This window comes from Shewanella sairae (genome assembly GCF_023283535.1).
Lineage (GTDB): Bacteria > Pseudomonadota > Gammaproteobacteria > Enterobacterales > Shewanellaceae > Shewanella > Shewanella sairae.
The window spans coordinates 1-57,671 of sequence record NZ_JAKILT010000014.1 but is presented as its reverse complement, the minus strand read 5'-3'; the positions used below and the strand labels follow the sequence as shown (position 1 = coordinate 57,671).

The window sequence follows — 57,671 nt, the reverse complement described above, 5'->3', positions numbered from 1 at the left end:
TACGTTAATGAGGGCTCTGCTCAATACCTTGCATAAATGCTCTGTCAGCTAATGCCAGCATTGCTAAATCTTCTTTAGTGTCACCGTAAGCATAAATGCTGTTGTAATCATTAAGGTTAAAGCGCTGAGTTATTTTATTCGCCTTGGCCTCACAGCTGCAGTCTCCGGCAATATAGTGGCCACTAAAGCGACCATCTTGAGTTGCCATTTCACTGCAAATTAAGGTCAACCCCATTTTTTGGCACCAGGGCTTTAAATACAGGTCAAGCGAAGCAGAAACCAAAACGGTTGTTGTGCCTTCAGCTTGATGCTGCTTTAACGTTTGCAGCATTTCAGGACGCAGATAACGGGGAATAACCTTAGTTGCATAGTCATAACCGATACGGTCAAGAGTCTGTTTGTCGCGACCTGCAAAAGCACAAAAACTCACCAAAGGTCTCAGTTTGCGGGCAGGAATTATGCCTAACTTATACAATAGATAAAGCGGTGACATAAAAATTATGCCTAGCAAGAGCCGCAGAGGCGTAGCAGAGAAAAAGATAAATTGAGTAAACATATCTTTGTTAGTTAAGGTGCCATCAAAATCAAATAGAGCCAAGTTCACGCTAATTCACTAAACCTTTCTGATAAAACAGCTATTGTATCAGCGCTATGTGCTGAAGTCGGCTCTATAGCGATTAAGCTATCTCTTCTTCGATAATATCCACCAGCTTTAGCTGCTCGTCATGACCAAAAGAGGTGTTATCGGCATTAGACACTAAAAATACGTTTTCGGTGCACTCACCTAAAGTACTTATTTTGGCTGAATGGATACTGAGGTTTCGCTCAGATAAAAGATTACAAATTTGCTCTAAGTACATAGGGTCGTCCAAAGTATTGACCTTAAGTAGTGCGCGATTTTTCTTAGTGGTATGCAACACAGTCACCACTGGAGGGTTATCAAAATTCTTTAATGCTCTGTGAGGTAAAAGTTTTCTCGGTTTATCTTTTTGATCAATAGCGCGATAAATACGCTTAACGATTTGCGCTAACCGTGGCTCATCATCAATAGGCTCATCTTTATGATCCAGTACCTTAATGATCTCTAATACCTGACCATTTTTGGTCTGCATCATCTGCGCATCTTTTACTTTAAGCTTAGAACTGGCTAAGGTCTTGAACAGGTCTACAAACAACTTAGGTCTGTCTTCGGTATATACAAAGATACTGGTAAAGCCATTATCGGCGTTTTTACCGATTAAGACCCGAGTCGTACCAGGTTCACCTTTTAGTACACCTTGGCTAATCTCTATAATGTCCTCTACCGAGTTGCCACTGAAAAAATTGTTAGGCAAACTCTGCCAAAATCGAGCTAAGCGTTCGGCATCAACACCAGTTTGAAGCAATTCAGCTCTGGCATCAGCTTGGTTTTCACGGATAACCGTACGCACCTCAAAGATGTTCTCAATACCTTGCTTTAAGGTCTCACGAATTGCCATATACAATTGCGTTAACTGACTCTCTTGCCAATCATTCCAATAGCTTTCATTGGTTGCCATCATATCGGCAATAGTAAACAAGAACAGTGCATTAAGCTTACCTTGAGAACCAACTACTTTTGCCAAATGCTTAATCACATCTGGGTCGCTAATATCTTGTGTTTGTATCGCACTGATCAGTACATCTTGGTTCGCCACCAGCCAGTATATCAGCGCAGTTGTAGACCCTTTAAGTAAGTGTTCATCTGCCAATTCCTTTGCCTGAATCGCGCTTAATTCGCTGTTTTCAATCGCCTGTTTACCTGACAAATGATGACATAAAGTAGCAAACACTAACGCAAAGCGATTACCTAGGTTTTGGTAGACAGTGTAGGTCAGGCTGTTTTTCTTATTCAGCGCAAAACTATCAATATATTGAATCGCTTTAAAGGTATGCTCATCCACAGTAAAGGCATTGTGCATGTCAAACTGCATCTGCCCTTCGATGGCATGCCACTGGGAACAATAGGCAGCCAACACACCATAACGATGCATTAAGCCTAATGATTTACGTAACCCTTTAGGGTGCGCCAAAATAGCAAGGAACTCTTCTCGGCATCCTTGATAATCTTGCAATTCACCCAGTAGCCTGCGACGGGTTTGTCTAAGTAATCTGAGAGTTTGCGGCGCTATGCCGACGATCGCGTCATTTTCTGCGATCAACTTGAACATCCGCATCACTTGACGCTTATCGATAAAGGCCTGGGTAAATTTAACTTCAATTAAGCCATTACAAACACTGAAGTATTTATCTAGAGATTGCAGATTTTTACGCTCCGTTTCATGAAGCGTATCAAGCTTAAACGAGTCACAGATAATTTGGTTTAACTCGCGCACTCGGGTCATAGCGCGAAATAATTGCCGCATCATACGCTCAATGGCTAACTGGCTATTATCGCCTTGACCAAATTGCATAAACTCGGCCACTGCGGCTTGATGCTCAAATAGCAACACGTCTTGTGGTGATTGGGTCACGCAGTGCAGTGCCCACCGAACTCGGCAAATAAAGTCATAAGCTTCGAGTAACTCGTACACTTCATCTTGCTGTAAAAAACCAATCGTTTTTAATGCGTTGGCATTCGCCAATGAGAAATGCTTCTGTGCAATCCACATAATGGTGTGTACATCACGCAAGCCTCCAGGATTATTCTTTAAATTTGGTTCTAAATACAGTGCAGTATTTTGCGCTTTATTGTGCCTAAGCTCTTGCTCTTCCATCTTGGCATCATAAAAAGAAAGGCTGGTCCAAAGTTCATTTTGGTATAACTGCTCTTTTATTACCTGAGCATGTTTTTTAGACCCCACTAAACAACGGATATCAAGTAAATTGGTCGCTATGGTGATATCTGTGGCTGCGGCGTCAATTGATTCAGACAGTGTTCTAACGGTTTGGCCTATGTCTAAGCCAAAGTCCCAAAGGCGGGTAAGGAAAAGTGATAATTGTTCTTGCTGGTGTGAGGAAAGATCTTGTTCAATAATTATCGCTAAATCAATATCTGATCTGGGATGTAAAGCCCTGCGGCCGTAGCCCCCCACAGCGTTAAGCGACATAGTGGTCTTATGTAAGTTATACATTTTCCATAATGAAACCAACATTTCATCTATATGCTTGGCCCGCCTCTTCAATAGAGATTGTACCGGCAGAGTTAAAAACTGCGCATTTAGCTTTTCGTCGAAGGTTTTTATATGAAACTTCAACTCCGATAGAGAATTAAGTTCCAATGCACTAGACATAATAAGGCTCTTTCCTATTCGCTATATAACCGCTAGCTTATACCTTAATACATTAAGGTAAATGACAACATCCGATGTCGTAATTAGACCGCAGAAACATGATTTTTACTGGATTAATCGCGACATAACCATAACAATTACAAGACTTTTTTTCAACAAAGCGGCCTATTTGCTCAGTTTAACAGCCTCACTCGCTCATCTACTAAAAGCATATTTACTCTCGTCCTAGCGTAAATCACCTGCTATTGAGCCTCCTTTCACTTGCAGTCAGTGTATTGAATAATAACAAGTTAACGACATCATCCCTCACTCTCTGCTAAAGTAATCCTTATTACTGTAATAAGCACTTTAGTTAAAATTTATCCATCAGCAAGTAATGTATAAAAACTAGCAGAGTTCTCCGTTTTAAGGGTATCTAATGAATCAAAAAGTCGTATTTGTCAAAAGCTACTTCGCAAAGATTGAAACTGATAAGCGCGAACAAATGTGGGCTGCAAACCCCAAAACAACTGAGTTTGAGTTCTCGACATGCAAAATTGATAGTGAGCGCTTAAATAACGATTTGCAGCAAGCGATATCGAGCTTAAATCAACAGGGCTATAAAGTAATACAGATAACCCCTGTGACCTCGGGCAACTTTGCTTTTAAAGACCACTTTAGTGATCCACACTTACTAGGTAATGGTGTGAGCACTGAAGGTGGCTACGGTTATGGATTTTCTTATACCGACAGCTTAATTGTTTTAGCCGAGCAAGTTAGTCAACCTCATAGCGAACAAGTCGCACCGGCTAATGAGAGTGTTATTGAAGCAGACCTCAGCCCAGAACCTGAAACTCACGACTAAATATTGATGGATTAACCAATAACTGCTGGGCGCTATACATTTTGAAACAGTACTTCGAAGCGTAAAGGTTAGCACCGCTTGGTTAATACGCTCGGAGAACTCGTCCTCTTTACTCCAGCGATACTCTGGAGTCACAGCAAAGAACAGCCAGTCACGCAGAAAGTTTTGCCTATATGTGGCACTAACACTGGCATTTTTGACATAGTGATAGGGCTCATCGACCCCATAAATACTCGCTTGGTAACTGAGAGCCTGACGATTATTAATATATTGATATAGCTTGAGGCTAGAACCAAACTCCCAACCATTATCGCGATTCTCATATTGTGCAACTGCGCTCCAACGACCAACAAAGGTTTCGTTAAAGGCATGCTCAATATCAAACTCCGTCGACTCACCAGTGACTTTCTTTTCTTGATAAAGCTTCTGGGTCAATCGCGTCACGGTGCTATCAGATATCGGATAAGTGTAGCGCCATCTCGCTTCAACCTTTGGTTTTAGATTAGCCTTAATATTAAAGCTGACTCGGCCTTTTGCATACCAATCATACCTCAAGCCTATATCTCTATCATTGTTGTCATCGGGGGACTTAATAAACGAAAATGGGTCGTCTTCACCGGTTGAATCTAAAATAAGCTTTAATCGTTTAGTCGCGCCTGGTAAGTGCAATCTAGCATTGAGGTTAGAACGGTATTTAAACCCTTCCTCGCCATGATAGGCAAAGTCGTTATACCAACGAATAATCGTACCAGCACGGGCATCATCTTCAATTCTGTCGTCAACAAAAAAACTATCGAACCAAATTGCCGGTTGGCAAAACTTAGTATTAAGATAGTTAAAAGCTTTATCTATAGCGTCATCCATTTGCGAATGGCTGTAGCAAGGATCGTCTAATTCAGTAGGCTTCTCTGAGGTAACTAATGCTTCTTGTTGCTGTGGCTTGTCCTCATCGACGGGTACAGAAGCCTGCGCCGCTGAACATGACGAAGTAGTGATAAAAGCAACAATAAAAAGACGAGAGCAAGACTTAAGCAATGATTCACTCAATGGCAAGGCGTTAATTTGGCAGGAATAATATCACCAATCACATTTAACCAACACCATTAGCAATGTAGAAACAAGCGTCCAAGTTAATGTCAAAAAGTATCAGCTTTATGCTTGCATAAAAAAAGCAGGAATAACTGACGTTTCCTGCTTATAAACGGGAGTAGCGAGAAGAGTCCCAAACTGGACTCTATGCGTTCGGTAATACTAACCTTTAATATTTAGCCTGCAGTGTTAGCCATAATTTGTCTGTATCATTTGAGAAACCATAGCCCGCATCTGCACCACTAAAGCTGGCATACTTAACACCAACGCTATAGTAGTCAGCAAATCGGTAAGTGGCAGCTACGCCCCACTCTTGTCCCATATCTATATCACCATAATCAGATTCAAATGTATGGTACTTAGCAAGTAACTTTAAACCCGCTAGTTTGGCAGTAACAATAAAGTGTGTGTCCACTAAACCATTTTCCCAGTTACCTTTGCCGCCAAACAAAAACTTATCCGTCCAACCGTTAAAGGCATGTAAAGTCGCTAGCGGAGTAATAAAACCGGCTTTACCGTCATCGGACCCAAGTACTTCATAACCCACTTTAGCGCCAAAGCCATCAAAGTTTATTCCAGCACCTAATTTGTAGTAAGAGGCACTGTAACTAACAGGGTTATCTCCACCTTCTGACTGCTGCGCAAACTCAGCTTCATAACTCAGTTTTAAGGCATCGAGCTTGATATCACCCGTAGCACGAATACCATAAGTGTCTGTAGAGAAAGCGGCTACATCACGGTTATCAATTAGGTAAGCGTAACCAGATAACTTAGCGAAATCTAAGCCCTTGTAGTTGATATTAACTAAGTTAGTTTTGTTTTCATGCTCTTCTTTACCTGAACCCTCAGGGAAAATTCGGTTCACATCTGCCACGTAAGCGTAATAAGCGGTTAATCCAGCAATTGCTGTGTTTTTCACAGACACCGCATCATAAGTTTGCTCGTTTTGGCGGAACCCTACACCACCAACAAAGCGCTGGTTATCTAATAAGATTCGCTGGCGACCAAGTAGTGCAAGGATTTCAGCTGGCGCTCGGTAACCAATATAGCCTTGGTTTATTTGGGTATACTTATAGTCAGCAATCAGTGGCTCATTATCTGTGGAGAGAACATCATCAACCTCAGCCACAGCGTATAAGTTATAAATATCGCCAGTTTGGTAATTTAAGCGCGTGCGTAAAGTTGTTTGGTTTTGCTGGTCAACATTCGCAACATCTACGTCTTCAAAGCGCAGGCGAAATTGCACTTTGACAGCAGAGTCATCGATAAAAGCTTTTTTGAGTGGATCCACGGTTTCTGCAGCTACTGCAGTTGAGGCTAAGCTTGCTAATACAGCTAATGTGAGGGCGTGAACTTTCATCTATTGTAATCCTTTTGTTTCATCATTTTCACATGCAGTTATATTGCCGAAACAAATGAATTAACTTGATCCAGAACAAGATTACACTTTGATTACAAACTCGCATCAATATCTGTGACAAGGATCATTACCGAATACTAATTTAGAGGTACACATAAATAAGTATTAATCTAATTTAACTAATTTCATTAGTACTAAACAAAGGCTGATATGTTTAAATTCTTTAATACTAAGCTTCATTTCCCCTTAGCCCTATATAGGGTAAGCTCATCTTTCTCAATACTCGTATTAAAGGATTAATATTAGTGAATTACCTTCACTTAAAAAAAACTAACTATTTATTATTCGCCGGGCTTATTAGCCTCGTTGCGGTTTCAGTTAAAGTACTGCTTATTTTGTTTTTTCCTGCGCAGCTTTTTATTGTTGGCGTCAGTCTACCTACTGACTATTCCAGTAATCATTTTTTACAAGATCAAAACCAAAGGTTTTGTATATTTTTAATTATCACTTACGCGATATTTACTACTTATTGCGCTATTGCTAGCACTAAAGATAAACAACTACCGTTTATGATTTCAGTATTAACGTTATTTGCATTGTCATCACTATTTTCGACAGTGCTAACCCTATGTAACCCGCTTATCGAGTCAATTGAATCCAGTTATCGCTATTGGCCAATATGGGTTATCAACAGCCTTACTGAACTCATTATCGCGACTTTGGCCTTTGTTGGCCTTAAACATTCATGGAAAAACTTAACCGCTAAAATCAATTACCAACAAAATATTGTCATGCTCAGTGCCATGGTCATCGCTTTTAGCATTACTCAGTTCTATGTTCCTGATAGTTATATGGACTGGAGCCTGACCTTAATGAAGCAATATAAAGAGCTGCTAACTCAATTACCCTATGAACTTGATGTTCTTATTAGCATGTTTTGGTTTAGCCTCCCTAAATATGTCATCTTATTTACTATATCAATTGCTCTCTTGGCTAAACTTGGGCATGGTCGTCACTTTGTTTACGCGCTGCTTTTAAGCTTTATCTTGCTACAATTTGTCCTCAAACAGCTACCGATAATCTCAACGTTAGTCATAGGCTCAACAACGAAAGTAAGCCAAATTATTTTGCTTTCAAACAGCTTTGCAATTGGATTACTTGTCGTTATGGTTGGTTGTTTATCAAATACTCAAAGCAAAAATCTTGGCACAGGCAAAGTTTAACCGTAATCATTATTCTGTTGACCTGTCTACAGGTATAGGCTTGATACTCCACGCTGTCGTCAAAGCTAGGATGAAATATGTATACCGTTACCCAACTTGCAAAACGCGCCAACATCTCTCGAACCACACTGCTCTATTATGAGAAAGAGGGGCTGCTCACACCGGCGTTACGAGCAGATAATGGTTATCGATATTATGGCGAGGCTGAAGATAAAAAGTTAGCCGCAATAGTGTCGTATCGTGCGTATGGGTTATCGGTAGCCAGTATTGCAACCTTACTTAACGAAGAAAACGCACTTGAGCAACCTCAGCTGTTAAAAGAGCATTTTAATCAGCTTGAGCAAGAGGTCGCCAAACTTAGACAGCAACAGCGGGCTATTGTCATTTTATTGAAAGCCCCTGATTTATTGGAGAACGAAATGGTAAACAAACAGCGCTGGGTTGAGATCATGATTGAAGCAGGCTTTGATGAAGCTGCAATGGTACGCTGGCATCAAACATTTGAAAAACTTGAGCCGGAAGAACATCAAAAATTCTTAGAATCTTTGAGTATTGATGCGGAAGAAATCAAACGCATTCGTACTTTATAATATACGCACCTCATATATGCCTGCGTGAGCGCAGGCATTTTCACTCGTAAAATATCATTCTCGTCCTCTCTCCCACACAACCTTGTATTTAACCTAAGGTTTGGCTTTACTTATCTAAGCAACAATACTGTCCATTCACTATTTTAGGGGGTGATATGTTAGGCGAAGATCACTCACTTATTCATGAGTTTCCTGAGTACCAAGATATAATTGTTAAGCTTTGTCAAAGTGATGAGGCTTTTGCAAAAGACACTAAACATTACAATGCACTGGATAAAGAAATCCGCAATTTAGAACTAAGAGGTGCCCCAATTGATGATGAGGCGATGCACCAACTCAAACATGACAGAGCAGTATTAAAAGATGCGCTTTACCAGCAATTAAACCACTTTAACGGTTAAGCCCCCTTAATAACGGCATCTAAATCATCTGTACGCGATTGATGCCGCTTCCCCTCTTCTAAAACAACAACCAAAGCAACACAATAGCAACCAATTAAACACAATTGTTTCACCCGTTAGCATTTGCTGGTATCTTTGCAGCGCAAATTTCGAAAGGATATCAAAATGCTGCAAAAAAACTCAAAACTTACTCAACTTACAAAATCATTTTCATTGTTAAAGATTCTGCCAATTTTATTGATTATCGTGGCAATCTTTAACTCTTACTTTATCGTTGTTGAAGGCCATGTCGGCGTGGTAAAACGCTTCGGTGAGGCCAAAGATCAGCAAAATCCTGGCTTACATTTCAAAATCCCTTTTATTGAAACCGTTGAAATGATCGAAGTGCGTACTCGTAAGAATGCCGAGAAAATGGCATCGAGCACTAAAGAACAAATGCCAGTAACCATCGAGGTATCAGTTAACTGGACGGTAAATAAAGAAGCTGCACTTGATCTGTTTAAACGCTATGGCGGCTTAACTCAGTTCGAGCAACGAATTCTCGACCCGCGCTTTCGCTCGGCAACCAAAGACACCATTCCTCAATTTGAAGCTGAGCAGTTAATACAAGACAGAGCCAGCGCCATTCAAGGTATCGAACGTCGCTTGGCTGAAGAGATGGAAGGTTTTCCTGTTATTGTTGATAACATCCAAATTGAAAATATCATTCTGCCGCAAAAGTACATCAACTCGATTGAAATTAAGCAGACCGAGAAAAACCTCGCGGCCGCAGAAGAACACAAGCTTGAGCGCCAACGTTTAGAAGCTCTGCGCGCGGTAAATACCGCTGATGCACGTGCAAAAGGTATTTTAAAAGTGGCTGAAGCTGAAGCGCAATCAATCTTGCTTAAAGGTAAGGCAGAAGCCCAAGCGATTGAAGCAAAAGCTAAAGCACTTAAGAATAACCCATTAATTGTAAAGTTAACTGAAGCACAAGCATGGGATGGAAGACTGCCATCAACCATGATGGGCGACGGCGCAATGCCAATTATGGATATTCGTGACGCAAATAAGTAATCCATCGTTCGCAATAAAATAAAAATGGAGCCTTTTGGCTCCATTTTTATTTTATCCCATGATATTTCTCGATCGAGTTCAAGTAATTCAGATGCTTGCACTGCACAACTACAGCTTTATGTTAGTTTGCCCGCCTTATACCAATTGCTAACTAATTATGTTGCTTACTAACAACAGGCAAAGGACAAGGACTCAATGAGAGCATTCAAGTTAACTATCGCCATACTTAGCTCAAGCCTATTCGGCTTAGGGGGCTGTGCATTAACCCAAGCACCAAAGCTTGTCAGTGAAGTCGAGTTTACAGACCCTCAATTCGCAAAATGTGTACAAAAAACTGAAATCAAAAATCTAGCTCAGATCACCGAACTTCAATGTAATACTCAACAAATACGTAATGTTGATGAAATCCGCTTTATGCCTGGGCTAAAAACATTGATATTACTCGATAACCAGCTAACCCATATCGATATCAGCGAACTTGAACAACTCGATAGGCTTATTCTTGCCGATAATCAGTTAACGAATATCGACCTGTCTAATAACCCTAACCTTACTGCATTGAACTTATCAGGAAATAAACTCAGCTCTATTAATGTCAGCAGCAATCCTAAATTAAAAAGCCTTTATGCTTATAAGCTGCCATTGAGCGATATTGATTTATCAGCACAGCCAAAACTTCGAGATATTGGCTTAAGTAATCATCAACTTACCGAGATAGATCTGTCTAAAAATTTAGAGTTACAGGCCTTGAGTTTGCCTGTTGGGACATTAAAAACCATTGACTTATCGCATAACCCTAAACTAAAGCATCTCCATTTATCTAGCAATAAACTGAATGAACTCAACTTAGAGTATCATCCCGACCTAAGAGTCGTTTCGGTTAGAAATAACCAACTAAAGCAGCTCGATCTCAGCCATAACCCGCAGCTGATCAAAGTCAAAGCCGATTACAATCAAATTGATGAGCTTAAGCTAAACTCGAACTCTCCTTTAAAAGAAATTGAGCTTAATAGTAATCGTATTACCAGCTTAGATATCTCCGCTTATACTCAGCTACAGAAAGTAATTGCATTCAATAACCCACTACAGCAGCTAACCCTCAATGAGGAGCATTTTCCGCAAGTTATCTCAATTGAAGGTACACCGTTAGATATCAGCAATAAAGCTGCTCATGAACAACAATCGCTATCCAATTTAATCTCACCAAGAGTGAGCATTATAGAGGCTGGTACAATTAGCCAAAAAGGCACTCAATATAATGTGGCTGCCAGCCAATTAGCCACGCCAACCTTAGGTCAATACATAGGCTATAGATATTCAGTAAGCTTACCGAAAAATGCTCAAGGTCAAATTGATCCAGTTATTAAGAATCAAAGTCAGTTCCCAATAACCGTGCGTATGACTCACCCTGAAATTGTCGATCCTAAGAGTGGCAAGGGCTTTACTAGCTCAAGTTGGACCGACACCATGTTTAAGCATGATAAAAACTTAGCCATGTGGTATTTCGGTGAGCCTCATGAGCTTGTAACAGGTCGCTGGACATTAGAGATCCTTTATCGTGACTCAGTTGTCGCTAAGAAGTCTTTTATGCTGGTAAATATGGATGAAAAGCCCAGCAGTGTGGGCAAAAAAAATAAGGTTATTGAGCAAGGATTAACGCTCGAAAAGTTAATCACCCGAGGTGAATATTATCTTTGTGAGCAAGATAAGTATCAACAGTGCTTTGGCTTTAGCGATACCCAAACTTGTGCTATCAGCATGCAACCGTTTAAGTCTCAATGCTTACAAGAGGCACTAATCATGATCAAGCAACGCTCTGCAATACCGATGAATGAGCAACTGAGGGAGTTTTTCAGTCATTACACAGCTTGTATGGGCAGTCAGTACATTGCGACCTCAGAGCTAAACCCACAAAAAGTGGGCCAATGTCTAACCCAGTAAATACTTCCCACCTTTCAAGCCCGCGAATAGCGGGCTTGCTATTTAAGCAATTTGTTAACCCTATCACGCGTCTTTACACTTCTTTAATTGCAGTTAAAAGTGAGATTGATTACCATTCTCGCAAGTTTTATCTAACTTATTCCTTTCGCTAAAAACAATATAAAAATCAATACGTTTATAGCATAAAACTTAAGGTATCCCTTTTTTGTCTTGGACCAACATTTGCCTAGACTTACATTGAGAATGTAAATATGAACGCAGTAGCCGCTTTAAAATGGTTCCATAATTGGGTGGGATTTTTCATCAGTATTACCATGCTTATCGTACTTACTACTGGCGTATATCTAGGTAGCGTGGATATGTACAAACGACTCGATGATAAAGGCCAGCAATATGCGCCATTGTCTATTGAGCAAAAAGCCCATACCGTCGAAACACTATTCGAACGTTATCCTGAAATGAGCACAGTGCGTTTTCCAACTGAGCACACGCCTTATATTCAAGCAGCCACACGCGGTAAAAGTATTGCATTAGACAGTGAACTAAACGAGCTATCTGTCAGTTCATTTGGCGACATCCCTGGCTACCGCACAGTGTTTTGGTTACATCGTAACTTCTTGCTAGAAGACTTTGGCGGTAAGTACATCAATGCTTGGGCATCACTGCTTGGTGGCGCTGTCACATTAGTCGGTATTTATCTATGGTGGCGTGTGCGTAAAGGCTTTAGATTAAAGCAAAGTATTCCTACTGACACACGTTCAAGTAGTTTAGTGAAGAGCCATATTCAACTCGGTTTATTTATCTCTATACCATTGTTCATCTTATGCATTAGCGGCTTTTTAATTACCTATAAAAGCTTATGGGTTGGCGCGCTTAAACAGCCTGCGGCTGAAATCAGCTACCCAGTGAGTCAAGCCAGTAACTGGCAAAGCCAGCTACAAACAGCACAAGAGCTATGGCCTGAATCAAACTTAGTGGCAATTAGCAAGCCGCGAGTGAAGAAAGGCGAAACGCCTACTGAACTTAATTACAGCATTCGTTTTGATAGCCATAACGATGTGTGGTTACGTGAAGCTGACCGCATGACCATGAGTTTTGAGCAAGGCATCATCAAAAATGCCCTTAAGCACAGCGATAGAACCTTATCAGGCCAAGTTGCTAGCTTTGTCAGACCACTGCACGATGCGTTAAATATGTCATTAAGCTATGTGATTTTTATCACTTCAGTATCTGTCATTGGCTGTATGATTTTACTCTTTAGCGCGGTTACTTTTTACCGCCGCATATTTGCGAAAAAAACCAAGCGGGTGAATAAACAAGCCACTGCTTAATCAACACCATTAATAGCAGCCAATAGGCTGCTATTTTTTTACCCCCCTCATTTCCCATCCCGCCAAACAAACCTGTTAACAATTCATTAGTTGACATTTTATGCCAATCCTAGAAGATAACTGAGTTAAAACTCATGATATGCTGGGTTGAAAATCATAATAAAAACCGTTAGAAAAACGATAAAAGATTGACAAGGAAGAAAGGATAAAAATGAAAAAGTCATTAATAGCTATTGCTCTAGCAACCACATTTTTAGCGGGTTGTGGCGCATCAGATGTAAACAACGAAGCCAAAAATGAAGTCACTAAAGTTGCAGCAACTAAAGCAGAACTAGGTAGTTTTGGTGTTGATTTAACTGCACGAAATGAAGCCGTAAAACCTGGTGATGATTTCTTTATGTATGCCAGCGGCACTTGGTATGACAACTACGTTATGCCTGCTGATAAAACACGTTTTGGCGCATTCACCGGTCTTGCTGAGCGCAGTGAAAAGCAAGTTAAAGAAATTATCGATGACATCGCTAGCCGCAGCGACCTAAATGCTGAAGAGCAGCTCATCGCTGATTTTTATCAAGCTTACATGGACACAGATACCATCAATAAACTGGGTATCACGCCTATTCAAGGCACACTTGATCAAATCAATGCTATTAAATCAACTGACGACTTAACTAAAGTCTTCGGTGCATCTTGGTTAACTGGCGCAAGCTCACCAATTGCTGGCGGCATGTGGTTTAACCGTTTAGACCCTAACCAGTATGAAATGTCGATTGGTGCCAGTGGTTTAGGTTTACCAGACCGTTCTTACTACCTTGAAGATGCTGAGCGTTTTGTCAAAATCCGTGAAGCATACGTTAGCCATATTGCCGAAATGCTCGCTTTTGCCGGCATTAAAGATGGTCAAGCTCGCGCCGAGGCAATTCTAGCGTTAGAAACTAAGATGGCTGAAGGCCAATGGCCACGTGAAAAGCGTCGTAACCGCGACCTAACGCTAAACCAAGTGAAGCGTAGTGATCTCGCTAAAGAGTACCCAGGTTTCGATTGGGATGTGTATTTCGAGCAAACTGGCTACAAGGTTCCTCAGCTAAATATCTCTCAACCTGATCCAGTTAAAGCCATGATTAAGTTGGTGAACACTGAATCATTAAAGGTTTGGCAGGACTATTTAACTTTCCATACGGTAAGCAACAATGCAGGTTTACTATCTGAAGATATCTACGCCGCTAACTTTGGCTTTTACGGCAAGACCCTAAGTGGTCAGCAAGAGCCGCGTCCACGTTGGAAGCGTGCAATCTCTGAAATGTCTGGCACTCAATCTCTTGGTTTTGCGATTGGTAAAGTTTACGTTGCACGTTACTTCCCAGAATCTTCTAAGCAGCAAATGGCAGCGCTAGTTGAAAACTTACGTACCGCAATGGGCGAGCGTATTGACGACCTAGACTGGATGGGCGCAGAAACCAAAGTTAACGCCCACGCTAAGCTTGCCGCATTTAACCCGAAAATTGGTTACCCAGATGTATGGCAAGAGTTTGATGGCGTAGAGCTCACCAACAAGGACCTAGTCGGTAATATTCAAAACCTACGTCAGTTCTTTAATGCCGATAGCGTCGCTAAAGAGCTTAAAAAGACTGACCGTAATCGTTGGGGCATGACGCCACAACGTGTTAACGCATACTACAACAGCTCGTTTAACGAGATTGTGTTCCCAGCAGCTATCTTGCAACCTCCGTTCTTCGATCCTAATGCCGACCCAGCAGTAAACTACGGCGGTATTGGTGCGGTAATTGGCCATGAAATGGGCCACGGTTTCGATGACCAAGGTTCAAAGTCTGACGCTAACGGTATTCAACGTAACTGGTGGACCGATGCTGACCGCGCCGCATTTGAAGCCAAAGCCGATCAGCTTGCCGCCCAGTACAGCAAGTATGAACCAATCCCAGAAAACTTCGTTAACGGTCGTAACAGTCTAGGCGAAAACATTGGTGATGTGGGCGGTCTTTCAATGGCCTACCACGCATACAAGTTAAGCCTTAACGGCAAAGAAGCACCAGTAATTGATGGTGTTACCGGCGATCAACGCTTCTTCCTAGCTTGGGCACAAGTATGGAAAGAAAAGCGCACTGAACAAAGCATGCTCAATCAGCTGCGTGCAGGTACTCATGCACCGGGCCGTTACCGTGCACAAGCACCACGTAACCACGATGCATGGTATAAAGCATTTGACGTTAAGCCAGGTGATGAGCTGTATCTACCAGAAGATCAGCGCGTACGTATTTGGTAATCAGCTAATACTTATCGAGTAATCTAAAATGCCAGTCAGTTATCTGACTGGCATTTTTTATTGCTAAATTTTATTGAGAGTTTTAGTCGAAAGCCATCTCAATCAGATTAAAGGGTTATATAGATTAACCAGAATTAGGGTTTTAAAACCGTTTTTAGACCCGATATCTATACTGTTAAGCCAGTTAAACCATAAACAGGCAAACTGCTCGATTTTAAGAACAGCCTAAAACCAATAGGATATGACATGACAAACCAATACACACCGGCAAAAGTTTGGACCATGGATAATGAAAATGGTGGTCAATGGGCCAGTATTAATCGCCCAGATTCAGGCCCAAGGCATGAGCAAGCACTGCCAAATGGTGAGCATCCATTACAACTGCACTCGCTAGCTACGCCTAATGGTCAAAAAGTGACTATCATGCTGGAAGAGTTGCTCGCAAAAGGAGTTACTGCCGCAGAGTATGATGCCTACACCATCAACATCGGCGAAGGCGATCAGTTCGGCTCGGGTTTTGTCGATATCAACCCAAACTCCAAAATCCCAGCGCTACTTGATACTTCAACCGGTACACCAACTCGTGTATTTGAGTCGGGCAATATCTTGCTGTATTTAGCAGAAAAGTTTGGTCACTTTTTACCGAAAGATTTAGCTGCTAAAACCGAAGTGATGAACTGGCTATTTTGGCTGCAAGGCTCTGCACCATATCTTGGCGGCGGTTTTGGTCACTTCTACGCTTATGCACCAGAAAAGTTCGAATATCCAATCAACCGCTTTACCATGGAAACAAAGCGTCAGCTAGACGTGCTCGATAAGCAGCTGGCTAACAATCAATATATTGGCGGCGATGAATACAGTATTGCCGATATCGCCATCTGGCCCTGGTACGGTAATTTGGTGCTAGGCAACTTATACAATGCCGCAGAGTTTTTAGATGTCGCCAGTTACCCACATCTGCTGCGCTGGGCAAAACAAGTTGAACAGCGTGACGCTGTGCAGCGTGGCCGCATCGTAAATCGCACATTTGGCGAAGAATGGGAGCAACTCAGCGAGCGCCATAGCGCAGCTGATATAGATGCAGTGCTAAGTAAAAAGCCTTAATGACTCTGTATATGCTTACCTAAATATAACGCCAGTCTTTACTGGCGTTATGTTTATCAACAGATTTAAACTTAGCTGCCAACACCACAGCGACTTAAACGCTTAATCACTTCTTCGTGCTGCGGGTAATCAGTGAGTAAGGTTTCTTGGCTAAACAGCTCAAAGTCGTCAAAAGTAAAACCTGGCGACACCATACAGCCCACTAACGAAAAACCGGGCTTATTCATCGCTGAGCCAAAAATACAGCCCTTAGGCACTAAAAATTGTGGGCGTTCACCGGCTGCTAAATCAAGACCAAGCTGCGCGGTGGTTAGCGCTCCTTGCTCGTCAATCATATAAATCGTCAATGACTCACCAGCGTGGAAGTACCACATTTCATCAGCAGTTAAGCGGTGAAAATTCGACACCTCATTTGTGCGCAATAAGAAGTAAATGCTAGTCCATAATGTACGAGTGTCGTCAAAGCTTTGATCTGAGCGATAAGATGAGCGGAAATAACCGCCTTCGATATGTTGTTCTAACTCAAGGTGTTCAATAAAGTATTCAGCGGTTTGCATCAAAAGGCCTTTCTCATTTTAATATGGCGCATGTTTAGGTTGAATAGCACTGTTTGGTAGGGAACATTTCTATCCATAAATTCGCGCAGAAGTATAATCTCACCTTGGTTAAAAGACTGAGAGCAGAATTAAAGTTTTGTATGTGACACTCGCTTTATCGCCATAAAAAAGCCCAAGCATAATGCTTAGGCTTCAATGGCAATAAAAATAACAATAAGCGAGTGCTTAGTGCTTGCCCATTACGCCATCGCGTACCATCTCTTTACCTGTCTCATACACTTCATCGGTTACCCAACGTGCGTGCAACAGTTTATGGTTAGCATCAAACACGGCAACAAAGTGACGTCCATCAGCATTGTTGGTTGCCATGCCAACCCCTTCCACACCTTGAAGACCCAAACCACCGGTTTCAACTGAAACTAAAAAGCGTCTTAGGTCGTCTAGGTTATCAATTACGTTTTGCTCGTCACTCATCGTTAATACTCTTATCTGCGCTATCTACAACAGCTATTTATGAAAGCCATCAACTACAAGGCTTTTAGCCCTGCATACACTATGCGGCGTACTTTACAGATCATAGCCAAAGATTAAAAGACTGCAGCATAAATAACAAAATCGCGGGTGCCCTCAAGGAGATAAGCAACTGCATGTAATTTAAGCGCATGCTTATTTAGTCTATTAGCTTGGTCACACTTCACGGTTTAATTTATTAACTTTCGATGTGCTCATGTAATACTCGCGCGGCATAGACCCTACACACAAAAAAGATGGATACAGCAAGATGTCTGAGATTAAATTTGCAGTTCTAGGACAATATTTTCATTGCCCAACCAAAGGTGATTTTGAGTACGCCCAACAAGCATTAATTCAGGTGAATAACCAAGGCACTATCGTTTCAGTTACAACCGAAACTGATGCAGACTTCCAAGCGCAAGTCAGCACATTATCCAGCAACAATCAGCTAATCGAACTCTCTTCAACTCAGTACTTAATGCCTGGCATGGTTGATTTGCACGTGCATGCGCCGCAATTTCAACAAGCGGGTAAAGGCTTAGATTTGCCGCTTTACGATTGGCTACAAGATTACACTTTCCCATTAGAAGCCAAATTTGCTGACATGGACTTTACCAAGCAAATATATCCAAGCTTAGTGAAGTCTCTTCTTGCTAACGGCACCACCAGCGCGGTGTACTTTGCCACTATTCATAAAGACAGCTCTGTTGAGCTGGCTCGCGAATGTTTAAAGCAAGGTCAACGTGGCTTTGTTGGTAAAGTGAATATGGATGAAGCAAGCCAATGTCCGCCATTTTATATTGAACATTCAACTACCGAAGCGCTAAAAGAGACTGAACAATTCGTGCAAGAGGTAATTGCCCTTGAGGGTAATGAGCAACAATTAGTCTCGCCTGTGTTAACCCCCCGCTTTGTACCAAGTTGCACCAGTGAGATGCTACAAGGTCTAGGTGAGCTTGCTCAGAAATACCAATGCCACGTACAAACCCACTGCTCAGAAATACCAATGCCACGTACAAACCCACTGCTCAGAAAGCGACTGGGCGCGAGATTATAGCCAGCAGATGTATGGCAAAACCGACGCAGAGATCTATCGTGATTTTGGTTTAATGACCAACAAAACCATTCTTGCACACTCGATTTTCTTAACCCCAGCCGATCACACCATCATTAAAGAAACCGGCGCCAGTATTGCCCACTGCCCGTTATCAAACATGTATTTTGCCAATGCCGCAATGCAGACCCGCGAGATCTTAGATAAGGATCTAAAGTGCGGCCTAGGCAGTGATTTAGCAGGTGCGCCGATCCCATCAATCTTCCACACTTGCCTTGATGCTGTTAACCACTCACGCGTGCGAGAAGACGGTACTTCAACTTACCTAGCAGCCGATACTCGCGGCGAAAGTGGCAGTCGTATCTCATTTTTAGAGTCTTACTGGATGGCAACCGTCGGTGGTGGACAAGCGATTGATGCTAAAGTGGGTTTGTTCCAGCCAGGGTTTGAGTTTGATGCCTTAGTGGTTGATACAGCAGTTGCAGACAGCAATATCTTTATTATTGATGAGATGGACAGCGCTAAAGACAAGTTAGAGAAGATCATTACCCTCAATAACCGTCAGAACATCTGTAAGGTGTGGGTTAAAGGCCGATTGCTGATAGAGAAGTAATCGTAAAATAGAAAGAAGGGCTCGCCCTTCTTTCTGCTAACAACAGCCTATTAATACTTATAAAACAAAGCCAATAACAATCGTTATCGCCCCCGCTAAAATACTATACAAAGCTGGCGTTTTTAATTGCGGTAGCTGTAAGGTAATCACCACGCCGCTGATAATGCTAAAACTTAAACTCGCCGCAAACAAAATCGAAAACCATTTAAAAAATTGCCCAGCAAAACCTTTATGGATAATAAGCAGCTGCAACAACAAATCATGTTCTTTCACCACAAGCTTTGCTGCATTTCCACTATCGGGCTTAATTAGAATCACTTCTTGTTTGTAGCCGTACCAATCATGATTCCCATGCTCAAAATAGTAATCTTCAGGCAGTGCTGCATGGGGCTTATTGAGCAAAAAAGCATTCACTATAGGTAAAGCTTGTGCTTCAGCGGCTGGCCAACCTGCGGGTAAGCTTACGGCATATTCAAATTCATCTGCCACTTTGCCTTTAATGTCGAACATATAAAGTGTGCCAGTAACGATATAAACCAAGGTAATGGGCAAGAAAAAGCATGCCAAATAGGCATGCAATTTCATCCATAACAATCGTGTCTTTGCTTTCATATTGTTTCCATAAACAAAAGGGTAAGCAAAGAAACTTGCTTACCCTTAAAATAACCAAGCTATTTGTTAAAATTGATAGCCAAGCGACAAACGAATATCACGCCCTGCTTCATACAGACCAGCTACCCCTTCCCAACCAGCAACATGGTTGTAATCACCAACACTTGAGTGATCGCGATATTGCTCATCAAATAAGTTTTGCACCGCAAGATTAATGTTTAAGGTTTCGTCATAAAACGGTAACCATTGCACATAAATATCATGTACTTGATAACTAGGCTTATCGATAAACTGAGTTTGATCTATCCAACCGATATCCACACCGCGTTGCAGTACTTCAATGTCATTTAGTGAACTAACATAATTAGCATTCCAGCCCATTTGAATGGTATCGGTTAGGGTGTAATTAACATTTAAGCCAAAGGTGTCGCCACGGGCATTGGCTAAACCTATATGCTCATAGCCTTCAACCGTTTCACCGTTTAGCTCAGCATCATTGTTGCTGTAACTGGCTTGCACTCGCCAATCTTCATAAGCAAACACACCTCTTAGCTCAAAGCCCTTGGTTTCTAGCTTACCGACATTTTCAAAATACACGCCGCGTCCAAGCTGATCATAAATAACATTGTCGATATCAGACTGATAGACGGTTGCCGTTAACTGCCAGTATTCATCATGGTAAGTTAAACCGAGTTCAGTATTATCCACCTCTTCCGCTTTTAAGTCAGGGTCGATAGATGTCCAACCCGGTGCTTGCTCTAACGTAAACGCATCACCAACCTCTTTACCGCGCATCGCTTGAGCGTAACCAGCGGTCACACGCCAGTTCTCATGTAAGTCGTAATTCAAGCCAATGTTGCCACTCACACCATCACTGTCTGTTTTATCGCCGTAGGTCACTTGTTCAAGCGAATACTCGTCGTATCGCAGACCAAAACTTAACAATAAGTCAGCGGTCAACTGCCAGTGATCTTGAATGTATATGCCTTTAACTTCGCCCTCTTCCTTGAACTTGCCAACCAAGGGATCCCATGCCCAATTTTGCCAAACGTCAACAGGTGCTAAATATTGACTGCTGACTTCATCTTTACGGTATTCGATACCATAGGTCAGTGCATGTTGCCCAAGCTGACTGAGATTACGAATATCAAAACCATAAGTGGTCATGTCTGCACCGTATTTACCCCAACGGTCAAAGCGGTTTTGCTCTACTGAGGATTGGGTATGAAACAGGGTGGTTTCTAAATTAATATACTCGCTCGCTAGAAACTGATGATTAACCACAAAGGTTTCACGCTCAGCGTCCATAGGGTACAAGGTGTCTCCCTCTAGCGTTGGCCAGTTAGGTCTTGCGCCAAACTCGCCCTGCTCATTTCTATTTTCATAACTAATGGTTAGGTTTTGATTATCTGTAAGCTCACCGTTAACTTTAAAAAAGCCTAACTTTTGCTTAGCAGATGTGCCATATAGCTCATTGCCGTCACCGTCTTCCATGTTGTTGCGATCAACATAAACATAAGAGCCTAGTAGCCCCCAAGAATCCGTTAGGCGGCCATAGAATGTACCACTGGCTTTATAGCCGTCATTGCTGAAGTAACCCGCTTTGAGGCTGCCGCCGAAGCGCTCATCAGAATCAAGTAAGTCATCAACATTTTTGGTTTTAAAGCGAATTGCACCGCCGATAGCACCAGCACCACTGGTGGCTTCACCCGCTCCCGCTTGTACTTCAACCTCTTTTAATAGTTCTGGTTCAATGGCTACGCGGCCAATATGGTGAAATAGCGTGCCTGTTTGCGGCGCGCCATCAACGGTGACATTAAATAAAGTGTCTTCTAGGCCGCGGATATACACTTTCTGAGCAATGCCTAATGAACCGCCGACTGAAACTGACGGTACAAAGCGAAATATGTCCGCCAAATCATTAGCCTGATATTTTTCTAACTCTTCAGGGGTGATTTCGGTATTGGTTGTTTGTCCAACTACCACCACAGACTCGATATCATCAAAGTCTGTTGATTCAGCAGCGTCGGCCGCATAAACATTGCCAGCCATAAAAGCTAAACTAAGTGATACAACAAGTGGGTGAAGTTTTTTTCCTGACAGGGTGGGAGCCATAATTTATCCATAATGCAGCAAATTCGTAGTGAGAATTATTATCATTTAAGGGTTAAAAAACAGCTATTTTACAATTGTTACATTTGACCGCAATTTAAGCCCTATTGGGGCAGCACAATTGTCATACGTAAACCTGTGGTAACTTGGTCGACAACTTCATTGCTAGCTTGGATCTGAGCATTAATTGCAGCTAGCTGCCTTTTAGCCAGTGCTAAACCTAAACCAAAGCTACTGCCATCTGCGGTGCGTGATTTATCGACTCTAAAAAATGGCTTAAAAATCGCGGTTAGGTACTCCTCTGGTACACCAGGGCCTTGATCGACAATGTCGATCCGATAGTGATTATTCTCTTTATGCATACTCATCGACACCGTTTTGCCGCGAGCGGTATAGCGCAGTGCGTTACGCAATACATTTTCAATTGCTTGCCCAGCAGCTCGATGATTCGATTGACATGCTAATGCGCTATTAGGCAGTTGGTAAACAATATTTCTATCAGGAAACTCAAACTTGGCATCTTCGATAAGCACATCTAATAGATCCACCAACTCGACTGTTTCTTCATTCAGTAACGGCTGCTCATTTTCAAGCCACGCAAGAATGAGAGTATCTTCCACCAGCTTACGAATGTGTTTGGATTCACGACCAATTCGGCTGACGGCCTCTGCATTTATAACGGGCTGTGTCCCCCCTTCGAGCGCAATATCAAGGCGGTTGACAACTTCTGTGCTTATCGCGGAGTGTGTTACTCCTTCAAGCGCAATATCAAGCCGGGTGAGTGGCGTGCGCAGCTCATGAGATAAATCCGCAATTAACTGCCTTTGGCTGATAATCTGCTCGCTGATCCGCTGCGCCATATTATCAAATGCCAAGGCTAACTCTGAAAACTCGTCACTACGATTTCCCATTAAGGCTTTAGCACTGATATCAAACTGCCCTTTACTAAAGTGCCCTGTAACCTGCTGCAATTGCACTAACGGTTTCATGATATGGCGGTATAAAACAAACGAAAGTAATGCTAGCAATATCGCCGGTAAGATAATTTGGAAAGTAATTTCAGTTTGTCGCCAGTAATCACCGGGGCGCATTCGATTAGGTAATTGAATGAGAAAGCTGACTTGCTGATCCTTAAAAGGTAGCTCCATTATCGGGTTATCGGCAAAGTACAAATGGACTTTCCATTCGATATTACGACCTAAATTATAACCTTGGTTAAATCGGTCATTTAGCGCATCGCCGGCAATATGGTTAACTTCATAATTGGCCACCGCTGCCCATGTGTTTTCTTGTAATTTTAACTCGGTTAACCACTGTTCCAGCTCTGTGCGGCTGCCATGGTTATATAATTCTTCAGCTGTTTCCCCCCATGCTTTGAGCGTTTGCCGATCTTCTAGCGCCAGTAAACTCATGCCCTCTTCAGTGCGGGAGATAAAAAGGCTAATCACATAAAATAGCGCGACTACGCCCGTAGCGATAATTAAACACAGCTTCCAGAAAAGTTTACGGCTCATAGTAGGCAATACCCTTTACCATGGCTGGTTTGCAATCGCTCCCCGGGCCAGTTTGCCTCGGTGAGCTTGCGCCTAACTCGGCTCAAATGCATATCGAGACTACGGTCGTATGCACCGATATTCCGATTGAGGACTCTTTGATATAGATAGGCCTTACTCAACACTTCACCTTTGTGTTGTAGGAGCTCCCATAATAGTTTGAATTGGATCGGGGTAAACTCTAATGCTTGACCTGCAACCTCAACAGACTGGGCTCGACTATTAAGCTGGAGGCTATCAATAGATAACGCTTGAAGCGGATGATCCGCCTCCTTGGCATAGCTGCGACGCAGCATCGCTTCTATACGTAAAATCAGCTCTGCAGAACTGAACGGTTTAGCCACATAGTCGTCTGCGCCTTGGCTAAATCCCTGGACTCGCTCCTGCTCCGCGCCCTTAGCCGTTACCATGATCACTGGGGTTTGGCAGGTCTTACGTAATATTTTTAATAACGAAAAACCGTCTCGAATAGGCAGCATCACATCCAATAAAATGAGCTGGTACTTATCCGTGGCCGCTTGCAGTAAGCCCGCTTCGCCATCAAAACACTGATCGACCAAATAGCTTTTTTGTTGCAGCATTGCAGTGAGCTGATCATTTAAAATGACATCATCTTCAACGACTAAAACCCTAATCACAGTCATAACAATTGGTTCACCAACTTAAAACAAAAGGGTCAGTGTAATCCGTTAGTTAAATCATTCAACCATCTTTACTTTTCTCGTAAACTATCAATATCCCCCCCAAAAAAATTAAAAAGGCTCAGAAGCATGCTTCTGAGCCTTTAGTCTGTTCAATTAACTGTTAAGCCAGCCGATTAGTGACCATCAACAAAAGCAAACTTGATGATAAATAGCAGTGCCACTAAGGCAACACCAGGGTGAATTTCACGCCAGCGGTTAGTTCCCACTTTTAGCACGCAGTAAGTAATAAAACCTGCTGCAACCCCTTCAGTAATCGAGAAAGTAAACGGCATCATCACCGCAGTGATAAAGGCCGGTGCCGACTCTGTTAAGTCTTTACCATCGATTTTCGCCAGCTCTGATGACATCAAAATTCCCACATAAACCAATGCGCCCGCAACTGCGTAACCCGGCACCATTGCCGCTAATGGTGAGAAGAAGATTACTAAGATAAACAATAGGCCCGCCACAATCGCGGCTAGACCTGTACGCCCCCCCGCAGCCACGCCTGCAGAGCTTTCAATGTAAGCGGTAACCGTTGATGTGCCCATATAAGCGCCGACAACAGACGTCGCAGAGTCGGTGATCAAGGCTTGCTTCATACGTGGGAAACGACCGCGCTTGTCGGTAAAGCCACATTTTTCGGTCACACCTATCATGGTGCCAGAGCTATCAAATAGACTAACCAGTGCAAATGAGAAAATCACCCCCATTAGCGCGACATCAAGTGAACCTGCTAAGTCTAGCTCACCAAAGGTATTACTAATACTTGGCGGCATAGACACGATGCCAGTATATTCAATATCGCCCATCAATGCCGCAATAGCGGTGACGACTGCAATTGAAATAAGCACAGCAGAATGGACACCATGTGAGGCTAATATCACAATAATAAAGAAGCCTAGTGCACCTAATACACATTCTAGTGAGCTTAAGTCACCCACAGTAATCATGGTTGCAGGGCTTGCCACCACAATACCTGCGTTACTAAAACCGACCATGGCGATAAGTAAACCAATACCACTTGGAATACCAATACGTAAGCATTTTGGAATGTTAGTTAAAATCCAAGAGCGGATCCCAAGTAACGACACAATGGCAAAACACACCGCGCCCCAAAAAATGGTACCCATACCTACTTGCCAGCTTACGCCCATCCCCACAACCACAGAAAAAGCGAAAAAGGCATTTAAGCCCATTGCTGGAGCCAGTGCGATAGGTAAGTTAGCAATCAAGCCCATAGCGATACAACCAATAGCGCTGATCAAACAGGTCACCACAAATACCGCGCTGGCATCCATACCCGCAGCAGACAAAATTTGCGGATTAACAAAAACGATATACACCATGGTCATAAAGGTAGTGATACCGGCAATCACCTCAGTTGAAACACTAGTGTTGTGGGCAGATAATTTAAAAAAGCGCTCTAACACGCCTGACTTTGCAAGCATATCATTAGAACTTGCTGCACTATTCGTTGTTGCAGCTTTAACATCGCTGTGCGGTGTATGACTTGGCGTACTCATAACTAGATTATTTCCATCTGAACTTCACTGTTGCCACAGCAAAAAATGGCTTATTTATCGCCATTTTTACGTTTGCGGCGCGCGCACTTAATCCCCAGAATAGGCATTCTGAAGATAACGATTAAACAATTTCGGTTTAGGTAACGAAAGGGGCGTTATTGTAGAGTACTGACGGCCTTAAACATGAGTGATTCACATCACATATTGCAGAGTTTTTTAGAGGGAAATAAGCTTTCGGCAACCGTCTATAGCCATAACTCCGGTGACAGACAGTAAATAAGTGCTTACTACGAGTAAGTGCTCAGTAACGATGATTTAACTAACCTATTAGATACAAAGTAGTTATTGAGCTGAACCACACCTAATGCTAGTGTCTCGCTCAAGCTTATTTAGATCCAAGGAAAGATAAATGCTAAAAAAACTTCTCGCCAGTGTTGGTATTGGCAAAGCCACCGTTGATACCATTTTACTTGATGAACAATTACGTGCTGGTGATACCTTTGCTATCGAAGTCGTCATTAAAGGTGGCGATGTTGAGCAACAGCTAAACGGTCTAGAATTTGCCATTATGGCCGAAGCTAAAGCCGAGCAAGAAGTCGGTGACAATGAAGTTAAGTACAACAAAAGCCTAGTACTGCAAAGCTGGCAACCTAGCCTAGATATCACTATTCAGCCTGGCGAAACCATCACTCAGCAATTTGAGTTAGATCTGCATCCAGAGATCCCCGCTTCTAACTTATTTGGTCAGCGTATTGCCAAAGTATGGCTGCAAACTGGCTTAGATATTAAAAATGGCATAGATGGCTCAGATAAAGACCCATTAATCATTGTGCCGTCAAATACCCAGCTTTCGGTATTAGAGTTCATAGAAAACAGCGGTTACCGTTTATTTAAATCAGATCTTGAAGTTGGCTATATTAGTGCACAAAACTTTTCGTCTCACTTACCCTGTTACCAAGAATACGAATTTAAACCAGAGTCTCGTTCTTTCTTTGGTGCTAAAGAGCTAGAAGTCACCTTTGTTGATAACGGCGCAGAAACTGGCGTACTCATTGAAATTGACAGAGCATTCTCAGGCGATGGCTACCACAGTGTGTCGATTCCTAATTATTGCGATAACGTTGACAGTGTTAGACCATATATTGAAAGGCTACTGAGTTAAAAAATTAAGACAGTTTAAAATCGAAGACTAACAACAAAAGCCAGTTCCCCATACTGGCTTTTCTTTTATAAACTTGATACTGAAATTCACTTTTACTTGGCTACTGTTCAAAACACCAGCTTAAACTCGCCATTATCTCCATTTCTAACTGCAAACAGAATATTTGACCAATATTGCGGCACAGCTCACTCACGAATAATAAAAGCTGCTACCTAGGTCAAATATAAATAAATATTAATCCAAATCGTACAATTAGCGTACAACCAGAGATATCCCAGAGATAAATAAGTGTGGCAGTATATGCCGCCACCAAATAGGCGTAAAAATAAAAAACCAACAAAAACAAACCAATAAAAACAAAAAGTCAGCAACAAATAAACAGGTTTTTTATAACGACTTTATCTATTTTGCTAGGAGTCATATGAATACAGTCTTTACCATTGGCGAACTCGAATCATTTTTAGTCGCGATTCTCGTGCTATTTATCGGTCATGCGGTTAACCGCTATATCCCAATATTAAAAAATATAATATCCCCGAACCCATTGTCGGCGGCTTAATTATTGCTGCTGCTATAACAGTGCTGCACTTCAACGATATTACCGTTGCCTTTAGCCTATCGATGCAAAACACCCTGATGCTGATGTTCTTTAGTACCGTAGGTTTAGCGGCAAACTATAAGTTGCTACTAAAAGGCGGCAGTAAAGTTTTCATCTTCTTAGGTGTCGCGTCACTGTTTATTGTTATTCAAAATATTGTCGGCGTTAGTTTAGCTAACCTTTTAGGGCTTGAGTCCTTTATGGGCTTGATTGCAGGCTCGATTACCCTATCGGGTGGACATGGCACAGGCGCAGCTTGGGCTGATACCTTCCAAACTGAATACGGCATCAACACACTTGAGTTTGCCATGGCAGCGGCTACTTTTGGTTTGGTAATGGGCGGTATTATCGGTGGTCCAGTTGCCCAGCAACTTATTAATAAAAACAAGCTCGTTTCTAGCTACGGAATTGGTGGCAATCATCACACTGATCACCCCGATCTTGTAACTTATGATCAATTAGAAATTGACCGAGTCACAGCCAAGAGCGTGCTAGAAGTCCTGTTCATCATGCTACTTTGTGTTGCTGGTGCGAAGTGGACTAGCACACTTATTGAAGTGGTTGGTGCAAGCTGGTTAAAAATGCCAGAGTTTGTTTATGCGCTGTTTATTGGCGTGATTATTACTAACTGTACTGAACTGTCACGTAGCTACAAAATAAACAGTGAGTGTGTTGATGTGCTAGGTTCGGTATCGCTAGCGCTGTTCCTGTCAATGGCACTAATGAACCTAAAACTATGGGAAATTTTTGACCTTGCTATTCCACTACTCATTATATTAGTGGTGCAAACAGCGGTACTTGCGTTATTTGCTTATTTCGTGACATTTAAGATGATGGGCAGCAATTACGATGCCGCAGTCATGGCGGGCGGTCACTGTGGCTTTGGCCTAGGTGCTACGCCAACAGCAGTAATGAACATGGGCGCGCTAGTTTCAAGAACCGGCCCGTCACCGCAAGCCTTTATGGTGGTGCCAATTGTAGGCGCGTTCTTTGTCGATATCGTTAACGCGATTATCCTCAAAGGTTTTATGAGCTTTGTTGGCTAACTATCACTAGCCGGAAAGTTATGTAAAAGCAGACAGCACAAAACCGAAAAAAGCCAGCTAAAATAGCTGGCTTTTTTTAATCCATCTTCATGCTGATTTAGCTAATTCCATCTTAGCAAGCTCTGCCTTGGCATAACGCCTAGAAAGCTTTATATAGGTAATCAAAGACAGGAAAATCACCCCACCACCCAGTAGCTTTTGCGGTTCTAATGTTTCACCCAGCACACTAATACTGAGTAATAAGGTCCAGACTGGTTCTAAAATCATTAATAGTGCCGCTGTTTCCATGCTGACTTTATACTGCCCCATGGTTTGTAATAGGTAGCGCACAGAGGTTGCTGCAACCGTTGAAACCACAAACCACACCATCAGTTGATTGGAAAACTGCACAGCATCTGGCTCTGTGTATAGCGTGTATAACAAGCCAACTAAACCAACCACAAACAGCTGCAAGCAGATAGAAACAAGCGGTTTTAAATTGCCGCTAATACGCTTATTCATCACAAAGTGTACTGACAGCAAAGCCGATGCGAGCAAGAACAATAACTGGCTCGACTCCATCTTCCAGCCATTAGTTAAGCTCATTAACATCATGCCGCTCACACTGACCGGCAGTGCAATCCAAAATGCACGATTAGGTTTAACTTGAAACAGTAACCAGGCAGTTAAAGGCGCAATAATCATGGCTAAACTCATGATAAATGCGCCCTCAGATAAGCCATCACTTATCGATACCGCATAAATCCATACTTGTAATGCTAAGCCTAAAAACACCCCAACACCACAGGCTGACAGCACTTGCTTGGCGCTTAACTTAAGTAAACTTTTATAGCAAAAAGGCACTAAAATCAGGCTTGCGAGTATAAATCTACTCGCAATAAACATTTCTCCCGCCATTGACTGTACAACCACTTTTGAGGCAATCCAGCCCATAGCAGCCAATAAGGTGGCGACAAAAAGATACAAGACTCCGCGCATTATGAGCACTCTTAAAAAGGAGATGGATACGTTATTTTGATATGGAGAGAAGTGACAACATCAAAATAGACAGCACAAAACAAAATAGCAATCCACATGGGATTGCTATTACTGACTATTTTAAATTAGGAAGTGCGGCTAATGCTACTGATTATATTCACTGTAATCAGTTAAGCCTTTTTCAGCGCCACCAAACAAGGTTGCAGGGTCGTGCGTAGCAAGCTCAAATCCATGCTTAATACGATTAGGTAGGTCAGGGTTTGCCACAAATGGACGCCCGAAACCAATCATATCGGCTAAACCATCTGCGACAGTTTGCGCCGCTTTGTCAGCGTCATATTTACCGGCATAAATCAGCACACCATCAAACGCATCACGCACGGCACGTTTAAATGTTGCAGGCGTTTCAGGCGCATCGTCCCAGTCCACTTCTGCAAGGTGCAGATACACAATATTGTGCTTGTTAAGTAATGCTGCCGCTGCGGTATAGGTCTCTTCAGGGGTCGCATCGACAGTGCCGTTGAGTGAGGTAAATGGCGCTAAACGCACACCGACTTTATCGCTGCCGATGGCATCCACCATTGTTGCCACCACTTCATCTAAAAAGCGCAAACGATTTTCAATGCTGCCACCGTATTCGTCGGTACGGTTATTCGCTTCAGAATCAATAAACTGATTCACCAAGTAACCGTTAGCTGCGTGCAGTTCAATGCCATCAAAGCCTGCTTCAACTGCGTTTAACGCCGCTTGACGGTACTGAGCAATCACCATTTCAATATCGGCTTTAGTCATTTCGCGCGGTTCAACCACTTCAACAAAACCTGGCTCATCACTGCCATTATCGATAAAGACTTTTACACCTTCAGCTTTTAAAGCCGATGATGAAATTGGCTGCTCACCACCAATATTGTCAGGGTGCGTCACACGGCCAACGTGCCATAACTGAGCAAAAATAACCCCGCCTTTTTCATGTACGGCGTCAGTGGTTTTCTTCCAGCCAGCAATTTGTGATGGGCTGTAAATGCCCGGCGTCCACGCATAGCCTTGGCCCATTGGCGAAATTTGGGTGCCTTCAGCAACAATTAACCCAGCCGATGCACGCTGCGCGTAATAAGTGGCCATCATATCGTTAGCTTCATTACCTGGCTGAGTGGCGCGCGAACGGGTCATTGGAGGCATCACAATGCGGTTATTAAGAGTGTGGCGGCCTAGTTGTACTGGTTGAAATAGTGCGTTTTTCATTTTCAATTCCTCTTAAGCGACGCTGCTCAGCCTAAAAATAATATAAAACTTCAGCAGTCTGCTGAGCGCGGTTAAATTCTGATAACAGTGATAAACCTGTGCGATGAACTAACGTGAGAAACCTGAGCTATAAATTATCGTAATCAACTAGCTAAGCTGAATAAGCTCAATTTGATAGCCATCAGGATCGGTAATAAAGGCAATATGAGTCGAGCCACCTTTTACCGGCCCCGGTTCGCGAGTCACATTACCGCCAAGCGCTGTAATCTTATCGCAAGCAGCATAAATATCATCGGTACCTAACGCCAAGTGGCCAAATGCAGTACCTTTTTCATAGCTGTTGGTGTCCCAGTTATGGGTTAATTCGATTGTGGTGCCGCCAGCTTCAAAGCCAACAAACACTAAGGTGTAGCGGTACTCAGTGTTGTCTGTTCTTTCAAGTACCTTCATACCCAACACTTTGTTGTAAAACTCAATTGATTTGTCTAAATCAACAACACGCAACATGGTGTGTAAAAACTTCATCTTTAGCTCCAAAACACATTCGCTGATCTTGCTAGCAGGGATGATTATCACTCCCGCGTAAGCAATCTATGGAGGCTATATTAAGGCAATTAAATCCAGATAAATAATTATGATGTTTTCTTATTATTATAATTATTTGTTATCAACAGTTGTTATTAGAAGTTAAGCGTTAGCAGCGCTAGCGCTAGCGCTAGCAGCAAAGTGACTGCGGCAGGGATCGCATCGCTGCATTTATCAAATCGATAGTGAAACCCAAGTGCACCAAAAGAAGTAACCGCTATCATTCCTGCTCCTATGGTTTGCCATTGAAGGTCGCCCCAACATAAAGCTGCTAATAACAGCAGTGCGGCTGTAAATTCAATAATACCGACAGCAAACATTGCCGCTCTATTTAAGCCATACTTTTTAAAGAAATTGAGCTGGGTTTCGAATATAAACTTCTGCCAACCAGTTAATTTTATTGAGCCTGCAAACATAAAAAATACCATCAGTAATGCAGATATTGTCGAGGAAATAGTTAAGGTCATTATTTTGTTCTCCGCATAAGTAAGACTTACATTTAACCATTCCAGACAAGGCAGAATAATAGCTTTATTAGACTTATACTGATTCCTATTTGGAATGCATTAATTAAGTAAGTAAACTAATAAGGATATAAGCCCTAATCAGTTAGTAGGTAACTGCATGGATAAATACGATTGTCAGCGCCTTTTCATTCGCGTCGCTCAGCTTGGCAGTTTTACCGCAGCGGCCGAAAATTTAAATCTGACACAAAGTGCTGTGAGTAAAAGAATTGCTTGGTTAGAGCATAGGATTGGCTTTAGCTTATTCCACCGAAATAGTCGGCAAGTAAACCTCACCAGCCAAGGAAAAGAATACCTTAGCTATTGCGATAAGCTGCTTGATGAAATGAGTTACACCGAGTCACGCTTAAAGGAAGAGTTGAATCAAGTTAGCGGCGAGTTAAGCTTGTCGTTACCAAGCGCGATGGCAACCACCCTATTAGCCAAGCCGATAAGCCAGTTTATGCAGCTGCACCCACTGCTTAAGATCAATATCTCGGTTAATGATCGCTTAGTGGATTTAATCGAAACTAATACCGATATTGCTGTGCGAGTGAGCCAGCTTGCAGACTCAAACTATAAGGCACGCTTTTTATTTAATAATCGGGCGATACTCGTCGCATCTGCAGAGTACTTAACCCACCAAGCAAAGATAACCATACCGAGCGACTTAGCCCAACAGCGGTGCTTGAGCTATTCATTAAGCGCGTTGTCTAACACTTGGCAATTAACCGATAACCACCAGCAAGTCAGCAAAGTGAATGTAAATAGCGCTTTTAGTAGTGATAGTGCAGAAATGCTATTAGCTATGGCTAAAATGGGCCAAGGCATTACCGCCTTGCCGAGTTGGATGGTAGAACCTGCGCTAGCTAACCAAGAGCTACAACAAGTTTTACCCGCTTATAGTGCAGCTAACTTACCTATGTATGCGGTTTATAAGGCTAGTGAGTACCAAACCCAGCGAGTACGGGCATTTATCGATTATTTGGTGGCTTATTTTACCGATAAGTTTACCGATTGAAGGCTAGTGTTAAGGGCTAGTGTTAAGGGCTAGTCTTAAGAGCTAGTATTGCAGAGCAGCGATTGCTGCTGGTAATCAATAATAACGCCCACAAAAAAGCGAACCTATGAATGAGCAAGGTTCGCTTTTTAATGGTTAATAACTTATCTCGTTAAAACAGCTTAACGCATGTTATTTAGCCATGTTTGCCACTTTAGCGCGAGCGCTATGCAGCTTCTTGTAGCTTTCAATTAAGCGTAAGTGTGGCTCAATGCCTTCAAGTGCCATACTTGTTTTAGTTAAGCCGTAGAAACGCACTTCACCGCTAACTGTGCCCACAACGTTTTGCATCACATCGATGCCGAACATACGGTTGAAGTTATGGATAAAGTGTTCAAGCTCAAGCTCTTCGTCCATTTCCACTTCAAGTACTGCGCTAACCGCTTGATAGAACAAGCCACGCTCAACCGTGTTGTCGTTAAACTGTAGGAAACTGTCGACTAGCTCCATCGCCTCTTCTGCTGCGCCCAGTGCTAGATAGATTAAGATCTTAAGCTCAATAATCGTTAGCTGACCCCAGACTGTGTTTTCATCAAACACGATACCAATCATGGTGCGGATGTCAGTGTAGTTATCTAGCTGGCTTTCTTCTAGGCGGTTAACTAAATTTACTAGCTCTTCATCAGAAAGCGAGTGCAGATTAAGAATATCTTCGCGGTACTCCAGCGCCTTGTTGGTGTTATCCCAAATCAAGTCATCAACTGGGTACACTTCAGAGAAGTCTGGTACCAACATGCGGCAAGCTGATGCGCCAAGTTGGTCAAATTCTGCGGTATACACCTCTTTACCTAAATCGGCCAAAATACCAAATAAGCTGTCAGCTTCTTCTTGGTTAGTACCAGAGAAATCCCACTCGCAGAAATCAAACTCAGCATTGCTGCTGAAGAAGCGCCATGAAATTACACCAGTTGAATCAATAAAGTGTTCCACAAAGTTTTCAGGCTCAGTGACTGCCATGCTGTTAAAAGTTGGCTTTGGTACATCGTTTAAGCCTTCGAAGCTACGACCTTGCAATAGCTCAGTTAAGCTGCGCTCTAATGCCACTTCAAAGCTTGGGTGTGCGCCAAATGAAGCAAATACACCGCCAGTTTTCGGGTTCATTAGGGTCACACACATCACTGGGAATTGACCGCCTAATGATGCATCTTTAACAACAACTGGGAAGCCCTGCTCTTCCAGACCGTTAATACCGGCAAGAATACTTGGGTACTTTTCAAGTACGCTCATTGGCACTTCTGGCAGGATAATTTCTTGCTCGATGATTTGGCGTTTAACTGCACGCTCAAAGATCTCTGACAGACACTGAACCTGCGCTTCTTGGATATTGTTACCCGCGCTCATACCGTTACTTAAGAACAAGTTCTCAATCAGGTTTGATGGGAAGTAAACCGTTTCACCGTCTGAGTGACGAGTATATGGAATACTGCAAATGCCGCGGTCGATATTGCCTGAGTTAGTATCAATCAGGTTAGAGCCTGCAAGTTCGCCTTCTGGGTTGTAGATCTCAAGACAATATTCATCAAGAATGCCAGTTGGCAGTGAGTCATCGTCAGTGAGTGCGAACCACTTTTCATTTGGGTAATGCACAAATTCACTGTTAGCAATCTCTTCACCAAAGAACTGGTCGTTGTAGAAGAAGTTGCAGTTTAGACGTTCGATAAACTCGCCCAGTGCAGAACAAAGCGCGCTCTCTTTGGTTGCACCTTTACCGTTAGTGAAACACATAGGTGATGCCGCATCACGAATATGCAGTGACCACACGTTTGGCACGATATTGCGCCATGATGAGATCTCAATCTTCATGCCTAAGTCGGCTAGCATGCCAGTCATGTTGGCAATGGTTTGCTCAAGCGGTAAGTCTTTACCTAAGATATAAGTGCTAGCATCGCTGTCGCTTTGACCCATTAGCATCGCATTAGCGTCTGCATCTAGGTTTTCAACGGTTTCAATCTTAAATTCTGGGCCAGTTTGCACCACTTTTTTAACGGTACAACGCTCAATCGAGCGCAAAATGCCTTGGCGATCTTTGTCAGAAATATCGTCTGGCAATTCAACTTGGATTTGGAAGATCTGGTTATAACGATCTTCAGGATCAACGATATTGTTTTGCGACAAACGAATGTTTTCAGTTGGAATATCGCGAGCCTTACAATACACCTTGATAAAGTAAGCCGCACACAAAGCAGATGATGCTAAGAAGTAATCAAATGGACTCGGTGCTGAGCCATCGCCTTTATAACGGATTGGCTGATCGGCGGTGACGGTAAAGTCGTCGAACTTGGCTTCTAATCTCAAATTATCGAGAAAGTTAACTTTGATTTCCATTGAATATGATTTCCACTTTGTTGCGAGCGCGCCTAAAGAACAAGTCTAGTTTATGAGTTGTTTGCTCAGTAATGAGCATGTTACTCAACGATTGTTAAGGCTAAATAAACGTATTGGGAGAATTATCGGTGTTTTTGGCGCATTAGTCTTGGGTTAATTAACTAAATGCGCTGATTAAGGCTAATTAGTTACTGGCTATTAAATGCTTAATCGCTTAAGTATGGATTCACAATAGAGGCTAACTTATTGGTTATTATCGGCTTCGCGTTTAACCAAAATAAAGGTGAGGTACATTTTGGTGGGCAGTGACAACACCATGCCAAAGGCGACACACATGGCGCTAATGACGATCCCCTGCACGCCCATCGCATGCACGGTTGCGTTAAAATTATGCAGGTAGATCCCCAGTATAATAAGACACAACCCAATGCTAATGCAGGTTTTAAGGATTAAGATCAGCTTTTGGTCTGTGACTTGGCTACCTGACACCATGCGCTCCCTACAATCAACCTTGTACACTAGACAATGTATGATTATGGCGACATGGTGTTTTTTAAACTGATGTAGATCAAATTTAGTTAAGCTAGCGCTAATTAAACAGCTGGCGATTAATGGCCATCTATCGGCAATGTCACCAAGGCCTTATCAGGTTTAGCATAACTTAAGCGCGCCAATCTTTGGGTTTGGTGATAGCTATCAAGCCCTGATACGGCAACACTTTCCAGCGCTTCAATATCAATATAACCATCTTCTTTTAGGCCTGACTCATCCACCATAATATGAGTAATTTCGCCTATCACTAAGATTGTACCGTTAATTGCTAGCGGCATTATTTCTCTCAGTTCAAGCGAAAATTTAAGCTGACTTTGCGCAACAAAAGGCGCCTCAATACCAGCAACAAATTCAGCTGATAGACCGACTTTATCGAACTCAGACACCTCTGCAGCATAACGCGCTGAAGTCTGATGCGCCTGACGATAAATATTGGCTGATACATGGTTAATGGTATAGCAGCCCATTTGCTCAATATTGCTTAGCGTATCGCGAGGCACACTATCGGGGCGAATAACCATCCCCATCAATGCAGGGCTAGCACCGAGATGAAAACACGAGCTAATAATCGCCACATTGCTATGCCCCTCTTCACTTATCGTTGCGACTAAATTGGCGCTTTTAAATCCAGACAAACTGTTGATTAAGCGTGCCCGGCTACGCTGTTCCATCTGCTCAATATCAGCAAAATTAATATGTTTCATTTATCAATATCCTTATAAATTATCGATATTTCGAATCAAATACTCAGCACGTTGTAAAATAAGTTGCTGTGCTTCAGGCGGCTTTTTTAGCCAGTTGGCATAAACCATACGCGTACGTGGATTGCCCTTAAAATCATCAATATGTTGCTGCATAAAATGCCAATAAAGTGCATTTAGCGGACAAGCATTATCGCTGTGACTTTGTTTCACCTCGTACTGACAACCACTGCAGTAATCACTCATTTTATTGATGTAGTTACCGCTTGCAGCATACGCTTTGGAGCCCACAATGCCGCCATCGGCAAACTGACTCATACCACGGGTATTGGGCATCTCGACCCACTCAATAGCGTCGATATAAATGCCCAGATACCAAGCGTCAACCTCATCGGGATCAATACCCGCGATTAAGCAAAAGTTTCCGGTTACCATTAAGCGCTGAATGTGGTGAGCGTAAGCATAATCAAGGGATTGTTTTATCGCGTGCTGCATACAGTTCATTTTGGTATTACCACTCCAAAACCAGCTCGGTAACTTTCGCCTAGCGCCAAGATGATTCAAGCTGGCGTACTCAGGCATATTTGCCCAATAAACCCCTCTGATAAATTCACGCCAACCTAGAATTTGCCGGACAAAACCCTCAATTTGCGCCAAGGTAATCGCACCATCAGCTTGCTGATAAGTGGCAATAGCGGTATCGACGACGTGCTGCGGGCTTAACATTTTGGCATTGAGCGCAAACGACAACCGCGAGTGATACAGGCTCCACTGCTTTTTGTATTCTGCAATCGTGACTTGTTCGACTTTGCTGTCTGGAGCAGGCGCTAGCGCTAACTCGCCATTAACAGGTGCTGCGGCCGTGTCTAACTCATGGGTCATCGCATCTTGAAAGCGACCAAAATTGACTAAACAGTGACGACAAAAATATTGGAGTAACTCATTAGCTTGATGACGGCTTACCGGCCACAACAATGCAGCATGAGCAAGGCCAATGGTTTTAACATTATGACGCTTAAGTCGGCTTAAAATATCGCTAACATCGTTAGTAAACGTCAATGGCGTTGGTACAGCTGCAAAATCCGCGGCTTTAAGTTTTTGCCGATTTTCAGCATCATAATTCCACTGCCCACCAGCAGGTTCATTACCTTGCATTAATAGATCAAAGCGGCGACGCAGCTTGCGATAGAAATGCTCTAAACGATGTTTTTTGCCCTGAGAGAAGTAATCCTTTAACTCCGAGTCTGACAAGTAAAAATGCTCAGTTTCAAACGCCATAAAAGGAATAGGTAGCTGGCGACAAAACAGCGATAGCTGCTGGCGTAAACGGTATTCATCAGGTAACTGATACTGAAACTCGCTAATCTGATATTGACTCATTAACTCTGTTAGCAAAGCAGGTAAATCTTGATACTTTGTGGTGTCATCGAGTGTTAAGTGCAACACCTTATGCCCAGCTGTCTGCAGGGCTAATGCAAATGCCTGCATGGCAGCAAAAAAAGCACAAACCTTTTGCACGTGGTGCTTGGCATAGTCTGTTTCTTGCTTTAGCTCAGCAATCACATACAAGGTATCGTCATCTTGCTGTTGGTACCAAGAGTGAGCAGCATTGAGTTGGTCGCCCAATATTAGCCGCAACCTTTTTACAGACGGGTGATCGCTCATGCACTCTCCTTGTCAGTCTCAGTGTTAGCTAGTCTAGATTTTTGGCCTGCGCAGCGCTTGGAGCAATACTTCACTTGCTCCCAATCTTTGCGCCACTTTTTACGCCAATTAAATGGCCTTAAGCACACCAGGCATACTTTTGACTCAAGCTTTGAGTGACTCAACTAGGCCTCCGATTTAGCCAGTAGCGTTTCAGCTTGCAAAGGCCAATCAGCAGCATCAACTGAGTCTAGCGCTTGGCTGCTATTAACCTCTCCCTGCCACTTGGCAATAAACTCGCCTGCAGGATCATAAATCTCTGTTTGTTTTTGTAGATTAAACTGCCGACCGCCGCGAGGATCGACGCCAACACCAGCTATGTATTGCCAATTGCCCCAATTAGACGCCACATCATAATCAACCAACTGCAGCTCGAAATAAGCAGCGCCATAGCGCCAATCAAGACCTAACTCATTAACCAAGCAACTAGCGACAATCTGCCGGCCTCGATTAGACATATAGCCGGTGGCATTAAGCTGTTTCATACACGCATTAACTAATGGATATGGCGTACAGCCACTACACCATTTGGTAAAGCGCTCAGGAAAATAACTGGTTAACGGCGCTGCAGCAGCTAAACCTTTAAACTGAAACAGCGCTTTACCCATACGCAGCGCTAACCAATGAAAATACTCGCGCCATAGCAGTTCGAAGCCTATCCAATAGCTTGAATCACTTGACCCTTGATCTAATTCAAAGTGTTTAAGTGCGTTCCATATCTGCCGAGCAGATAAATTACCCTGAGCAAGATAGGGACTAAATTTGGTTGAATTGTCAAAGCCATCGAATGTATTACGAGTGGCTTTATAGCTATGAGGCAGTGAGGTTAAAAAGTATTGAGTTAAATGTGCTTGTGCTGCTTGCTCGCCCGCTTTAAAAGGAGTGCTAGCCGCAGCACTATTGTCAGATAGCCAAGCGTCACTAACTTTAAAACGCTGTGATGCCAAAGATAAGTCCAATGGCTTTACTCGGCGCTGTGGCCAAGTTTCACAAGGCATGGCAACGGTTAGCAAAGACTTTTCGACCTTGCGACGAAAACAAGAAAAACTGCTAAACGCATCAGCAAGCGAGCTTATTTGCTCAGCACTAAATAAACTGTTGTTCCAATTGGCAAGAAAATTGACTTTACGATTAACGTTTTCTGCCCCGCTCCATGCAGATGCTAATTTATGCCAACGACTTTGTTCCTCAGCCCCCACTGATGCTGTGTATCCCACCAGACTAAAAGCTTCATTATTGATTAGCTCAGACAATACAGTCACAGGATCTCCCAACAAGATCTGTAACTGGTGGCCTTGTGCGCGTAATTGCTGCTCAAGATCCAGCAGGCTGTTGATAATAAAATTTAGGCGGTGCTTTCCTAGCGAGGCTTGATGATAGCGCTGAGCAATAAAGTCTTGTGGGTTGAAGATATAAACCAAGGCAACAGACTCACATTGCTGCAGTACATAATTTAGCGCTTGGTTATCGCTTAACCTTAAATCATTGCTGAAGCAAAAGAGTGCTTTTTTGTGCGGTGACATGCGCTTGCCTATCGTTGCTACTGGTAAGGGGTATTACGTAGCAACATAGAATTTAGATTAGTCTTTTGATCGATATGGCGAGTTATGCTTATTGCGGCTGATTAAGCTGCCTAAAGCGATTATCTACCAGCGAATTAAATTCGTTGTAGGTCATCCGCTTTTGATACTCATAAGCAAAACGGCCGTGAAACATCAGCGTCATCACTAAGTCCTGATAGCCCAAATAACAGGTGTAGCCATCGATATCATGCCAGGCCGTTAAGCCATCTAAATGATATTTATCATCACGTTTTATGCCGTTAGCAACCACATGATTAAAAACGAATAGATGTTTCGATAAAGACATAAATACCCCTTGAAAGCTTTGCTCATCACAGTGCTAATAACAAAGCCCCTTGCTTTGGCTGCAGTGATAAAGGCACCTATTGGCCTCTACAGAGGTAAATACGCATATACCTCTAATCTGGTTTACAGTTTTTTGCATCATAAAAAAGGGATAAGCCGTAAAGCTTATCCCTTTAGTTCATGTTGCAGGCATCAATATCGAAAACCGCTGTTACATCGCCTGCTTTAGCATTTCAACAATGTCTTGATGCTCACGGTCTACAGCCAAATCCATCGCGCTTGAGTCATGAATATTCTGATGATGTATCGTCTTGGCCGCGCCATTAGCAAGCAGTAACTCAACAATCGCAGCACGTTCATTATAATTACCAATAACAGCCTTAATTAATGCTGTATTACCATCGCCACTGAGCGCATTACTATCGGCACCTGATTGCAGCAATAATGCCACCACCTCGGCAGTGCTCTGACCGGCTGCAGCCATCAGTGCGCTCTCAGCTTCATCATCTAAGCCGTTGACGTCTGCCCCCTTTGATAATAACAACTGCATGATTGGTAACATGCCGTTAAAACTGGCGATATTGAGTGCTAACGTGCCATAACTGCCCGCTTGATTAGGATTCGCGCCAGCTTCAAGTAGTAAGCTAACAATCTCAAGCGTACTTTTTTGGACCGCATGATTAAGCGGTTTATTCTTGTACCAATCGCCCTGATTGACGTCTGCACCATTGGAAATCATCTTGGCAACTAATGCGGCGTCTTTAGCTAAAATGGCTTGAATAAGCGCGGTAAAACCATTGGCATCTAGACCGTTCTCATCGAATCCATGCTCATCAAAACGATCTTTATCATCTTCGTCATCATCAAAGTCATCGTCGTCATCAAAATCATCGTCATAGTCATCATAGTCATAGCCGAAATCAGCGCCGTGGCCTTGCTCAAGCCCCTCAACATAGCCGCTTAATCCCGGCCAATTGCCACGATCGCAAAAATCATTAAACTCGACAATCGACTCATTAGGCGATTTTTCAATGAGGGTTTCTAATAATTGGGTCGACCACTTCAACGTCTCAACCGGCTTACCTAAGCTGTTGTGATGAAAAACCGCTATTTGTGCGGTTACCTTATTAGCAGCAAAGGCGTCAAGTAACATGTTTGCTAGTGACTTGACCTCGTCCACTTCGCACTCAAGGCTGAATAATAGCAGCTGCTTTTCAAGTCTAAAGGCATAAATGTCGTCATCGAGATGATCAAGCTCAGGGATCAACATCTTTATCGCTTCATCAGCTGTCGTACTTAATTGCATACAGATAAAGTAAGGCTCATCGTAACTGTCTAACCCTGCAAGATGTTCACTTAACACGTCGTCTAACGTTAACCTGTCGAAAACAGTACTGCTAAGCATGTAAACCTCATTTTTATCTTTAATCTGCAACTGAAGCAGGCGGGTTCGCCACCAGCTTGTGTGCGCGTAGAGTATTCCTTAGTTTTTTTGAGTGCAAGTCATTACTTTTAAAAGCGATACCAATAACAGAAATAAGTGACAACAGTACCTATTTTGGCGTTATTTAAGCCCCGAACTCTTTATTAAACAGTGCTTAAACTCAATATAAGTCACATCTACCAATAGCGCCTAAAAGGCAAGATTTAATACTAACAAGGCGCTTCAATCTGACATAAAAAAGAGATTTATATCGCCAAAACAACCTATAAAAGACACAACCTTTACAGTTTTTGATTTAGATCAATGAGCCCCTAACGCTTTTGAGGTCATATAAAGGTGAGCTTGATCACGTAGAGACTTTTCGATTTCAAAGCCAAGCTCACGTATGTGCAGATTTATCTCTTTTAAAATAATAATGAAACCTAAAGGTGCCCTATGGAACTCCTACCAAATTGCTATACAGATTTATGTGTAAACGGAAAATGGTTTCACTATGATCACGGCGAAAACTCAGTGTTTATGTTAAACGGCAGTGCCCCAGTCACTTTTGAACTAAATTCTCTGCCTAAAACTGAAGGTGAACTAGAGATGCACTTAGAAGCAATCTCAAACGAATTGATTTAACAGCCTAAGATAGGCCAGCTAAGGCCTATTATTGAAGCGGGAACATTAAAGGTAACGATTAGCGACTTAGCATACATCGACATTAAAACGTGCGGTTCTAGCCTCAGCCATAGTGCAGTCGGTCAGGTGGGCAAGTTCAGCCAAAGTGATATTTGGTTCGTGGCGAATAAGCCTGGCAAGTTTATCCTCTAAAGACTCGAGTTTATCTGCATGTTTGAGCAGTCCGGCATCGAGCTTCTTAATCAAGTAAGCAAACTCACTACTAGCAACACTTAACTGCATCGTTTTTAGTTGCTGATTAAAAGATTGAACCTGTAACGCCTCACCTGTAATGCCCCAGTTGCGTGAACGACGTATTCGCTTAAGCTCACAATGACACTTGGTTGCAAGGTCCTGAGCCTGTTTTACAGACTCACGCCCAATGCGATGAATAAGCGAAGGTAGGGCAATCGTAATATCACCCGTTTTAGATGAGTGAGTCATAGCTGAATTCGCAATACTTGCTTGTGCCTCGGTAATTAAACTAATTCATCTCAAGTTGAGCAAGCCCACTTAAGTAACCATATTTGGGTGCATATTTAGGTGTGGCCTATTTGATTCGAGCAGAGCCACTCGAATCAAAGCATTATAAAACAGCCCACACATCACAATATTCGCTGCAGAGCTACATACAAATCTAGGTTACATACAAACCTGATTACGACCTTTCTTCTTAGCTTTATATAGGGCTAAATCGGATCGTTTCATGGTTTGCTCAAAGGTTTCACCATTTTCATGCTCAGCAACACCAATGGATATTGTCACGCTCACAGTTTGATGCAGGTTTCTGCCTTGGTCTTTGCCGCGCGTCGCCTTAGATTGGCTTTTACGCTTTTCATTGCGAAGCACAATATCGTAATCTTCAACGGCTTCACGTACCGCTTCAAGGTAACAAAGCACTGAGCTTGCATCTTTTCGAGAAAAGATAATGGTAAACTCTTCACCACCATAGCGAAAGGCTTTGCCCCCCCCTTTAACCGCACCTATCTTGCTGGCGACTAATTTTAAAACCTGATCACCCACATCATGACCGTAAGTGTCATTAAACTTTTTAAAATGGTCGATATCCAGCATAGCCACACTATACTTGCGGCCTAAAGAGAGCACTAAATTAAATAATGCTCGACGAGATGCTAACCCCGTCAGCTCATCCCGATATGCAAGAAAGTAAGAATCCGTTAATACAGTCAAAATATAGACAACTGCCAGCACAGTCATAGACAAAGGAAGTGTCATTAATTCTGGAGAAATAAAGTGTACAGCCCATAAACATAAAGTAATAAATATTGAGGTATTGACTAAGTTTGCCCGCCAAAGTGCCAGTATCCAAACTAAAGACACACAGAAATACAAAGGCAGTAAAGTGCGATAAGTCATGCCTGAACTTTCGGGGAGATAGCTATCTAATTGCTGTTGGTATTGCGTATTAGCCCACACCCATAAAAAACCAGCAATAAAACACAATGAGATCCCCAATAAACGCACGATAGAATGAGGCGACAGTAATCCCCTATCTTTAACAAATGCGAACCAGGTGATAGTGAAGCTACCACCCAACAGAATTTGCTCCCAGTATGTGTTTTGCTCAGCAGCAGTAAAACCGATGTTTTTTGTATAGGCGTAATAGCCCAACATTAATAAAGCCAAATAACCTAGCCGACTGCGATTAAATTGCAGTGCGATGATCACCGCAGCACTTAATAACCAATAAGGAAGCTGTTCTATCACCTCCTGCCATTGCTGCAAACTTGTTTGATAAAAAGATAAGGCTCCTAGCGCGCAAGCAACAAACAAAATAGGCAACAGGAAATAGCGACAACTATGGTAAAAAGCAGACAAAATAAACCTCAATGTAAACCGAATTAAATGCATAACGCTGCTATGCAGTGCTAAATAATCAGCGCAATAACCCTTATAGGTTTTTGGGATGAGTTAATCGTAGTAATTTATAACCTTATAGTAAGTCGACATTTTTATCATAAGATGAAACTTGGTTCAGTATAATTCGCTGCTTAACATGAGTTAAACTTCCCCAGCAATACACTTTAATAAACTCTGCCTAGACAGTTATTAGTCAAAAATCACAACTCAACTAGCCTCATTACACTTTTGCAAAACAAGCAAAGCTTTACCATTTGTGTCACTGCCCAAAATGGCAAGAAAGAGCAGGTTATAACGATCCTAGGTTCTATTTTTTACACCATTTGAGACGCTCATCACGAAATTACATTTCAGTAATCAACACACTCCAATTTAACAGCAAACGAACTATTTATTTACACCGTCAGCTGTTAAATTACCGATAGGTAACCTGCTGACTTGATTGATAAAAAATAGCTACATCATCATAAACTAAGTGCAAATAATTTAACTCGCGAAGTCATACATAGCGGTTAGCAGAATCTTATACCGGCAAGTAAGAGGTCAGCCAGTCAGTCTTTTGCTCTAATTCGTTTTCCTGCTCAAGCTCCACCGACACTCAGCTCTGAGCGGCTTGATACTCTGATATTGCTCCCACTTGCTAATTTAAAATAAATATAAACAGGCTTCTTATGAAACTCACTGTAAAACAAAAAATTTATCTTTCCTTTATTAGTATTATTTCTATATTGATAGCCATCACTATGGTTATCTATACGCAACTTGTATCAGCAGAGTATCAAGCCCATGCGATTAAAAATGATGACGTACCCGCCGTCACCTTGTATTTAACGCTAGTTGATGAATCTGGAGATATTTATCGCGATGCCCTCAAAATAATCGCAAACTTTGATGCTAACGCGAAACAAGACTTTTATGAAAATCTAGAACAATACCGCACAGCGCTAGCGCAGTTAATTCCTCTAGAAAGTGCCAATCAGTCAGATAGAAACAATATGCAGAAAATTGAATCTTATATCGATCAGTTTCAGTCTGGTGTTGAAAATCAAATTATTGCTTCTGTCGGTATAAAACAGCAAAGCGTTTTATTCTCTGAGCTACACCGATTATCAAACCAACACTTAGTGCCTTTAGAAGCATTGCTCGATGAATTGAGTATGAATGAAAAAGCTGAAGCTGAAAAAGCGCTAAACTCACTACTAGAATCTTTCTACACCATGGAAAGCGCATCACTGATCTTAACTGCCATCGGCACGTTAGTTTCAATTATTGTGGCTTACTTGCTGGCTAACTCTATTACTAGCCGCTTACAGCGATTAACAAACGTCTCTCAAAAGGTCGCTAACGGCGACTTAACCTCAGAGGGAATTGTCGATAATGTAGGCGATGAGCTTAGTGAACTCGCCAACTCTATTAATACCATGCAATCTTCGCTAAAAGAGCTTATTAGTTCAATTGCATTAGTCAGCAATCAAGTACAAACAGCAAGTAGCGCAATTGCTGATGTTAGTAACGAAATGGTCAATGGAGCATCAGATCAAGCCGCCCGAGCTAACCTCATTGCTACCGCTTCAGAAGAGCTCAGCCTAACCATCAACGAAGTGGCGCAACAAGCAGCGTCTACAGCAGACATGGCAACGTTATCTGGAGATTCTGCAGATAACGGTCGCCACACAACCAAGCAAATGATCAACAGCATCGAAAATGTTGCAATACAAATCGAAGATATGTCATCACAAATGCAAACTCTGCACGCCCATAGCGACCAAATCGGCGGTGTAATAAAAGTGATTGAGGACATTGCTTCGCAAACCAACCTTCTTGCCTTAAATGCAGCGATTGAAGCGGCACGAGCCGGAGAACTAGGTCGAGGATTTGCCGTTGTTGCTGATGAAGTACGTGCACTAGCAGAACGTACAACACAAGCAACTAATGAAGTAGGCAATATCATTAAAGTGATTCAATCTGGTACCGAACAAGCTGTAAATTCTACGGTAGAAAGCAAGCAACTTACCGAAATAGGAGTCTCGCAGAGCGCTGGAGCCAATACCGCACTAGAGCAAATCGTTGATAGCACACAAAATGTAAAAAGTATGGTGCATGCCATAGCAACTGCGGCTGAAGAACAAACTGCGGTGACCAAAGAAATAGCCACTGATATTACCATTATTCACGATATTTCAGAGCAGACCCTAGAGCTAGCAGCGAGAGGGGCAGATAACAGCAGAGTGCTCGCAGAAAAAGTAAGCGACCTCGACACTTTGTTAACTCGATTTAAATTAAGCTAAAAAACTTAAAATGACAATTATTGACTAGCGGGCTTACACGCCCGCTATAACTCACTTCCCATTAGCCCCTTAAGAGCCTCACGTTAACGCCCCTGCACTTTAAAGCAAAGTCTACGGCCAATCTTATTATGAATTTTACTGGCTATTAATCAGTAAAATAAGCTGGTAACTGACAGTTTAATATCGTTAATAAAACAAAAACTTGAAGTCTCTCAGCAGAAACTCGATAGCCGCGACTTTATACCAATCAGTATAAACATTTAGTCGCTCAGCGAGAGTTTAGCGGTTTTGAGGCAAGGCAACGAGCGAAGGGCATAGTTATTCTACGTTCAAGTTCGTTAACACAGCATCAGAATCGCTAAAACTCGCCAGTCTGGAACGTTTTTGGCTGCCTACTTCTGCGTTGAATAGATTTATAAGGGAATAACCATTATTACAGCTATTCGCCTTGAATTAGTTTGCCAAAAATCGTTCTGAGCTGATCAAATTCTTATACTGATTGGTATTATCTACTTCGCTCAAAACAGGCTAATATTAATACTTGTTCGCCGTTTTATTAACCAAGGTCTAAGCGGGTGACCTGCAGGAGTTAAGGTGAAGCTGTCAATTTCAATGCTTTTTATCGCTAGTCTCTTCTTTTTTTCAGGCGCTTGCACAGCAAGCGCTAGCCTTGAACTTGCCTATGGTTTTATCCCCACTAAAGAGAGCGGGTCGACAAACGGTAACAGCTGGAGAGTGTCCTACTCCCATAAAATCAATCACTTTGATAACTTCTTAAACGATTACAATCTCAACTTGAGGCTTGAGTTCTCCACACAGAAGGGGCACGCCAACAATGCAAGCAATAACTATGTGCTGAGTATCAATCCAATATTCCAATATTTATGGCAATCTGAGCCTGTATCTTTGTTTGTCGAATTTGGCATTGGTGCGGCATATTTTGAAAACAGTTATTACCTTGACCGCAACTTAGGTGCTAATTGGTTATTTGAGGATAAACTTGGCGTGGGGGTTATCATTAATCGACATCATAGGCTGGGCGTCTTTTTCATGCATTATTCAAATGCTGACCTCGCAAGCCATAACGATGGTGCTGACTCAATAGGCATAAACTACGGCTACATTTGGTAAGCCTTTGCAAAAAATTTTGTCTCAGCCTTGATGCTAAGAAAGTGCTCCACAATTTGCAGAGCACTTAGGTAACGACAGACTACTTATCAAGTAACTGGTCAGGCGCCTGATAACTAATATGTTGGTGGAAGCGAACAATAAGATCTTCACGAGACTTATCGAATTCAAGGCCCGCAGTAAAGCTCTTCAACGCCTCTTCAACTCTATTAAGATAGCGGCCCAAACCGCCCTCTTTTGAGTCTTTCGTCTCTGCAGCAATGGTAAAACTCACCGTTTCAACTAGGCGGTCACCGTCCCAATGACGAATAAATTGTTGCTGCTCGACATTAGGATCAAAACCTAGCATTTGCACTTCGTCAGTACCATCAACCTGATCAAACTTACTGTTACGTACCAAAGGTGTTAAACCATTGGCAACCATAGCAATATGCTTTAACTGTTTGCCGGCCGTGGCCTCTACAAATCCCTCTTCTAGCTTTTGATACAGAGGCGTAAAGTCGTTTGTATCTGCTGGTAACAAAGCATTTTTAAGCTTACGGCTTAACGGTAATTTGACGGTGACATAGCATAATGAACCATGCCCTTCTGGCAATGGACATTCTCGCGCTTGGTAGCGGTTACTGATTGAGCGCAGCTTGTAACCATAGCTTTCTTTATTACCCTTAGCTTTAGCAAAAAGATCATAAGATAGATGCTGATGATCTCGGACCTTAACCCTAAGCTGCTTTTCTGGCAACAGAGGCATTAATTTAGCGAGGAAAGATTGCACTTTGATATGGAAATTAGCAGAGTTGCTGCGAATATCTTCACCTGTCGCTAGGAATACAATTCTAATCTTACGGGCGCGGTAATCATCTTTGCTGTGCAAAGTTTGCGCTTCATGGTATTCGGGGTTGTAAAAGAAAATAATCTGTTCAGCCGTTGGAAAACTATAGGCTTCAGTATGAAAACGCACCACAGGCAGCTTGTCGTTAGTGATAACGTGAAGGTTGTAAATTTCTTGCTGCTCACCCAGGTTAAAAATGGTGCGACTAAGGGTCTGATAACACGTTTTATAATCAGGATAATGTGCTAACAACTCGTCAGTTACAATAATTTCTGCGCTGATATATTGGTTACTACGAACATCCTTGGGTATATACACTTTTTGCTGATGACTAAGGGCCATAAATACTCCTTGTAATAATTTACCTTGCATAGTTGGCGCTCATTCTAGCGACCCACTATGACAATAATCCTACGGTAGAACACGCTTTTATCTTCTGGCTATATAATACGCTTTGAATATGATTTTATTCTTAAAACCTTATAAAAAATGCGTGATTTAAGAGAAGAATGTACTCCGTACAACTCGGCGTTAAATTAACAGGAAAAAGACACTTAAAAGAAGGGTGGGATTGTAATGCATCGCGATCGAAAAACATAAAGCAGAACTCAACAAGCAGCCACGATACCGCTGCCGATTGAGTTCAGTGACTAAACTAATAAAGTCAGGCGAAAACTGTGCTATACCGTGCGGAAACGACGAATGATATCAGCCAGATTAACGGCTAATTGACTTAACTCGTTACTCGATTGAGAAACCTGAGCAGTCCCCTCACTCACACGACTCGCTGCATCACTAATATTAATAATATTTTGGCTCAACTCTTCAGTGACAGCTGTTTGTTGTTCGGTGGCACTCGCCACTTGAATTGCCATATCGTTAATTTGCGTAATCGCAGTATTAATATCACCAATCGCATCGCTAGCACAATTTGCCTGCTCAACACTGAGTTTCATCTTATCGCGACTAGAGCTCATTACCGTTACCGCCGTTTGCGAACGCTTCTGCAGTAACTCAATGGTTGTTTTAATTTCATGGGCAGAACTTTGAGTGCGGCTAGCTAATGTACGCACTTCATCAGCAACAACCGCAAAACCACGTCCTTGCTCTCCGGCACGTGCAGCCTCGATGGCGGCGTTTAATGCCAACAGGTTAGTTTGGTCGGTAATGTCTGAAATCACTTCAACAATCACCGATATCGCATCCGTGTCTTGCTGTAACTGGCTAATGACGTCACTCACTGCGGTAATTTCAGATTCAGACTCATTAATTGCCACCATAGTATTAGCAACAACTCGGCGTCCGCTATCTGCTGCATTAACCGCTAACAAAGCTTGCTCTGCCGTTTGGTTAGTATTACGGGCAATTTCTGTAATCGAGGTTTGCAACTCGGTCATTGCGGTAGCGACTTGGTCAACTTCATGTTGCTGTTGCCCCACACCATTGGCAGACTCTCCAGCAATGGTACTCACTTCTTCTACAGCGGCAGCCAACTGAATCGAGGCGGCGCCTATTTGCGAGATCATATCATGCAATTGATTGCGCATTTGCAGCAACACTTGCGCCATTTCACTAAACTCACGGCTTTTAAACTTGTCCATATCGATATCGACAACCAGATCACCGTTAGCGATAGTCGAAAGTACCGTTTTAGTGGCATGCAAAGGCGACAATATGCGTTTTAGTAGATACACAGCAGAACTTGATAAGGTCAACATGAACAGAATGGCGACAAGAATCGTACTGCTATTTAACGACTCCATGGCTTCATCAGCGGCATGTTTAGCCGCCACCACTTTCTCTGCTTGCTGTTCCATCAACAAGAAAATACCTTGCTCAACATTATTATAAATATGCCAAGCTTCCATTGAACTTAGCATTTGTCCCGCAGCAGCTGCGCCTTGGCTGGCGTCGCTTTGTAAGAAATCTTGATGCAGGCGACTAAACGCTGCAATTTGTGATTGCAGCTTATTAATCTGCACTAAGGTGTCATCACTCACTACCTGATTGGCTTTATCTACGATGTCATCAATATCAACGACCTGTTGATTCAAATACTCTCTAGACTCTTCACTCATAGGGGAAGCTTGTACACGACGCAAACTGTATCCAAGCTGCTCGCGGCGCAATCCAGACACTTTATTCAATAGTTGCGAAACCAACTCACTGGTATGGTTTTCAAGCTCTAGGGTATGTATTTGTGCTTCTAATTGCTTACTGTGGTAATTGATTAGCCCTAAGGAAAGGGCAAAAATCATTAATAAGCTACTGAAGAGGGTGATAAATAATTGCTTGATAGAGAGATTAGACATACTAAAGCCATTCTAGCCAGTTTGTGATTATAAAAAGGGCTGAAATATTATCAGTTTGTACAACAGAAACTGTGACAGACTAACGATTATCACGGTATTGGAATATCTTATTAATTATTTAAGAATATCATTAACTAACCAGCCTTTATGATAGTAATAAATACACAAGTTCCAACTTAAAATCACTAAGCTTCCTGCGCTCTAAAACCCAACGAAAAACCGCGATTGAAGAAAATACAGCCACAAGCCACTGTTTAACTAACCTAGAGCAAATAAAAACACAGATAAAAATGCAGCGATTTGATTGTTTTTATAGCAGGATTTAGGCAAGCTTTGGTAAGATTTATCAAACATAAAAAATATAATAAATCATGCAGATAAAACAGCTTACCCAAGCCAGTGGCTCATTGTGGCAAAGCGCTATGGCAATATACTGCCAAGTGTTTCCCGATTGGGAACGCGAGCCAATAGCAGAGTTACAACAAGCCATCGATAGCGCTAGCTCTCGCTGTGTTGTCCTCTGCGATGATAACCAAGTATACGGCGTCTCTATTACCGAGCTTTATCCTCAGCAAGGTTTTGCGTTACTTGGTTACTTATTCATTGCTCCAAGCCATCAAGGGCAAGGACTCGGCAAGTTGTTATGCGACGAACTGTTTCAGTTTATTGAGCAGCAAACAACTCAGATATTATTGGTTGAAGCAGAATCAGGACCTGCCAAGTTTTACCAAAAACTTGGCTTTAACGCTTTTGATATCGACTACCTATCACCCCATTACGATGACATAGACTCAACACCGATGGCACTGATGTATCATGCTTCACATCACGATCCACATCATTGCCCAACGCCCTCGCCTAAGCAAATATGGCACATGATTGAGCATATATTCATCAATAGTTATTACTTAACTCCAACCGATCCGAGACTCAAGCAGCAGCGAAGCCAGATACTGTCCAAGGAAGACACATGACACTTGATAGAGACACACAGCAACAAGCTATTGTTGAGCAGTTTTTTCAATATATTCGCGCTGAAGATTTTGAACAATGTTTTCACTGGGCTAAAAAAAACTTACAACAGCGTCAATCTACCGCCTTCGCTTTAGTTAGCCAGTTTGAGCAGCAAGCGGAAATTTTTGCAAAACAAGTGGAAGATCTTCCAGCAGTTGAAACGCTATTAGTATTTTGTGCCTGCTACAGCTATGCCCGTCATGAAGTAGAAGAAAGTAATTGGTATCTGCATGCAGAAACCTTAGTTCGCTCCAGCATCACCGCCATTAGCACACTCCCCAATTGCGGGATAACTAAGGTACTGCAACAATTTGCCGCGATTCAAATTGATATTTGCTATATCGATCGTGGAATTTACACCAGCCAAGACTGGTTAATATCCGATGCCGCCAGCAATATCGAAGCGCACTTAGCAGCCGCCAGAGAAGTCACAGAGCAGTTCAGTGAGTCGGAACAACAATTTTACACTGAGCACTTAAACGCCGAATTTAGCGCCTACCAGTGTTTTAACGACGGTGTCAGCATTGTTGCCTACCTTTACGCAATACGTTGGGGTGACCCAGCAGTATTAACTGAGCAAATGGTTAAGTTACGGCCTAAATTTGTCGAGGCGGTAAGTGCATTAACTGCTGCAGACAAGTACATAATGTCAACGGACCTTGAAGCGTTATGGCCGCCGTTAACCTTCTTTAGTGAAAACAGGCAAGCAAGTTCTGGCGAGCTCTACGTCGAGCGAGGCTCAATCAGCATCTCTTATTTTGCCAACGTTAATCATCTTATCACTCGTGAACTTAGGCAGACCTTAAGTCATATTGTCGCAAGTCCACCAGCTGTGCACCCATTGTACTTCGCCGATTGGGGCGCAGAGTCACCACAGAGTAATATGCTCAATGACATTTGGGCTGGAATAGCCAAAGACTTTGAAGATATCTATTCGTGGCAACTCCCCAATTTGCGCATGCCGTTTCGCAATAGAAATGCCAACAATAAACAGCTCAATTTTGATGTTGAACTTATATATTACCCAATGGGGATATTTGCCCTAAACCTCAAAGCGCCACTAGACGACACCAGTGCCAGCGGCGTGCGCCATGCAATGTCTTTAGGCACGCCCTTTGCGATGGATCAAGACATGCGCTGGCATGAGCAACAGGTAGGGCTTTTAGAAGATTTTGCCCAGCAAAGGTTTAGCGAACTTGCCACATTGCTCAACACTCAGTATCCACATTACCAAGAAGATGTTGAAGATCTACTGATCTTTAACCCATCAGAAAACCGTTTTGTTTCAACTCTGCTAGATAGAGTTGTTGAGCGGATTAACGGCCAAGATAACTCTGTTACCGCCAAATCATTAAAGTCACACTTCGCCTATCCCGCATTTGTATTACCACAGCGCGAGCTTCGTAGCGCTGTTGACGATTGGTGCTTGCGCACAGTCACCAGCGAACAGCATAACCTCAATCAAGATTGCTATAACCACGATGAGTTTGTATTTACCAACCATCACGAGTGTGTGCTTGGACTATTACAGCAACCTAACTGGGTACTAGAGCAATCTGCAGAGATGATGGAGGTTGCAGCCGCGGTAAATAATCTATTTCATTTAACCAATAAGCTACTCGATAAACAGTTAAGGGTTAACTTAGAACAAGCCGTTCCGAGCCTAAAAGACAAAGATATTTCAGCCGCTAAATTAAGGGCACATGTTAAAAAACTCACCGATGAAGGCGATTGTTTAAAGCAATTTACAAATGATGCACATTGGCTATTAGACTTAATAAACGCGGGCAGTATGATGACCTTTCCCGATCATACTCGGATGATCCAGAAGGTGTTTCATTATATGGATTTTGAAAAATTACATACCCGCACCCAAGAAACATTAGACAAAATCCATTACCGCCAAAAAGAGATTATCTCCGAAACGGCTAAGCTTTATGACAAATTGCGCACCCGCAATAGCAAACGCTTCACAAGGATCCTCTCCGGCTCAATGGCACTAATTTCTATTGGTGCACTCAAAGATATTTTCGATATTCTTAATGGCAGTAAAATGGGCTTTGTGATCTCAGGCCCCTTGCAGGTCAGTATTGTCACCTTCTTTGGTATGCTGTTGATTATATTGCTTATTAATAAAAATGAAGGCGATAAATAGTGGCTGTAATTTTCGTTAACCGAGCCGTTATCGTTTTAACGGCTCGGTTAGCGGTTATGACTGACTCATAGAAATGAATTAGTGCGCAGTATTTAACCCGCATGGTGATGGGCATAGATCGAGGCTGGCGTTTATTTGCTGATCGCCTAACGCTCTATCTTTTAGCTTACTCATATCGCCCCTTAGTTCACCTTGAGCTAAACGCGTCGGCAAAATAGCTTGCCATTGTCCGGCGCGATCTTGCTCTGCAAACACAAATTTAAAGGCAAGATTGCCGAACATGCCTAAACGTAAATCAGACACCACTAACTGCTTATCTTGCTGATCAAATCGCACAAAGCCATCGGTAAAGGTTTTTAGCGCTTGCAGCTGCTCAGGCTCTACTGACAACGGCCAATTACCGCGCTTTTGGGCAATAAACTCAACCTGTTGATTTGTATCTAGTACAGATGCCAGCCCCTCCCAATACTCATCGCCATCCAATACCACAATTCGCCAAAGCAAAGTATTAAAAGGCGTAGGCGTAATAAACACTGACTCTGCCTTAATCCCCAAGGTATCAAGGCTCGCTATAGTTCGCTGTTCAACATATAGCTTAGCCGCCAAACTCCAGGCGAGGTACAGCGATGAAACACATAATGCGATGGCACAATACCGGCTCAATGACGCTTTTCTCGCCATACCAACAGCAAGGGAAATAAGCAGAGGCAATGTGTACAAGGGATCAATAATAAACACGCTCGATAAGGAGAAATATCCAGGGATTGGCCACAATAATTGCGTGCCGTAACTGGTGAAATTATCGAGTAGAGGATGGGTTATTAAACAAGCGGCAATAAGTAACCAAAGTCTTGAGAACGACCAGTCCTCCAAAGGCTTAATTCGCTCAATGATTGCCGTCAGCAATAAAGAGAATGGCAGTAAGATCAATAATGAATGGGAAAAACCACGGTGCTTTACGGTATTACTAATATCATCACCGTAATCAATAAATACGTCTAAATCCGGCAAAGTACCGAGCAATGCCCCGGCAAGTAAAACTTTGCCGTTACAGCGTTTACCGGCTATTGCGCCTGCAACCGTGGCACCTAATGCAGCTTGAGTAATTGAATCCACAAAATATCTCTTGTTAGCGTTACTTTTAGTTTAAGCCATTATCGCTTAGCAGACTCATTAAACCGGTAACGGATAGTGACTGACCCCGTTAATTTAGCGGTATCAAAGTCATCTAAACCATGTCGTTTAATCAAAGCCTGTAAATTGTCGACATAGGCTTCGCCGCGGGTTGAATAATGGACCAATGCTTTTACTAACTCAGCACCATTTAGCTTATCTTGCTCGCGCAAATGTTTACGCAACAACCTTAAATCTTGGTAAGCGAGTGTAGTATTAAGGTTATGCATATAGCTGGCTGTACCTTGATATAAATTAGCAAATGCAGCGACCTTGACATGTCCACCAGGTGTCGTTAAATATTCGCCGCCATGTTCAGATAAATGCTCGCCGTAGAGATTATTGCCTGCGATGGCAAAATAACTGCTACCCCAACCGCTCTCATCAATCGCTTGGGCTAGAACCATGCCCGTTGGTACAATATCGAGCTGCAATAACAAGTCTTCTATTTGAGCTGATTTGACCACATAACTATCAAACAAACCTTGGAGCCAATCCTGCTCTGTGACTGACCACTTTGACTTAGGCTTTTGTGAAAGCGTGATGACTTGGGTTCTGACCGCCAGAATTTGCTGATTCACCGCCTTAATCGTCGGCAATAATAAGCGAATAAATAGCGAGATCTTTTGCTCTACTGGCAACGCGTTTAAATCATTTGGCAAGTTTTCCACAAAATATGCTGGCAACTGATGTGTTTTGAGCACAGCTTCTAATTGATAATGCTTACTATCAAATTCAGCCTGCAAGTCATGGGCATTAGCAAGCTCAACTACAGCGACTTGTGGGTAGGACTTTGCCACTTGAATTGGTGGCACTGGTAGCTGTTGCGCCAAAGGCGCGTTTGGGGCAAGTGTTTGATGGGGACTGGCAAACACTGCCGGGGAAACAACTAGAATAATACTCGCGACAATTTTGGCTAAAGACATTCAAACCCTCTACGCTAGGTCGTTCAATCTGATTTCTATAAGTATGCCAGCAAGATAACATCTTGCCTGCCTAGCAACAAACCAGTGTAGAGCCTTGGCTGAAATCGATTTTTAGTAACAAAAAAGGTCGCTATCGCGACCTTTTCATTTATTGGCATAACCGTAAAAACACGTTTTTACTTATAAAATGCTTCAACAGTGCCTTTTACAGTGATCATCAGCGGCTGACCACGACGGTCTAACGCTTTGTGAGATGGCACTTTAACCCAACCTTCGCTGATGCAGTATTCTTCAACATCGAAACGCTCTTTACCGTTAACGGTAATACCGATATCGAATTCGAAAATAGCTTCTACGTGGTGAGGGCTACGTGGGTTAACTGAAAGACGATCAGGTAAAGCTGGTTGTGCTGTAGTGTCAGACATGATTCTGGCCTATAGTGAAAATTGCGATAAATAAAAAGTGCGCTATTGTAGGCAATACACTGGCTTTGCTCAAGCGAAGATACACGCAAAACAAGATTAAAAATGCCAGCTAAGAACTGCGTACAACTACATTGTTAGCGCAATGTGCGACAGTTATCAAACTGAGTATAGCAAGCTGAGTTTACTAGCTAATGAGTCGTATCAATTGCTATCATCGGCATCGACTAATTAACAATGTTCAACCGACTACAACCTGTCGTTTCTTATGACTAATAACCTCGAAAAGTATACCGCTGCAACTCAACTACTTTGCGGCACATTTACACTGCAAAATGGCTATATATCGCCATTAGTTAGCGCAGATATTGTGGCGTTAAAAGCAATTGGTATGGATCCTAACATTTGGCGATTCGCACGCTTTCCAAAAGATACTACCGACGCTTTTGACAGCTATTTTAGCAGGGTACTGAGTGATTCTGATTGTTTACTCTTTACAATAAGATGTGGCACGACACATAACGTCATTGGTTTTACACGGTTAAAAAATATTGAATTAGCTGAAAAACGAGTAGAGATTGGCACCTGGCTTACGGGTCAATATCAAGGAAAAGGGCTTAACCGCTTTATCAAGCAACAGCTTTTACAAGTGGCTTTTGAGATTTTACAGCTGGATGAAATCTATTGTTTTGTCAGTGAAGAGAATCAACCCTCAATCAAAAGCTTATTAGCATTTGGCTTTGAAGTTGACGCCACAAAACAGCGCTTATCGCCAACTAAAGTCGCCGAGAAAGAGATGCCCCAGCATTATATTTTTATCACCGCTAAAAGCTTTGGTAGATTAAGTTAACTCAGTTGGCCACGCAGTTGCTCCAAACCAGAGCAACTGCATCTTCCTATCAAATTTTTGCAGGCATTCAACCTCACAAAAATGAGCTTAGGCTTTACTTACAAACGCTTCAAATTGCAGACATTCGCCACATACTTAAAAACAAAAATGTGACCTTAACGTGGTTAGTTTCCAAGTTGGTTAATTTTATAAATAAACATAGGGATATTGCCGATAAACGGTTGACTTGTTTTTAGTGAGTCATTAATATCCGCCCCCAGCAAAAAGCGGCCCGCTGCGGCTTATCTTTTCTTTTTGCTTTATATCAGCTGATCTCGGTCAGTTGTTTCTCTATTTTTATAAAGTGAGAGACAACAATTTTTGAGAACAGAATGACCAGCCAAACCGCACCTAAAATAACACCTACAGCTAGCGTAACAACGACTCGCGCTTGGAAAAATAAAGCAATTATTAGTGTCGCCTTTTTAATGGCAATGACTGTCCCGTCCTGAGATAAGTTGACACTTTGGAGACTTATCTATGAAACCCTCAGGTGCAATCCGCAGTAAACGTACACAACGTGACTACA

General features: G+C 42.5%; 49 protein-coding genes and 1 pseudogene. 20 read left to right on the top strand and 30 right to left on the bottom strand.

The features are described 5' to 3' along the window. Positions 1-4: 4 nt before the first annotated feature. Positions 5-604, bottom strand: a complete 600-nt coding sequence (locus L2748_RS08100; protein WP_220779167.1) for an HAD family hydrolase — start codon at positions 602-604, stop codon at positions 5-7. 73 nt (positions 605-677) lie between these two features. Then, entirely contained in the window at positions 678-3,251 is a 2,574-nt protein-coding gene (gene glnD / locus L2748_RS08095) for a [protein-PII] uridylyltransferase (protein ID WP_220779168.1), read from the bottom strand. A gap of 418 nt (positions 3,252-3,669) precedes the next feature. Here glnD and L2748_RS08090 point away from each other — a divergent pair, with 418 nt between their 5' ends. Continuing rightward, a complete protein-coding gene (locus L2748_RS08090) occupies positions 3,670-4,095 on the top strand; it encodes a hypothetical protein (RefSeq protein WP_246616082.1) in 426 nt (141 codons plus the stop codon). Here L2748_RS08090 and L2748_RS08085 read toward each other — a convergent pair. Together L2748_RS08085 and L2748_RS08080 are read right to left on the bottom strand one after the other, a co-directional pair. Further along, the gene (locus L2748_RS08085; protein WP_246616083.1) at positions 3,994-5,142 is read right to left on the bottom strand and encodes a hypothetical protein; all 1,149 of its coding nucleotides are present in this window, start codon (positions 5,140-5,142) and stop codon (positions 3,994-3,996) included. The genes L2748_RS08090 and L2748_RS08085 overlap by 102 nt on opposite strands. A 211-nt stretch (positions 5,143-5,353) precedes the next feature. Continuing rightward, positions 5,354-6,544, bottom strand: a complete 1,191-nt coding sequence (locus L2748_RS08080; RefSeq protein WP_220779170.1) for an alginate export family protein — start codon at positions 6,542-6,544, stop codon at positions 5,354-5,356. 305 nt (positions 6,545-6,849) lie between these two features. Between L2748_RS08080 and L2748_RS08075 the strand changes: the two genes are divergently transcribed. The 8 genes from L2748_RS08075 (at position 6,850) to yghU (ending at position 16,471) form a co-directional block, all read left to right on the top strand. After that, positions 6,850-7,767: a hypothetical protein gene (locus L2748_RS08075; RefSeq protein WP_220779172.1), complete on the top strand. Its 918-nt coding sequence runs from the start codon at positions 6,850-6,852 to the stop codon at positions 7,765-7,767. 77 nt (positions 7,768-7,844) lie between these two features. Further along, positions 7,845-8,357, top strand: a complete 513-nt coding sequence (locus L2748_RS08070; RefSeq protein ID WP_220779173.1) for a MerR family transcriptional regulator — start codon at positions 7,845-7,847, stop codon at positions 8,355-8,357. Between the two features lie 155 nt (positions 8,358-8,512). Further along, positions 8,513-8,758, top strand: coding sequence for an HP1242/YdcH family protein (locus tag L2748_RS08065; protein WP_220779174.1), 246 nt, complete (start codon positions 8,513-8,515; stop codon positions 8,756-8,758). A gap of 165 nt (positions 8,759-8,923) precedes the next feature. Next, positions 8,924-9,814, top strand: a complete 891-nt coding sequence (locus tag L2748_RS08060; protein WP_220779175.1) for a prohibitin family protein — start codon at positions 8,924-8,926, stop codon at positions 9,812-9,814. 195 nt (positions 9,815-10,009) lie between these two features. Further along, entirely contained in the window at positions 10,010-11,755 is a 1,746-nt protein-coding gene (locus L2748_RS08055; protein WP_220779176.1) for a DUF3859 domain-containing protein, read from the top strand. Between the two features lie 251 nt (positions 11,756-12,006). After that, entirely contained in the window at positions 12,007-13,086 is a 1,080-nt protein-coding gene (locus tag L2748_RS08050) for a PepSY-associated TM helix domain-containing protein (RefSeq protein ID WP_220779177.1), read from the top strand. Positions 13,087-13,297: 211 nt separating this feature from the next. After that, the gene (locus L2748_RS08045; protein WP_220779178.1) at positions 13,298-15,367 is read left to right on the top strand and encodes a M13 family metallopeptidase; all 2,070 of its coding nucleotides are present in this window, start codon (positions 13,298-13,300) and stop codon (positions 15,365-15,367) included. A gap of 246 nt (positions 15,368-15,613) precedes the next feature. Further along, a complete protein-coding gene (gene yghU / locus L2748_RS08040) occupies positions 15,614-16,471 on the top strand; it encodes a glutathione-dependent disulfide-bond oxidoreductase (protein ID WP_220779180.1) in 858 nt (285 codons plus the stop codon). Between the two features lie 71 nt (positions 16,472-16,542). Here yghU and L2748_RS08035 read toward each other — a convergent pair whose 3' ends face one another. Together L2748_RS08035 and L2748_RS08030 are read right to left on the bottom strand one after the other, a co-directional pair. Then, positions 16,543-17,028, bottom strand: a complete 486-nt coding sequence (locus tag L2748_RS08035; protein WP_220779181.1) for a cupin domain-containing protein — start codon at positions 17,026-17,028, stop codon at positions 16,543-16,545. A 225-nt stretch (positions 17,029-17,253) separates the two neighbouring features. Continuing rightward, positions 17,254-17,502 (bottom strand): hypothetical protein, encoded by a 249-nt coding sequence (locus tag L2748_RS08030; protein ID WP_220779182.1) that lies wholly within the window; start codon positions 17,500-17,502, stop codon positions 17,254-17,256. A 307-nt stretch (positions 17,503-17,809) separates the two neighbouring features. Here L2748_RS08030 and L2748_RS08025 point away from each other — a divergent pair, with 307 nt between their 5' ends. Further along, positions 17,810-18,598, top strand: a complete 789-nt coding sequence (locus L2748_RS08025) for an amidohydrolase family protein (RefSeq protein WP_248957680.1) — start codon at positions 17,810-17,812, stop codon at positions 18,596-18,598. A 7-nt stretch (positions 18,599-18,605) separates the two neighbouring features. After that, entirely contained in the window at positions 18,606-19,208 is a 603-nt protein-coding gene (locus L2748_RS08020) for an amidohydrolase family protein (RefSeq protein WP_420833305.1), read from the top strand. 57 nt (positions 19,209-19,265) lie between these two features. Here the strand turns inward: L2748_RS08020 and L2748_RS08015 are convergent, their stop codons facing one another. From L2748_RS08015 to L2748_RS07995, 5 genes are all read right to left on the bottom strand, one after another. Further along, the gene (locus L2748_RS08015; protein ID WP_220779183.1) at positions 19,266-19,820 is read right to left on the bottom strand and encodes a PepSY domain-containing protein; all 555 of its coding nucleotides are present in this window, start codon (positions 19,818-19,820) and stop codon (positions 19,266-19,268) included. Positions 19,821-19,886: 66 nt separating this feature from the next. Further along, positions 19,887-21,935 (bottom strand): TonB-dependent receptor, encoded by a 2,049-nt coding sequence (locus L2748_RS08010; RefSeq protein ID WP_220779184.1) that lies wholly within the window; start codon positions 21,933-21,935, stop codon positions 19,887-19,889. A gap of 101 nt (positions 21,936-22,036) precedes the next feature. Then, positions 22,037-23,446: a sensor histidine kinase gene (locus L2748_RS08005; protein ID WP_220779185.1), complete on the bottom strand. Its 1,410-nt coding sequence runs from the start codon at positions 23,444-23,446 to the stop codon at positions 22,037-22,039. Next, complete coding sequence (locus L2748_RS08000; protein ID WP_220779186.1) at positions 23,443-24,129, bottom strand: response regulator transcription factor; 687 nt, start codon at positions 24,127-24,129, stop codon at positions 23,443-23,445. Before L2748_RS08000 ends, L2748_RS08005 begins: the two co-directional genes overlap by 4 nt. Positions 24,130-24,302: 173 nt before the next feature. Beyond that, positions 24,303-25,601: an NCS2 family permease gene (locus tag L2748_RS07995; RefSeq protein ID WP_276516263.1), complete on the bottom strand. Its 1,299-nt coding sequence runs from the start codon at positions 25,599-25,601 to the stop codon at positions 24,303-24,305. A 502-nt stretch (positions 25,602-26,103) separates the two neighbouring features. On the opposite strand from L2748_RS07995, the gene L2748_RS07990 reads away from it, so the two are divergent. Then, positions 26,104-26,856, top strand: coding sequence for a sporulation protein (locus tag L2748_RS07990; protein WP_220779188.1), 753 nt, complete (start codon positions 26,104-26,106; stop codon positions 26,854-26,856). A 421-nt stretch (positions 26,857-27,277) separates the two neighbouring features. Beyond that, positions 27,278-28,500 (top strand): annotated as a pseudogene (gltS, locus tag L2748_RS07985) (sodium/glutamate symporter). An 87-nt stretch (positions 28,501-28,587) separates the two neighbouring features. Here gltS and L2748_RS07980 read toward each other — a convergent pair. The 4 genes from L2748_RS07980 to L2748_RS07965 form a co-directional block, all read right to left on the bottom strand. Beyond that, on the bottom strand, positions 28,588-29,478 hold the full coding sequence (locus L2748_RS07980) for a DMT family transporter (protein WP_220779190.1): 891 nt from the start codon (positions 29,476-29,478) through the stop codon (positions 28,588-28,590). Between the two features lie 144 nt (positions 29,479-29,622). Then, positions 29,623-30,720 (bottom strand): alkene reductase, encoded by a 1,098-nt coding sequence (locus L2748_RS07975; RefSeq protein WP_220779192.1) that lies wholly within the window; start codon positions 30,718-30,720, stop codon positions 29,623-29,625. A gap of 147 nt (positions 30,721-30,867) precedes the next feature. Further along, positions 30,868-31,245: a lactoylglutathione lyase gene (gene gloA / locus L2748_RS07970; RefSeq protein WP_220779194.1), complete on the bottom strand. Its 378-nt coding sequence runs from the start codon at positions 31,243-31,245 to the stop codon at positions 30,868-30,870. Between the two features lie 155 nt (positions 31,246-31,400). Beyond that, entirely contained in the window at positions 31,401-31,772 is a 372-nt protein-coding gene (locus tag L2748_RS07965) for a DoxX family protein (RefSeq protein WP_220779195.1), read from the bottom strand. A 157-nt stretch (positions 31,773-31,929) separates the two neighbouring features. Here L2748_RS07965 and L2748_RS07960 point away from each other — a divergent pair, with 157 nt between their 5' ends. Continuing rightward, positions 31,930-32,829 carry a LysR family transcriptional regulator gene (locus L2748_RS07960; RefSeq protein ID WP_220779197.1) on the top strand — a complete coding sequence of 300 codons (900 nt, stop codon included), beginning with the start codon at positions 31,930-31,932 and terminating at the stop codon, positions 32,827-32,829. A gap of 171 nt (positions 32,830-33,000) precedes the next feature. On the opposite strand, the gene L2748_RS07955 is transcribed toward L2748_RS07960, so the two are convergent. The 8 genes from L2748_RS07955 to L2748_RS07920 form a co-directional block, all read right to left on the bottom strand. Further along, a complete protein-coding gene (locus L2748_RS07955) occupies positions 33,001-35,193 on the bottom strand; it encodes an OsmC domain/YcaO domain-containing protein (RefSeq protein WP_220779211.1) in 2,193 nt (730 codons plus the stop codon). Between the two features lie 243 nt (positions 35,194-35,436). Continuing rightward, on the bottom strand, positions 35,437-35,682 hold the full coding sequence (locus L2748_RS07950) for a hypothetical protein (protein ID WP_246616084.1): 246 nt from the start codon (positions 35,680-35,682) through the stop codon (positions 35,437-35,439). A 119-nt stretch (positions 35,683-35,801) separates the two neighbouring features. Then, positions 35,802-36,449, bottom strand: coding sequence for a flavin reductase family protein (locus L2748_RS07945; protein WP_220779215.1), 648 nt, complete (start codon positions 36,447-36,449; stop codon positions 35,802-35,804). A 12-nt stretch (positions 36,450-36,461) separates the two neighbouring features. After that, a complete protein-coding gene (locus tag L2748_RS07940; protein ID WP_220779217.1) occupies positions 36,462-38,111 on the bottom strand; it encodes a cryptochrome/photolyase family protein in 1,650 nt (549 codons plus the stop codon). Then, positions 38,108-38,275: a DUF2256 domain-containing protein gene (locus L2748_RS07935; RefSeq protein WP_220779219.1), complete on the bottom strand. Its 168-nt coding sequence runs from the start codon at positions 38,273-38,275 to the stop codon at positions 38,108-38,110. The genes L2748_RS07940 and L2748_RS07935 overlap by 4 nt, the downstream gene beginning before the upstream one ends. Beyond that, entirely contained in the window at positions 38,276-39,673 is a 1,398-nt protein-coding gene (locus L2748_RS07930) for a DASH family cryptochrome (protein WP_220779228.1), read from the bottom strand. A gap of 88 nt (positions 39,674-39,761) precedes the next feature. Next, complete coding sequence (locus L2748_RS07925; RefSeq protein WP_220779230.1) at positions 39,762-40,019, bottom strand: DUF3081 family protein; 258 nt, start codon at positions 40,017-40,019, stop codon at positions 39,762-39,764. Between the two features lie 210 nt (positions 40,020-40,229). Beyond that, on the bottom strand, positions 40,230-41,423 hold the full coding sequence (locus L2748_RS07920; protein WP_220779232.1) for an ankyrin repeat domain-containing protein: 1,194 nt from the start codon (positions 41,421-41,423) through the stop codon (positions 40,230-40,232). 474 nt (positions 41,424-41,897) lie between these two features. On the opposite strand from L2748_RS07920, the gene L2748_RS07915 reads away from it, so the two are divergent. Beyond that, positions 41,898-42,086 carry a hypothetical protein gene (locus L2748_RS07915; protein ID WP_220779234.1) on the top strand — a complete coding sequence of 63 codons (189 nt, stop codon included), beginning with the start codon at positions 41,898-41,900 and terminating at the stop codon, positions 42,084-42,086. Between the two features lie 66 nt (positions 42,087-42,152). Here L2748_RS07915 and L2748_RS07910 read toward each other — a convergent pair whose 3' ends face one another. Further along, entirely contained in the window at positions 42,153-42,569 is a 417-nt protein-coding gene (locus L2748_RS07910) for a ribosome recycling factor family protein (RefSeq protein WP_220779236.1), read from the bottom strand. A 198-nt stretch (positions 42,570-42,767) separates the two neighbouring features. Further along, positions 42,768-43,964 carry a GGDEF domain-containing protein gene (locus L2748_RS07905; protein WP_220779238.1) on the bottom strand — a complete coding sequence of 399 codons (1,197 nt, stop codon included), beginning with the start codon at positions 43,962-43,964 and terminating at the stop codon, positions 42,768-42,770. A 713-nt stretch (positions 43,965-44,677) separates the two neighbouring features. On the opposite strand from L2748_RS07905, the gene L2748_RS07900 reads away from it, so the two are divergent. Continuing rightward, positions 44,678-46,294 (top strand): methyl-accepting chemotaxis protein, encoded by a 1,617-nt coding sequence (locus tag L2748_RS07900; RefSeq protein WP_220779240.1) that lies wholly within the window; start codon positions 44,678-44,680, stop codon positions 46,292-46,294. 594 nt (positions 46,295-46,888) lie between these two features. Next, positions 46,889-47,425, top strand: coding sequence for an acyloxyacyl hydrolase (locus L2748_RS07895; RefSeq protein ID WP_220783149.1), 537 nt, complete (start codon positions 46,889-46,891; stop codon positions 47,423-47,425). Positions 47,426-47,504: 79 nt separating this feature from the next. Here the strand turns inward: L2748_RS07895 and L2748_RS07890 are convergent, their stop codons facing one another. Both L2748_RS07890 and L2748_RS07885 read right to left on the bottom strand, forming a co-directional pair. After that, complete coding sequence (locus L2748_RS07890; protein WP_220783150.1) at positions 47,505-48,593, bottom strand: DUF3083 family protein; 1,089 nt, start codon at positions 48,591-48,593, stop codon at positions 47,505-47,507. Positions 48,594-48,931: 338 nt separating this feature from the next. Beyond that, positions 48,932-50,563 (bottom strand): methyl-accepting chemotaxis protein, encoded by a 1,632-nt coding sequence (locus L2748_RS07885; protein ID WP_220783151.1) that lies wholly within the window; start codon positions 50,561-50,563, stop codon positions 48,932-48,934. A 371-nt stretch (positions 50,564-50,934) separates the two neighbouring features. On the opposite strand from L2748_RS07885, the gene L2748_RS07880 reads away from it, so the two are divergent. Further along, a complete protein-coding gene (locus tag L2748_RS07880) occupies positions 50,935-51,537 on the top strand; it encodes a GNAT family N-acetyltransferase (RefSeq protein WP_220783152.1) in 603 nt (200 codons plus the stop codon). Further along, positions 51,534-53,732: a hypothetical protein gene (locus tag L2748_RS07875; protein WP_220783153.1), complete on the top strand. Its 2,199-nt coding sequence runs from the start codon at positions 51,534-51,536 to the stop codon at positions 53,730-53,732. The genes L2748_RS07880 and L2748_RS07875 overlap by 4 nt, the downstream gene beginning before the upstream one ends. A gap of 78 nt (positions 53,733-53,810) precedes the next feature. Here the strand turns inward: L2748_RS07875 and L2748_RS07870 are convergent, their stop codons facing one another. The 3 genes from L2748_RS07870 to L2748_RS07860 form a co-directional block, all read right to left on the bottom strand. Beyond that, positions 53,811-54,848, bottom strand: coding sequence for a metal-dependent hydrolase (locus L2748_RS07870; protein WP_220783154.1), 1,038 nt, complete (start codon positions 54,846-54,848; stop codon positions 53,811-53,813). Between the two features lie 38 nt (positions 54,849-54,886). Continuing rightward, positions 54,887-55,831, bottom strand: coding sequence for a glucosaminidase domain-containing protein (locus L2748_RS07865; protein WP_220783155.1), 945 nt, complete (start codon positions 55,829-55,831; stop codon positions 54,887-54,889). 176 nt (positions 55,832-56,007) lie between these two features. Further along, on the bottom strand, positions 56,008-56,256 hold the full coding sequence (locus L2748_RS07860) for a DUF3297 family protein (RefSeq protein WP_220783156.1): 249 nt from the start codon (positions 56,254-56,256) through the stop codon (positions 56,008-56,010). A 265-nt stretch (positions 56,257-56,521) separates the two neighbouring features. Between L2748_RS07860 and L2748_RS07855 the strand changes: the two genes are divergently transcribed. Continuing rightward, on the top strand, positions 56,522-57,103 hold the full coding sequence (locus tag L2748_RS07855) for a GNAT family N-acetyltransferase (protein WP_220783157.1): 582 nt from the start codon (positions 56,522-56,524) through the stop codon (positions 57,101-57,103). Positions 57,104-57,671 lie beyond the last annotated feature (568 nt).

What these genes read in the sequence shown, in the direction of transcription:
- glnD (WP_220779168.1), bottom strand. Translation starts at nt 3,251, where the DNA reads ATGTCTAGTGCATTGGAACTTAATTCTCTATCGGAGTTGAAGTTTCAT.
- L2748_RS08090 (WP_246616082.1), top strand. Translation starts at nt 3,670, where the DNA reads ATGAATCAAAAAGTCGTATTTGTCAAAAGCTACTTCGCAAAGATTGAA.
- L2748_RS08080 (WP_220779170.1), bottom strand. Translation starts at nt 6,544, where the DNA reads ATGAAAGTTCACGCCCTCACATTAGCTGTATTAGCAAGCTTAGCCTCA.
- L2748_RS08070 (WP_220779173.1), top strand. Translation starts at nt 7,845, where the DNA reads ATGTATACCGTTACCCAACTTGCAAAACGCGCCAACATCTCTCGAACC.
- L2748_RS08065 (WP_220779174.1), top strand. Translation starts at nt 8,513, where the DNA reads ATGTTAGGCGAAGATCACTCACTTATTCATGAGTTTCCTGAGTACCAA.
- L2748_RS08060 (WP_220779175.1), top strand. Translation starts at nt 8,924, where the DNA reads ATGCTGCAAAAAAACTCAAAACTTACTCAACTTACAAAATCATTTTCA.
- L2748_RS08055 (WP_220779176.1), top strand. Translation starts at nt 10,010, where the DNA reads ATGAGAGCATTCAAGTTAACTATCGCCATACTTAGCTCAAGCCTATTC.
- L2748_RS08050 (WP_220779177.1), top strand. Translation starts at nt 12,007, where the DNA reads ATGAACGCAGTAGCCGCTTTAAAATGGTTCCATAATTGGGTGGGATTT.
- L2748_RS08045 (WP_220779178.1), top strand. Translation starts at nt 13,298, where the DNA reads ATGAAAAAGTCATTAATAGCTATTGCTCTAGCAACCACATTTTTAGCG.
- yghU (WP_220779180.1), top strand. Translation starts at nt 15,614, where the DNA reads ATGACAAACCAATACACACCGGCAAAAGTTTGGACCATGGATAATGAA.
- L2748_RS08035 (WP_220779181.1), bottom strand. Translation starts at nt 17,028, where the DNA reads ATGCAAACCGCTGAATACTTTATTGAACACCTTGAGTTAGAACAACAT.
- L2748_RS08030 (WP_220779182.1), bottom strand. Translation starts at nt 17,502, where the DNA reads ATGAGTGACGAGCAAAACGTAATTGATAACCTAGACGACCTAAGACGC.
- L2748_RS08025 (WP_248957680.1), top strand. Translation starts at nt 17,810, where the DNA reads ATGTCTGAGATTAAATTTGCAGTTCTAGGACAATATTTTCATTGCCCA.
- L2748_RS08020 (WP_420833305.1), top strand. Translation starts at nt 18,606, where the DNA reads ATGTATGGCAAAACCGACGCAGAGATCTATCGTGATTTTGGTTTAATG.
- L2748_RS08015 (WP_220779183.1), bottom strand. Translation starts at nt 19,820, where the DNA reads ATGAAAGCAAAGACACGATTGTTATGGATGAAATTGCATGCCTATTTG.
- L2748_RS08010 (WP_220779184.1), bottom strand. Translation starts at nt 21,935, where the DNA reads ATGGCTCCCACCCTGTCAGGAAAAAAACTTCACCCACTTGTTGTATCA.
- L2748_RS08005 (WP_220779185.1), bottom strand. Translation starts at nt 23,446, where the DNA reads ATGAGCCGTAAACTTTTCTGGAAGCTGTGTTTAATTATCGCTACGGGC.
- L2748_RS08000 (WP_220779186.1), bottom strand. Translation starts at nt 24,129, where the DNA reads ATGACTGTGATTAGGGTTTTAGTCGTTGAAGATGATGTCATTTTAAAT.
- L2748_RS07990 (WP_220779188.1), top strand. Translation starts at nt 26,104, where the DNA reads ATGCTAAAAAAACTTCTCGCCAGTGTTGGTATTGGCAAAGCCACCGTT.
- L2748_RS07980 (WP_220779190.1), bottom strand. Translation starts at nt 29,478, where the DNA reads ATGCGCGGAGTCTTGTATCTTTTTGTCGCCACCTTATTGGCTGCTATG.
- L2748_RS07975 (WP_220779192.1), bottom strand. Translation starts at nt 30,720, where the DNA reads ATGAAAAACGCACTATTTCAACCAGTACAACTAGGCCGCCACACTCTT.
- gloA (WP_220779194.1), bottom strand. Translation starts at nt 31,245, where the DNA reads ATGAAGTTTTTACACACCATGTTGCGTGTTGTTGATTTAGACAAATCA.
- L2748_RS07965 (WP_220779195.1), bottom strand. Translation starts at nt 31,772, where the DNA reads ATGACCTTAACTATTTCCTCGACAATATCTGCATTACTGATGGTATTT.
- L2748_RS07960 (WP_220779197.1), top strand. Translation starts at nt 31,930, where the DNA reads ATGGATAAATACGATTGTCAGCGCCTTTTCATTCGCGTCGCTCAGCTT.
- L2748_RS07955 (WP_220779211.1), bottom strand. Translation starts at nt 35,193, where the DNA reads ATGGAAATCAAAGTTAACTTTCTCGATAATTTGAGATTAGAAGCCAAG.
- L2748_RS07945 (WP_220779215.1), bottom strand. Translation starts at nt 36,449, where the DNA reads ATGAAACATATTAATTTTGCTGATATTGAGCAGATGGAACAGCGTAGC.
- L2748_RS07940 (WP_220779217.1), bottom strand. Translation starts at nt 38,111, where the DNA reads ATGAGCGATCACCCGTCTGTAAAAAGGTTGCGGCTAATATTGGGCGAC.
- L2748_RS07930 (WP_220779228.1), bottom strand. Translation starts at nt 39,673, where the DNA reads ATGTCACCGCACAAAAAAGCACTCTTTTGCTTCAGCAATGATTTAAGG.
- L2748_RS07925 (WP_220779230.1), bottom strand. Translation starts at nt 40,019, where the DNA reads ATGTCTTTATCGAAACATCTATTCGTTTTTAATCATGTGGTTGCTAAC.
- L2748_RS07920 (WP_220779232.1), bottom strand. Translation starts at nt 41,423, where the DNA reads ATGCTTAGCAGTACTGTTTTCGACAGGTTAACGTTAGACGACGTGTTA.
- L2748_RS07915 (WP_220779234.1), top strand. Translation starts at nt 41,898, where the DNA reads ATGGAACTCCTACCAAATTGCTATACAGATTTATGTGTAAACGGAAAA.
- L2748_RS07910 (WP_220779236.1), bottom strand. Translation starts at nt 42,569, where the DNA reads ATGACTCACTCATCTAAAACGGGTGATATTACGATTGCCCTACCTTCG.
- L2748_RS07900 (WP_220779240.1), top strand. Translation starts at nt 44,678, where the DNA reads ATGAAACTCACTGTAAAACAAAAAATTTATCTTTCCTTTATTAGTATT.
- L2748_RS07890 (WP_220783150.1), bottom strand. Translation starts at nt 48,593, where the DNA reads ATGGCCCTTAGTCATCAGCAAAAAGTGTATATACCCAAGGATGTTCGT.
- L2748_RS07885 (WP_220783151.1), bottom strand. Translation starts at nt 50,563, where the DNA reads ATGTCTAATCTCTCTATCAAGCAATTATTTATCACCCTCTTCAGTAGC.
- L2748_RS07880 (WP_220783152.1), top strand. Translation starts at nt 50,935, where the DNA reads ATGCAGATAAAACAGCTTACCCAAGCCAGTGGCTCATTGTGGCAAAGC.
- L2748_RS07875 (WP_220783153.1), top strand. Translation starts at nt 51,534, where the DNA reads ATGACACTTGATAGAGACACACAGCAACAAGCTATTGTTGAGCAGTTT.
- L2748_RS07865 (WP_220783155.1), bottom strand. Translation starts at nt 55,831, where the DNA reads ATGTCTTTAGCCAAAATTGTCGCGAGTATTATTCTAGTTGTTTCCCCG.
- L2748_RS07860 (WP_220783156.1), bottom strand. Translation starts at nt 56,256, where the DNA reads ATGTCTGACACTACAGCACAACCAGCTTTACCTGATCGTCTTTCAGTT.
- L2748_RS07855 (WP_220783157.1), top strand. Translation starts at nt 56,522, where the DNA reads ATGACTAATAACCTCGAAAAGTATACCGCTGCAACTCAACTACTTTGC.